The 56,953-nt window shown below is 56.8% G+C and carries 55 protein-coding genes and 5 tRNA genes (2 of these 60 only partly in view); 20 read left to right on the top strand and 40 right to left on the bottom strand.

What is annotated here, in order from left to right; genetic code table 11:
• The 5 genes from BQ4436_RS08900 to uvrA form a co-directional block, all read right to left on the bottom strand.
• Positions 1-590, bottom strand: partial view of a TrmH family RNA methyltransferase gene (locus BQ4436_RS08900; RefSeq protein WP_070362523.1) — the 5' portion only. It extends 232 nt beyond the left edge of the window; only the first 590 of its 822 coding nucleotides appear in the window; the start codon lies at positions 588-590; its stop codon lies off the left edge, out of view.
• Positions 591-678: 88 nt separating this feature from the next.
• Entirely contained in the window at positions 679-1,065 is a 387-nt protein-coding gene (gene rplT / locus BQ4436_RS08895) for a 50S ribosomal protein L20 (RefSeq protein ID WP_070362524.1), read from the bottom strand.
• Positions 1,066-1,118: 53 nt separating this feature from the next.
• The gene (rpmI, locus tag BQ4436_RS08890; RefSeq protein WP_070362525.1) at positions 1,119-1,313 is read right to left on the bottom strand and encodes a 50S ribosomal protein L35; all 195 of its coding nucleotides are present in this window, start codon (positions 1,311-1,313) and stop codon (positions 1,119-1,121) included.
• A 31-nt stretch (positions 1,314-1,344) separates the two neighbouring features.
• Entirely contained in the window at positions 1,345-1,893 is a 549-nt protein-coding gene (gene infC, locus BQ4436_RS08885) for a translation initiation factor IF-3 (protein WP_083290943.1), read from the bottom strand.
• A gap of 260 nt (positions 1,894-2,153) precedes the next feature.
• A complete protein-coding gene (gene uvrA, locus BQ4436_RS08880) occupies positions 2,154-5,006 on the bottom strand; it encodes an excinuclease ABC subunit UvrA (protein WP_070479112.1) in 2,853 nt (950 codons plus the stop codon).
• 108 nt (positions 5,007-5,114) lie between these two features.
• Between uvrA and BQ4436_RS08875 the strand changes: the two genes are divergently transcribed.
• The 3 genes from BQ4436_RS08875 to BQ4436_RS08865 all read left to right on the top strand — a co-directional run bounded on the left by BQ4436_RS08875 (position 5,115) and on the right by BQ4436_RS08865 (position 9,126).
• Positions 5,115-5,735, top strand: coding sequence for an MBL fold metallo-hydrolase (locus BQ4436_RS08875; protein ID WP_070976431.1), 621 nt, complete (start codon positions 5,115-5,117; stop codon positions 5,733-5,735).
• A gap of 82 nt (positions 5,736-5,817) precedes the next feature.
• Positions 5,818-6,858 carry a DoxX family membrane protein gene (locus BQ4436_RS08870; protein ID WP_070976430.1) on the top strand — a complete coding sequence of 347 codons (1,041 nt, stop codon included), beginning with the start codon at positions 5,818-5,820 and terminating at the stop codon, positions 6,856-6,858.
• 72 nt (positions 6,859-6,930) lie between these two features.
• A complete protein-coding gene (locus tag BQ4436_RS08865; RefSeq protein ID WP_070976429.1) occupies positions 6,931-9,126 on the top strand; it encodes a HelD family protein in 2,196 nt (731 codons plus the stop codon).
• Between the two features lie 47 nt (positions 9,127-9,173).
• Here BQ4436_RS08865 and BQ4436_RS08860 read toward each other — a convergent pair whose 3' ends face one another.
• From BQ4436_RS08860 to BQ4436_RS08830, 7 genes are all read right to left on the bottom strand, one after another.
• Positions 9,174-9,617 (bottom strand): universal stress protein, encoded by a 444-nt coding sequence (locus BQ4436_RS08860; RefSeq protein WP_070362531.1) that lies wholly within the window; start codon positions 9,615-9,617, stop codon positions 9,174-9,176.
• Between the two features lie 107 nt (positions 9,618-9,724).
• A complete protein-coding gene (locus BQ4436_RS08855; RefSeq protein WP_070362532.1) occupies positions 9,725-10,183 on the bottom strand; it encodes a universal stress protein in 459 nt (152 codons plus the stop codon).
• A gap of 18 nt (positions 10,184-10,201) precedes the next feature.
• On the bottom strand, positions 10,202-12,301 hold the full coding sequence (uvrB, locus tag BQ4436_RS08850; protein ID WP_070976428.1) for an excinuclease ABC subunit UvrB: 2,100 nt from the start codon (positions 12,299-12,301) through the stop codon (positions 10,202-10,204).
• A 31-nt stretch (positions 12,302-12,332) separates the two neighbouring features.
• Positions 12,333-12,947, bottom strand: coding sequence for a dephospho-CoA kinase (gene coaE / locus BQ4436_RS08845; RefSeq protein ID WP_070976427.1), 615 nt, complete (start codon positions 12,945-12,947; stop codon positions 12,333-12,335).
• 67 nt (positions 12,948-13,014) lie between these two features.
• The gene (gene rpsA, locus BQ4436_RS08840; RefSeq protein WP_070362535.1) at positions 13,015-14,478 is read right to left on the bottom strand and encodes a 30S ribosomal protein S1; all 1,464 of its coding nucleotides are present in this window, start codon (positions 14,476-14,478) and stop codon (positions 13,015-13,017) included.
• A gap of 636 nt (positions 14,479-15,114) precedes the next feature.
• Positions 15,115-17,784, bottom strand: coding sequence for a DNA polymerase I (polA, locus tag BQ4436_RS08835; protein WP_070976426.1), 2,670 nt, complete (start codon positions 17,782-17,784; stop codon positions 15,115-15,117).
• Between the two features lie 41 nt (positions 17,785-17,825).
• Positions 17,826-17,899, bottom strand: a tRNA-Leu gene (locus BQ4436_RS08830).
• A 144-nt stretch (positions 17,900-18,043) separates the two neighbouring features.
• Here BQ4436_RS08830 and BQ4436_RS08825 point away from each other — a divergent pair.
• The 3 genes from BQ4436_RS08825 to BQ4436_RS08820 all read left to right on the top strand — a co-directional run bounded on the left by BQ4436_RS08825 (position 18,044) and on the right by BQ4436_RS08820 (position 19,701).
• On the top strand, positions 18,044-18,793 hold the full coding sequence (locus BQ4436_RS08825; protein WP_070976424.1) for a sulfite exporter TauE/SafE family protein: 750 nt from the start codon (positions 18,044-18,046) through the stop codon (positions 18,791-18,793).
• Between the two features lie 165 nt (positions 18,794-18,958).
• On the top strand, positions 18,959-19,348 hold the full coding sequence (locus BQ4436_RS11740) for a TetR/AcrR family transcriptional regulator (protein WP_083329512.1): 390 nt from the start codon (positions 18,959-18,961) through the stop codon (positions 19,346-19,348).
• Complete coding sequence (locus BQ4436_RS08820; protein ID WP_070976422.1) at positions 19,345-19,701, top strand: hypothetical protein; 357 nt, start codon at positions 19,345-19,347, stop codon at positions 19,699-19,701. Before BQ4436_RS11740 ends, BQ4436_RS08820 begins: the two co-directional genes overlap by 4 nt.
• A gap of 57 nt (positions 19,702-19,758) precedes the next feature.
• On the opposite strand, the gene BQ4436_RS08815 is transcribed toward BQ4436_RS08820, so the two are convergent.
• The 3 genes from BQ4436_RS08815 to BQ4436_RS08805 all read right to left on the bottom strand — a co-directional run bounded on the left by BQ4436_RS08815 (position 19,759) and on the right by BQ4436_RS08805 (position 21,279).
• Positions 19,759-19,832: transfer RNA gene (locus BQ4436_RS08815), tRNA-Leu, on the bottom strand.
• A gap of 57 nt (positions 19,833-19,889) precedes the next feature.
• Positions 19,890-20,147 (bottom strand): HypC/HybG/HupF family hydrogenase formation chaperone, encoded by a 258-nt coding sequence (locus tag BQ4436_RS08810; protein ID WP_070976420.1) that lies wholly within the window; start codon positions 20,145-20,147, stop codon positions 19,890-19,892.
• A gap of 7 nt (positions 20,148-20,154) precedes the next feature.
• A complete protein-coding gene (locus BQ4436_RS08805; RefSeq protein ID WP_070976418.1) occupies positions 20,155-21,279 on the bottom strand; it encodes a hypothetical protein in 1,125 nt (374 codons plus the stop codon).
• A gap of 51 nt (positions 21,280-21,330) precedes the next feature.
• On the opposite strand from BQ4436_RS08805, the gene BQ4436_RS11735 reads away from it, so the two are divergent.
• Positions 21,331-21,666 carry a hydrogenase maturation nickel metallochaperone HypA/HybF gene (locus BQ4436_RS11735; RefSeq protein ID WP_071573925.1) on the top strand — a complete coding sequence of 112 codons (336 nt, stop codon included), beginning with the start codon at positions 21,331-21,333 and terminating at the stop codon, positions 21,664-21,666.
• Here BQ4436_RS11735 and BQ4436_RS08795 read toward each other — a convergent pair.
• The 6 genes from BQ4436_RS08795 to BQ4436_RS11730 form a co-directional block, all read right to left on the bottom strand.
• Positions 21,644-22,195 (bottom strand): hydrogenase maturation protease, encoded by a 552-nt coding sequence (locus BQ4436_RS08795; RefSeq protein WP_083329511.1) that lies wholly within the window; start codon positions 22,193-22,195, stop codon positions 21,644-21,646. The two genes, BQ4436_RS11735 and BQ4436_RS08795, sit on opposite strands and share 23 nt — an antisense overlap.
• Before the next feature lie 3 nt (positions 22,196-22,198).
• Positions 22,199-23,431 carry a Ni/Fe-hydrogenase, b-type cytochrome subunit gene (cybH, locus tag BQ4436_RS08790; protein WP_083329510.1) on the bottom strand — a complete coding sequence of 411 codons (1,233 nt, stop codon included), beginning with the start codon at positions 23,429-23,431 and terminating at the stop codon, positions 22,199-22,201.
• A complete protein-coding gene (locus BQ4436_RS08785; protein ID WP_070976417.1) occupies positions 23,428-25,167 on the bottom strand; it encodes a nickel-dependent hydrogenase large subunit in 1,740 nt (579 codons plus the stop codon). Before BQ4436_RS08785 ends, cybH begins: the two co-directional genes overlap by 4 nt.
• 38 nt (positions 25,168-25,205) lie before the next feature.
• Positions 25,206-26,447, bottom strand: a complete 1,242-nt coding sequence (locus tag BQ4436_RS08780) for a hydrogenase small subunit (protein WP_083329509.1) — start codon at positions 26,445-26,447, stop codon at positions 25,206-25,208.
• Positions 26,448-26,614: 167 nt separating this feature from the next.
• Entirely contained in the window at positions 26,615-27,433 is an 819-nt protein-coding gene (gene hypB / locus BQ4436_RS08775; protein WP_070976415.1) for a hydrogenase nickel incorporation protein HypB, read from the bottom strand.
• Between the two features lie 16 nt (positions 27,434-27,449).
• On the bottom strand, positions 27,450-27,794 hold the full coding sequence (locus tag BQ4436_RS11730; RefSeq protein WP_070362543.1) for a hydrogenase maturation nickel metallochaperone HypA: 345 nt from the start codon (positions 27,792-27,794) through the stop codon (positions 27,450-27,452).
• A gap of 47 nt (positions 27,795-27,841) precedes the next feature.
• Between BQ4436_RS11730 and hypF the strand changes: the two genes are divergently transcribed.
• Positions 27,842-30,139, top strand: coding sequence for a carbamoyltransferase HypF (hypF, locus tag BQ4436_RS08765; RefSeq protein WP_070976411.1), 2,298 nt, complete (start codon positions 27,842-27,844; stop codon positions 30,137-30,139).
• Positions 30,140-30,162: 23 nt separating this feature from the next.
• Here hypF and hypE read toward each other — a convergent pair whose 3' ends face one another.
• On the bottom strand, positions 30,163-31,257 hold the full coding sequence (gene hypE / locus BQ4436_RS08760; protein WP_070362545.1) for a hydrogenase expression/formation protein HypE: 1,095 nt from the start codon (positions 31,255-31,257) through the stop codon (positions 30,163-30,165).
• Positions 31,258-31,497: 240 nt separating this feature from the next.
• Between hypE and BQ4436_RS08755 the strand changes: the two genes are divergently transcribed.
• From BQ4436_RS08755 to BQ4436_RS08730, 6 genes are all read left to right on the top strand, one after another.
• A complete protein-coding gene (locus BQ4436_RS08755) occupies positions 31,498-31,767 on the top strand; it encodes a HypC/HybG/HupF family hydrogenase formation chaperone (RefSeq protein WP_070362546.1) in 270 nt (89 codons plus the stop codon).
• A 36-nt stretch (positions 31,768-31,803) separates the two neighbouring features.
• Complete coding sequence (gene hypD, locus BQ4436_RS08750) at positions 31,804-32,943, top strand: hydrogenase formation protein HypD (RefSeq protein ID WP_070976409.1); 1,140 nt, start codon at positions 31,804-31,806, stop codon at positions 32,941-32,943.
• Between the two features lie 87 nt (positions 32,944-33,030).
• Positions 33,031-33,585 (top strand): hypothetical protein, encoded by a 555-nt coding sequence (locus BQ4436_RS08745; protein ID WP_070976407.1) that lies wholly within the window; start codon positions 33,031-33,033, stop codon positions 33,583-33,585.
• An 84-nt stretch (positions 33,586-33,669) separates the two neighbouring features.
• The gene (locus tag BQ4436_RS08740; protein WP_070479199.1) at positions 33,670-34,536 is read left to right on the top strand and encodes an ABC transporter substrate-binding protein; all 867 of its coding nucleotides are present in this window, start codon (positions 33,670-33,672) and stop codon (positions 34,534-34,536) included.
• A gap of 6 nt (positions 34,537-34,542) precedes the next feature.
• Complete coding sequence (locus BQ4436_RS08735; RefSeq protein ID WP_070362549.1) at positions 34,543-35,484, top strand: amino acid ABC transporter permease; 942 nt, start codon at positions 34,543-34,545, stop codon at positions 35,482-35,484.
• A 2-nt stretch (positions 35,485-35,486) separates the two neighbouring features.
• Entirely contained in the window at positions 35,487-36,278 is a 792-nt protein-coding gene (locus BQ4436_RS08730) for an amino acid ABC transporter ATP-binding protein (RefSeq protein WP_070362550.1), read from the top strand.
• 53 nt (positions 36,279-36,331) lie between these two features.
• On the opposite strand, the gene coaD is transcribed toward BQ4436_RS08730, so the two are convergent.
• The 6 genes from coaD to BQ4436_RS08700 are packed head-to-tail and all read right to left on the bottom strand — an operon-like array spanning position 36,332 to position 42,732.
• On the bottom strand, positions 36,332-36,841 hold the full coding sequence (gene coaD / locus BQ4436_RS08725) for a pantetheine-phosphate adenylyltransferase (RefSeq protein ID WP_070362551.1): 510 nt from the start codon (positions 36,839-36,841) through the stop codon (positions 36,332-36,334).
• Between the two features lie 3 nt (positions 36,842-36,844).
• Positions 36,845-37,429, bottom strand: a complete 585-nt coding sequence (locus BQ4436_RS08720) for an RsmD family RNA methyltransferase (protein WP_070362552.1) — start codon at positions 37,427-37,429, stop codon at positions 36,845-36,847.
• 16 nt (positions 37,430-37,445) lie between these two features.
• Positions 37,446-39,548, bottom strand: a complete 2,103-nt coding sequence (locus BQ4436_RS08715; protein ID WP_070976406.1) for an ATP-dependent DNA helicase RecG — start codon at positions 39,546-39,548, stop codon at positions 37,446-37,448.
• 3 nt (positions 39,549-39,551) lie between these two features.
• A complete protein-coding gene (locus BQ4436_RS08710; RefSeq protein WP_070362554.1) occupies positions 39,552-41,114 on the bottom strand; it encodes a DAK2 domain-containing protein in 1,563 nt (520 codons plus the stop codon).
• Between the two features lie 11 nt (positions 41,115-41,125).
• The gene (locus BQ4436_RS08705; protein WP_070976404.1) at positions 41,126-41,770 is read right to left on the bottom strand and encodes a uracil-DNA glycosylase; all 645 of its coding nucleotides are present in this window, start codon (positions 41,768-41,770) and stop codon (positions 41,126-41,128) included.
• The gene (locus BQ4436_RS08700) at positions 41,767-42,732 is read right to left on the bottom strand and encodes a thiamine-phosphate kinase (RefSeq protein WP_083329525.1); all 966 of its coding nucleotides are present in this window, start codon (positions 42,730-42,732) and stop codon (positions 41,767-41,769) included. Before BQ4436_RS08700 ends, BQ4436_RS08705 begins: the two co-directional genes overlap by 4 nt.
• Positions 42,733-42,763: 31 nt before the next feature.
• Between BQ4436_RS08700 and BQ4436_RS08695 the strand changes: the two genes are divergently transcribed.
• Complete coding sequence (locus BQ4436_RS08695) at positions 42,764-43,735, top strand: DUF3515 domain-containing protein (RefSeq protein WP_070976401.1); 972 nt, start codon at positions 42,764-42,766, stop codon at positions 43,733-43,735.
• On the opposite strand, the gene BQ4436_RS08690 is transcribed toward BQ4436_RS08695, so the two are convergent.
• Both BQ4436_RS08690 and BQ4436_RS08685 read right to left on the bottom strand, forming a co-directional pair.
• Complete coding sequence (locus BQ4436_RS08690; RefSeq protein WP_070976399.1) at positions 43,732-44,805, bottom strand: D-alanine--D-alanine ligase family protein; 1,074 nt, start codon at positions 44,803-44,805, stop codon at positions 43,732-43,734. The two genes, BQ4436_RS08695 and BQ4436_RS08690, sit on opposite strands and share 4 nt — an antisense overlap.
• 12 nt (positions 44,806-44,817) lie before the next feature.
• Entirely contained in the window at positions 44,818-45,831 is a 1,014-nt protein-coding gene (locus BQ4436_RS08685; RefSeq protein WP_176754843.1) for an NAD(P)H-dependent glycerol-3-phosphate dehydrogenase, read from the bottom strand.
• Positions 45,832-45,944: 113 nt separating this feature from the next.
• Here BQ4436_RS08685 and BQ4436_RS08680 point away from each other — a divergent pair, with 113 nt between their 5' ends.
• The 3 genes from BQ4436_RS08680 to BQ4436_RS08670 are packed head-to-tail and all read left to right on the top strand — an operon-like array spanning position 45,945 to position 47,897.
• The gene (locus BQ4436_RS08680) at positions 45,945-46,952 is read left to right on the top strand and encodes an NUDIX hydrolase (RefSeq protein ID WP_070976397.1); all 1,008 of its coding nucleotides are present in this window, start codon (positions 45,945-45,947) and stop codon (positions 46,950-46,952) included.
• A 35-nt stretch (positions 46,953-46,987) separates the two neighbouring features.
• A complete protein-coding gene (locus BQ4436_RS08675) occupies positions 46,988-47,434 on the top strand; it encodes a YbjN domain-containing protein (protein ID WP_070976395.1) in 447 nt (148 codons plus the stop codon).
• A gap of 1 nt (position 47,435) precedes the next feature.
• Positions 47,436-47,897: a hypothetical protein gene (locus BQ4436_RS08670; protein ID WP_070362560.1), complete on the top strand. Its 462-nt coding sequence runs from the start codon at positions 47,436-47,438 to the stop codon at positions 47,895-47,897.
• Here the strand turns inward: BQ4436_RS08670 and leuD are convergent.
• Both leuD and leuC read right to left on the bottom strand, forming a co-directional pair.
• A complete protein-coding gene (gene leuD / locus BQ4436_RS08665) occupies positions 47,881-48,477 on the bottom strand; it encodes a 3-isopropylmalate dehydratase small subunit (protein ID WP_070976394.1) in 597 nt (198 codons plus the stop codon). The two genes, BQ4436_RS08670 and leuD, sit on opposite strands and share 17 nt — an antisense overlap.
• A gap of 19 nt (positions 48,478-48,496) precedes the next feature.
• The gene (leuC, locus tag BQ4436_RS08660) at positions 48,497-49,939 is read right to left on the bottom strand and encodes a 3-isopropylmalate dehydratase large subunit (protein ID WP_070976392.1); all 1,443 of its coding nucleotides are present in this window, start codon (positions 49,937-49,939) and stop codon (positions 48,497-48,499) included.
• A 60-nt stretch (positions 49,940-49,999) separates the two neighbouring features.
• Here leuC and BQ4436_RS08655 point away from each other — a divergent pair, with 60 nt between their 5' ends.
• On the top strand, positions 50,000-50,692 hold the full coding sequence (locus tag BQ4436_RS08655) for an IclR family transcriptional regulator (RefSeq protein ID WP_176754842.1): 693 nt from the start codon (positions 50,000-50,002) through the stop codon (positions 50,690-50,692).
• Here BQ4436_RS08655 and BQ4436_RS08650 read toward each other — a convergent pair.
• The 7 genes from BQ4436_RS08650 to gltX all read right to left on the bottom strand — a co-directional run bounded on the left by BQ4436_RS08650 (position 50,673) and on the right by gltX (position 55,241).
• Complete coding sequence (locus tag BQ4436_RS08650) at positions 50,673-50,972, bottom strand: hypothetical protein (RefSeq protein ID WP_070362564.1); 300 nt, start codon at positions 50,970-50,972, stop codon at positions 50,673-50,675. The two genes, BQ4436_RS08655 and BQ4436_RS08650, sit on opposite strands and share 20 nt — an antisense overlap.
• A 30-nt stretch (positions 50,973-51,002) precedes the next feature.
• Entirely contained in the window at positions 51,003-51,803 is an 801-nt protein-coding gene (locus BQ4436_RS08645) for a carbonic anhydrase (protein ID WP_070976389.1), read from the bottom strand.
• A gap of 130 nt (positions 51,804-51,933) precedes the next feature.
• Positions 51,934-52,006, bottom strand: a tRNA-Glu gene (locus tag BQ4436_RS08640).
• 39 nt (positions 52,007-52,045) lie between these two features.
• Positions 52,046-53,305 (bottom strand): alpha/beta hydrolase, encoded by a 1,260-nt coding sequence (locus BQ4436_RS08635; RefSeq protein ID WP_168156183.1) that lies wholly within the window; start codon positions 53,303-53,305, stop codon positions 52,046-52,048.
• 83 nt (positions 53,306-53,388) lie between these two features.
• A tRNA-Glu gene (locus BQ4436_RS08625) sits at positions 53,389-53,461 on the bottom strand.
• A 28-nt stretch (positions 53,462-53,489) separates the two neighbouring features.
• A tRNA-Gln gene (locus BQ4436_RS08620) sits at positions 53,490-53,561 on the bottom strand.
• A 180-nt stretch (positions 53,562-53,741) separates the two neighbouring features.
• A complete protein-coding gene (gene gltX, locus BQ4436_RS08615; protein WP_070976385.1) occupies positions 53,742-55,241 on the bottom strand; it encodes a glutamate--tRNA ligase in 1,500 nt (499 codons plus the stop codon).
• Positions 55,242-55,332: 91 nt separating this feature from the next.
• On the opposite strand from gltX, the gene BQ4436_RS08610 reads away from it, so the two are divergent.
• Entirely contained in the window at positions 55,333-56,448 is a 1,116-nt protein-coding gene (locus tag BQ4436_RS08610) for an isochorismate synthase (protein WP_070976383.1), read from the top strand.
• Positions 56,449-56,454: 6 nt separating this feature from the next.
• Here BQ4436_RS08610 and BQ4436_RS08605 read toward each other — a convergent pair whose 3' ends face one another.
• Positions 56,455-56,953, bottom strand: partial view of a fumarylacetoacetate hydrolase family protein gene (locus BQ4436_RS08605; protein WP_083329507.1) — the 3' portion only. 293 nt of this gene lie beyond the right edge of the window; only the last 499 of its 792 coding nucleotides appear in the window; its start codon lies off the right edge, out of view; its stop codon occupies positions 56,455-56,457.

The raw sequence follows: 56,953 nt of genomic DNA, 5'->3' as shown, positions 1-56,953 counted from the left end.
GTCGCCACTGTCTGAAGCCCTGCTGCTTTTAGCTGGCCAAGGACGTCCTGGGTATTGCGCTCGCGTGCCACAGGTAAGTGAAACAACGAACCTGCTGAGGCCCGCACAGCCTTGCCCGACTCAGGATCGACACAGTCGCCGGCAAATATGACAGCATCCGCCCCGCACACGTCAGCAATGCGAATCATCGTGCCTGCGTTACCCGGATCGTTAGTATCAATCCCGACCACAACAAAAGAAGGCTTACCTCGAAGAGCTGCCCCGACTGACCACAACACTGGCTTGCAAACAGCAAAAATACCAGTGGTGTTTACAGTGTCGCTCAAGTGCTTCGCTGCGATATCTGTAATGGCATGAACATATACATCCATATATTCTGCGGTAGTCACAACGTCAGCAAAGGCTTGTGACGCATGTTCTGTCACGAAGAGGTCAGTAGCCGCGCCCGTAGCTACGGCAGCCTCGACACTGTTCACCCCTTCCACCAGAAAGCGGTTTGCTTTCTTGCGTCCTTTTGCGCGGAGCAGCTTCGCTGCATTCACGACTCGCGGGGTTCGTTCGGTGAAGGGCTGTGAAAAGTCAAGGGCCACGAAATTTCCTACTCCTGAATGTAAAAACCCGCCGCCAAGCGTTCACGCTTGCCGACGGGCTCCGTCCTAGTTCAACGTTCTAGGCAACTTATGCTGCATCAACTGGCGCATTTACGTCAGCTGGCAAGGCCTTCTTAGCGATCTCGCAGATAGCGGAGAAGGCTGCAAAGTCGTTCACTGCGAGCTCCGCGAGGATCTTGCGGTCAACCTCGACCTCTGCGAGCTTCAAGCCGTGAATGAGACGGTTGTAAGTGATGTCGTTCATACGGGCCGCGGCGTTGATACGCTGGATCCACAGCTTACGGAACTCACCCTTGCGCTTACGACGATCGCGGTAGGCGTAGGTCTGGGAGTGCAGCCACTGTTCTTTTGCCTTACGGTACAGGCGGGAGCGCTGGCCACGGTAGCCCTTTGCGGACTTCAGAATCGCGCGACGCTTCTTCTTGGCATTAACTGAACGCTTGACACGTGCCATGAGTCAATACTTCCTTTTCTTTCGTTCACCGGTTGTTTTAACTTGGGCAGTGCTTAGGACATGCCGAGGAGGCGCTTCATGCGCTTCACGTCGTTCTTAGCTACGTCGGTGGTACCCGAGAGCTTGCGACGACGCTTCGAAGACAGCTTCTCGTTCAGGTGGCGCTTACCAGCCTGCTCACGACGCAGCTTGCCCTTGCCGTTAACCTTGATGCGCTTTGCGGTGCCCTTGTGGGTCTTCTGCTTCATGTTGAAAGCCCTTCAGAGTTGAAAACTTGATCTACTTTTTGCCCTTGCGAGCAGGTCCGAATACCATCGTCATGTTTCGCCCGTCCTGCTTCGGACGGGACTCCACGACACCAACCTCTTGAATGTCGTCTGCAAGACGCTCGAGGAGGCGGTAGCCGAGTTCTGGGCGCGATTGCTCGCGGCCACGGAACATGATGGTGACTTTGACCTTGTTGCCCTTCTCTAGGAAGCGCTCCACATTGTTTTTCTTCGTCTGGTAGTCGTGCTCATCGATCTTAGGACGGAACTTCTGTTCCTTCACTACGGTCTGCTGCTGGTTCTTGCGGGCCTCGCGAGCCTTCTGATCCTGCTCATACTTGTATTTGCCGTAGTCCATGATCTTCGCCACGGGCGGCTTCGCCTTTGGCGCAACTTCGACGAGGTCAAGATCGGCCTCGTAAGCCAGTTTCCGAGCATCGTCGGTACGGACGATCCCTACCTGCTCGCCGGACGGGCCGACCAAGCGGACTTCCGGGACGCGGATACGATCGTTAATCCGAGCTTCAGCGCTGATGAGAACTCCTAAAACATAGAAACCAATGTGTGATCGCTACCAGACCACCAGTGATTCTGCGCAAAAGCACAAAACCCGCGCTATTACTAATAACGCGGGAGCTTTCCGTAGGCAACCAAAAAATGCTTTGGCTACCTTGACCCGTATCCTGATCACTATCGACCGGCATGGGGTGGGATTCACTCCACTTGTGGCCCAGGCACCTTTGTAAAGAATGCTCTGGGCGGTAGTGGTGAGAACTTTAATACATGAAGTTTATTCAAGCAAATCATGCATTCAAGCTGGATCTATTGCAATATCTCCTTCAAGAAAGCACCTGTATGAGACTTGCCATTACGTGCTACGTCTTCTGGCGTTCCCTGCGCGACCACCGTTCCACCGCCTGATCCCCCCTCAGGCCCCATGTCAATCACCCAGTCCGCCGACTTGATAACGTCCAGGTTGTGTTCGATCACCAACACAGTGTTGCCCTTTTCCACCAGGCCATTCAGCACAAGCATGAGCTTACGAATGTCTTCGAAGTGCAGCCCCGTAGTGGGCTCGTCGAGGATGTAAATTGTTCGGCCGTTAGTTCGCTTCTGCAATTCTGCCGCCAGCTTCACCCGCTGTGCCTCACCACCGGATAGCGTTGTCGCAGCCTGCCCAAGACGTACATAGCCCAGGCCGACCTCTACAAGCGTGTTGAGGTATCGATGGATTGACTGAATTGGCTCGAAGAACTCAGCTGCTTCAGAAATCGGCATATCGAGAACTTCGGCAATGTTCTTACCCTTATAGCGCACTTCGAGGGTTTCACGGTTGTATCGTGCTCCCTGGCACACCTCACACGGGACGTATACATCCGGTAGGAAGTTCATCTCAATCTTGATAGTGCCATCACCACGGCACGCTTCACAGCGCCCGCCTTTGACATTGAACGAGAATCGGCCAGCCTTGTAGCCACGAACCTTTGACTCTTGTGTTTCCGCGAATAGGTTGCGGATCTTGTCAAACACCCCTGTATATGTCGCAGGGTTTGATCGTGGTGTACGTCCGATGGGACTCTGGTCGACTTGGACAAGTTTATCTAGATGGTCAAGGCCACTGACTTTCTTTACCCGTCCCGGGACTTGTCGAGCTCCATTGAGCTCATTCTGGAGAGTCTTAGCCAGAATCTGGTTTACCAGCGTAGACTTGCCAGACCCAGATACCCCAGTAACAGCTACCAACACTCCCAGTGGAATATCCACTGATACGTTCTTGAGGTTGTTCTCTCGCGCGCCCTCAACTCTCAGCTTGCGGTCTGCGTCTACCGGTCGACGCTGATCCGGGACCTCAATCTTTTTCCTGCCCGCAAGGTAGTCTCCGGTAATGGAGTTCTCTACTTCACGGATACCGTCGGGTTCTCCCTGGTAGACCACTTCCCCGCCGTATTCTCCGGCGAGCGGCCCGATGTCTACCAACCAATCAGCCTCACGGATCGTTTCCTCATCGTGTTCAACCACAACCAGCGTGTTCCCAAGGTCGCGAAGTTTCTTCAGAGTCTTAATCAGCCTCTGGTTATCCCGTTGATGCAAACCGATTGACGGCTCATCAAGCACGTACAGTACACCGGCAAGGCCAGACCCAATTTGCGTGGCCAGACGGATGCGCTGCGCTTCACCGCCCGACAGGGTGCCGGCTGACCGAGCGAGCGAGAGGTAACTCAGTCCTACGTCCAAGAGAAAGTGCAGCCGAGCTTGGATCTCTCGAAGTACCGCACCCGCGATCATTTCCTCACGGTAACCAAGTACCAAATTATCAAGGTATTCGGACGCATCCTCAATGCTCAGTTCCGTAAGCCCGGCGATGGAGCGTTCACCATGCGTTGTTGAGTCGAGGCGAACGGCGAGAATCTCGGGCTTCAACCTAGCGCCCTTGCACGAAGGACACGGTACCTCTCGCGTATAAGCAAGCAGTCGGTCTTTCTGGGTATCGCTTTCGGCCTGCTCGAGCTTACGCTCCAGGTACCCAATGACGCCTTCATAAGCTGCGCTGAATGACCGCTGCCTGCCGTAGCGGTTCTTGTACCGCACGCTGATCTTGGTTTTGGAACCATTTACCAAATGCTTCTGCTGCGTTTTCGTCAGCGAGCTGAACGGAGCGTGAGCATCAAAGCCCTCCTCTTTTGCTAACGCTTCAATCAACTTGACGAAGTATCGCTTGTTCGGGCTGGAGTTCCATGGCTGGAAAGCATCAATTGCTGGTGCGTCTGGATCTGGAATAACGAGTTCTTCGTCAATCTTCTTCTGCGTCCCGAGACCATCACACGTTGGACAGGCACCAAACGGTGAGTTAAACGAGAACGCGCGCGGCTCGTACTCCTCAACGTTAAGTTTGTGCCCGTTCGGGCACGCCATCTTTTCAGAGAAGATCTGGATCCGATCAGGGTTGCCCTCATCGAAGTCAACGAATTCGAAGCCAACGAGGCCGTCGGCAAGTTTGAGTGCTGTCTCCACTGAGTCGGTGAGACGCTGCTTTTGGCTTTGCTTCACTTGAAGGCGGTCCACTACCACCGAAATCGTGTGTTTGACCTGCTTCTCAAGCTTCGGTGGATCGCTGAGCTGGTACAACTCGCCGTCCACGCTCACTCGAGAGTAACCCTGAGCGGCGAGATCCTTAAACAAGTCAACGAACTCGCCTTTACGCTTTCGTACTACCGGGGCAAGGACTTGGAACTTGAGGCGCTCCTCCATCCCCAGCACGCGGTCCACAATTTGTTGCGGCGTCTGCCGTTCAATCACAGCGTCGCACTCTGGACAATGAGGAGTGCCAGCCCGCGAATAGAGCAGGCGAAGGTAATCGTAGATTTCGGTGATGGTACCTACAGTCGAACGGGGGTTACGGTTCGTCGATTTTTGGTCGATTGATACCGCGGGCGATAGTCCGTCAATGTAATCGACATCGGGCTTATCCATCTGTCCTAAGAACATCCGAGCATACGACGAAAGGGACTCAACGTATCGACGCTGTCCCTCCGCAAAGATCGTATCGAATGCCAGCGAGGACTTACCCGATCCAGACAGGCCTGTAAATACGGCCATCTTGTCCCTCGGCAGAGACACATCGACGCCCTTCAGGTTGTGTTCTCTTGCTCCACGTACAACAAGACGGTCAGCCACCTAGATACCTCTTCCAGAAGATCGGTTCATTTTGTTCCGAACATACCAGCGTATACCACTTCGGTAATCACTGTTCTGGCGAAGAAAGAATTGACTAGGGTAGGCACCATGAATTCAGGATCAACTCCACTGCCCCAAATAACACTGCACCAAGTTTCCGTCGGCTCGATGGACAACAACTGCTATCTCCTCTGCGCAGATGACCAGGGCCTGCTAATCGACGCCGCTGACGACGCGCCGGCTATCCTCGCCATGGCCGAACTGGCCGGAGTCAAGATCACGGATGTATTAACGACGCATCGCCACCACGATCACGTGCGTGCATTGGCTGCAGTCCTGGAAGCAACGGGCGCTACACACTGGGCACCGTTCCTCGAGGTACCTGCCCTGCCTGCTCCTGTCGACCGCGAACTCCACGACGGCGACTCGATTTCGTTCGCAGGCCACGAGCTCCCAGTGGTAATTCTGCGTGGACATACCCCAGGTGGCGCAGCCGTGCACGCCGACCTCAAGGGGGTGCCTAACCTCTTTGTCGGTGATTCCCTTTTCCCTGGTGGGCTTGGGAAAACAAATTCCGAAGGCGACTTCGTGCGACTCTTCCGCGATGTCAAAGAAAAACTCTTCGACGCATATCCGGATGAGACAATTGTGTGGCCGGGCCATGGTAAATCCACTACGCTTGGTACAGAGCGTCCAGATTTAGATGTTTGGTGGAACCGTCGCTGGTAAAAGCGTAATCCGAATGTCGGACGTCACATAGAACGTATATACAGCGACCGGTACGTTGCGAAAAGAAAAGAGGAATGCATTTATGATTCGAAAACTCGCAAGGCCAATGCTCGCGTCCGTCTACATCGTTGACGGTGTTCAGACGCTGCGTGACCCAAATGCCAATAAAGAAAGCACGAAGGCGCTTTTAGATAAGGTCCGCGGTGCCGTTCCGAGCGAGTACCGTGGTCTGATCCCGAGCAACCCGAAGACGGCCGCTCAGGTCGTTGGTGGCATTAAAGCAGGTGCAGGCAGCCTCTTCGCCATTGGCAAGCTGCCACGCACTTCCGCTGCACTGCTCGCTGCGACTGCAATCCCGTCGATTATCGGCCGTAATGCCTTCTGGGAGGCTGACGAGGCGAATGAGAAGCAGCGTCGTCAGACTGGCGCGCTGACCGATGTCGCTCTCGCCGGTGGTGTGCTCCTCGCGACTGTGGACATTGCTGGCAAGCCAGGGCTGCAGTGGCGCGCCCAGCAGGCTGCCCGCACCGCGAAGAAGAACGTACAGCAGGCACTGCCTACCCAGTCTGAGACCGAAAAGGCTCTGGGTAAAGCAAGTAACTGGCTGTCCGATACTGCAGATCAAGTGGTCGACTACGTCGATAACAACAAGGATGACTGGAAGAAGCAGGCCTCTAAGTTTGCGGACCAGGCATCTGACGCAGCTGAGGGCTTCTGGCAGGATGCGCGCAAGCAAACCTCCTCGTTCCTCTCTGATGCGGGTGACTGGATGGAGGATGTTTCCGATAGCGCTCAAGACACCTACAAGGACTTGAAGCCAAGCAAACTCCAGCAGTTCAAGGCAAAGCGCAAGGTCAACAGCGTTGTTGGGGATCTCCAGGACAAGCTGGAGAGCCTCGAGCCAAGCAAGTTGGACCAGTTCAAGGCAAAGCGCAAGGTAAAGAAGAGCACCGCGAAGCTGCAGGACCGTGCCCAGGACGCGGTTGACTCCCTGCAGGATGCCTTCGACAACTTGGATGTTGCGCCGTCAAAGTGCAAGCAGTGGAAGTGGAAGCGTAAGGCTAAGAAGGCCGAAAAGCGCGCGAACAAGCTGGTAAAGAAGGTTCAGAAGAAGCTCAGCTAATCTGACTTTCTGTAGTACACCCCGTGGCCGCATAGTTGTGGTTACGGGGTGGCTTTTACTTTGAAGGAGATTATGTTCACCGTGTCAGAGCAAGAGGTTGCTCGCGAACAGCACTACGTCGACGGTCTATTTTCTCGTCTTGACGATGAAGTATCGAAAGCCCAAGCCAAACTGGAAGCGGTGCAACGAGATGTCGACCCTGACAACCCAGATTCTGATGCGCTCGTCCGGCGCGAAACCGAATATCATGGGCTGAATGCAAAACTCGATGCACTCAACCTGGCAGAAGTTGGCTTAGTTTTTGGCCGAATTGATGTGGAGGACGAGTCTCCGGAGAATCTAGTCCCTAACAGCGACAATCTTGACCGACGCTATATAGGCCGGATGGGCATCGACGCCCCCGAAGACAAGTACCGGACGCTCCTCATCGATTGGCGGGCGCCCATGGCACGGCCGTTTTACCTCGCGACGACGGCGCACCCTTCAGGCGTGCAAACCCGGCGAAACATCCGTATGAGGGGTCGCACGGTGGAAACCATTGACGACGAGGTCCTCTCCGGCACAGGTACGGGTGTTGAAGCCTCGGGTGTCGGATCCGAGGCTGCGCTGCGGCGCGCCATGAATCGGCCACGCACTGCGCACATGCAATCCATCGTTGAGACAATCCAGCGTGAACAGGATGCCGTCATTCGTGACGCTACGCGTGGAGTGATGGTTGTCGAAGGTGGTCCAGGTACTGGCAAGACTGCAGTCGCTCTCCATCGTGTTGCGTATCTGCTCTATACTTGGCGAGCGCAGCTGGCGAAGACCGGCGTCTTGGTTCTTGGCCCCAATACCGTCTTTTTGGACTACATCTCGCGAGTTCTTCCGGAGCTCGGCGAGACCGGCGTAGTGCTTTCCACAATCTCAGACTTAATCCCCGGTTTTACCCCGGAAGGTAGCGAGTCGCTTGCTGCACGGGAAGTCAAAGGCTCGATTGAGATGGTCACGATTCTCAAGCGGGCTGTGCAGTCATATGAGACGGTTCCGGAGCGCGCGGTAACCCTTTCAATTGAGAACGTTCCTGTCGCTGCGACGCCAGCCATGGTGAAGGCAGCCAGAACCAAAGCACGACGGTCACGTCGTCCTCATAATGAAGCACGAGCCGTGTTTGCGGAACATCTTTGCGAACTTCTTGCGCAAGCACTTGCCAACACCATTGGTGCGGACCCTCTAGGCGGTGAGAATCTGTTGTCTGCTGCAGACGTCGATCAGCTCCACGATGACCTGGCTGAAGAATCCCAGGTCCGAGACTTTATTGACGCCCACTTCCCCACTCTGTCGCCTACAGAGGTACTACGTAATTTGCTTGAAGACCGCGACGCAATCGCAGCTGTCGCGTATGACTACGACGACTACACACAAGATGCCCTCTTTCGGGAGCCTGGTGCGGCAACGGCCCCGTCGGATGCAGCATTACTCGACGAACTGTCGATTCTTATTGGTAGTAGCCCAGCGGAGGGTATTCGTGACTCCGTTGACGATGCGTGGCAACAGCAGGTGGCCGAGGCAGAGGACGCGTTGGACGTCTTGGCTTCATCCGAGTCCACTGACAACGATGACGACCAGTTCGAGGCTGAGATCCTCTCTGCATCAGACGTCATTGATGCGGAAACGCTCGCGCAGCGCCAGGCGAGCACCGATATCCGTTCGACCGCAGAGCGCGCACGCGCAGATCGCACATGGGCCTATGGGCATGTGATCGTGGATGAGGCACAAGAGCTCTCACCGATGGAATGGCGGATGGTGTTTCGGCGCTGCCCATCAAAGTGGATGACATTAGTTGGAGACACCGCGCAGACTTCTTCGCCTGCGGGTTCAGACGACTGGTCAGCAACGCTGGAACCGTTTGTTGGCTCGCGTTTCCGCACGCATACCTTGAGTGTGAACTACCGGACTCCGTCGGAGATTATGGAGTACGCCGCGAAAGTTCTTCACGCGATCGACTCAGAGGCAGCGGTCCCTGAGAGTATTCGAAGCACTGGGCAACCCGTCGAGTTTTGGCCTTCCGGCACCACCCCAGAAACTGTCGCAACATACGAGGATGGGCGCACGACAGCGATCATCGACAAGTCAAATGTCGATGCGATGAAGGGACTCGAATTTGACCATGTAGTACTAATAGAACCCCAAGAAATTATCGACGCCTCTCCGCAAGGTTGGCAAGACCTCTACGTGGCGATGACCCGAGCAACTCAAAGCCTCGCCGTCATCGGTGAGATGTCATAGAACAACCTCCGGCCATGCAGTTGGCCGGAGGTTGTTACATGAAGACGTTAGCTGACGGTATGTACGATCATGACGTCGCAGTCCGATTGGCGAGCAACGTCTGCTGGGACAGACCCCAGCAGGCGACCGGTCAGAGAGTTGATACCGCGGTTACCGACCACCAGCAGTTCCGCATTGTTGTCACGAACAATCGCCATCAGAGCCTCTACTGGAGTACCCGGACGGGTCGCAGTCTGCACGTCTTTTGCTCCGTGCTGTCGCGCATGTTCTGCTGCCGCTTCAAGATTTGCCAACGCGTCCTTGTCACCGAGGATGGTGACCGAATCTTGTCGCAGGCTCTTCGTCGCGTCCGCTTCCGTTTCGTAATACGCGGTACCGATCACTAGCGTGGCACCAAATGCACTCGCCATTTTTGCAGCACGCTCAACGGCGAGCAGTGAAGACTTGGACCCGTCGGACCCTACGACGATGGTCTTGTAGTAATTGGCCATAGCTGTATTCTTGAGACCTTTCCTGATTCAGCTGTCGCTCGCTGGATAACGGTGGCGCCAACAAGCACGGTCAAATTTATAGTACCTGGTTCTAGCGCGGATGAAGGCTAGTCGTGGCCTTCAGCTCGGGTGTCAACGAGCATGACATCAACCGGCGCCTTCTTTGCCACGCTACCTGGGATGTTGCCGAAGACTCGACCGGCGAGGGACCGCATTCCTTTGTTTCCAACCACGAGGAGATCTACGCTGTATTCCTTTACTGATTCCAGCAGTACATTCGCAGGCTGGCCGCCACTGGAGACCAAGTTAATCTCTGGTGCCTGTTCTTCGACTGCGATCGCCTTCGCACGCCTCAAGATATCCTCGGCGCCCGATTCCGTCACGATATCGATCTTGCTCAGCTCCGCGTTGGTTGCGTTCAACATCGAGCCCGACGCTGTGTAGTGAGCACAGATGACTGTGAGCTTCGCGTCATACACGCGGGCCAGGCTCGCAGCAGCACGAACCGCAACAAGCGAAGTTGGTGAACCGTCAGTACCGACAGCAATCGACTTATAGGTATGCATAGATTCCTCGAACCTTTCTTAGTTTCCTGTATCTTTCATACCACGAAGTTCCTTTCGGAGATCAGCAATTTCATCACGCAGTCTGCCGGCGAGCTCAAACTTCAACTCGCGAGCTGCTGCACCCATTTGCTTCGTAAGGTCGTCGATCAACGCTTGTACCTGATCAGAGGCCATCTCGGACACGTCTGGCTTCGATACAACTGCGGTATCCGAGGCAACGCCATTTTCAGCTTCACCGTCAGTGTTCTCATATACCTGATCCAAAATGTCGGCAATCTTCTTGCGCAGCGGCTGCGGATCGATCCCATGTTCTTTGTTGTACGCCAACTGAATTTCACGACGCCGCTCTGTCTCACTGATTGCTTCCTCCATCGACTCAGTGACCTGGTCGGCGTACATGATGACCTCTCCAGATACGTTACGAGCTGCGCGCCCGATAGTCTGAATCAGCGACTTGGTCGAACGCAGGAACCCTTCCTTGTCGGCGTCGAGAATTGCAACAAGTGAAACTTCCGGCAAGTCGAGACCCTCTCGCAGCAGGTTGATGCCAACGAGGACGTCAAACTCTCCAAGCCTCAGCTGGCGGAGCAGCTCAACGCGCTGCAACGTATCAACGTCAGAGTGCAGGTAGCGCACCTTTACCCCGTTATCCAGGAGATAATCAGTCAAGTCCTCAGCCATGCGCTTCGTCAAGGTAGTGACCAGCACGCGCTCGTTCTTCTCCACCCGGACGCGAATCTCGTCAATCAGGTCGTCGATTTGTCCCTTCGTCGGTTTCACCGTAACCTTTGGATCGACGAGGCCTGTTGGGCGAATAACCTGCTCAACAAACTCGCCGTGTGCTGCTTCGAGCTCGTAATCGCCCGGTGTCGCGGACATGTACACCGTCTGCCCCACGCGCGATTCAAACTCATCGAAGGTCAACGGACGGTTGTCGACGGCACTCGGCAGCCGGAATCCGAATTCCACGAGGTTGCGCTTCCTCGACATATCGCCTTCAAACATTCCTCCAATTTGCGGGACGGTCACGTGGGACTCGTCGATAATTGTGAGGAAGTCTTCCGGGAAGTAGTCGATGAGCGTCGCCGGCGCCGATCCTGCCTCGCGCCCGTCCATGTGACGAGAATAGTTCTCAATGCCTGAGCAGAAGCCAACCTGCTGAATCATCTCGAGGTCATACTCGGTGCGCATCCGAAGTCGCTGAGCCTCAAGTAGTTTTCCGCGGTTCTCAAGGTCCTCTAAACGGTCTGCAAGCTCTTCTTTGATGGATTCGATCGCCTTTTCCATTCGCTCTTCAGTGGCCACGTAGTGGGTAGCAGGAAAGATCCGAAGCTCATCTTCTTGGCTCAGCACGTCTCCCGTGAGCGGATGAATGTAATACAAGCTGTCAATCTCGTCTCCGAAGAACTCAACCCGAACCGCGACTTCCTCATACGCAGGAATGATATCGACGACGTCGCCCTTTACTCGGAACGTACCGCGTTTGAAGTCAATATCGTTGCGCTCGTACTGGATATCAACGAGTAATCGAAGGAAGCGGTCACGCTCAACCTCTTCCCCCACGCGCAGCACCACAGAGCGATCAAGGTAGGACTGCGGCGTACCAAGGCCGTAGATACAAGAGACTGACGACACCACCACTACGTCACGACGCGACAGCAATGCGGAGGTAGCTGAGTGACGCAGGCGTTCTACATCATCATTAATGGAGGAATCTTTTTCGATGTATGTATCCGTCTGAGCGATATATGCCTCTGGTTGGTAATAGTCGTAGTACGAGACGAAGTACTCAACCGCGTTATTTGGGAGGAGCTGCCGAAGCTCATTTGCTAGCTGCGCGGCGAGCGTCTTGTTCGGAGCCATCACGAGCGTTGGGCGCTGCTGCTTTTCAATCAGCCACGCTGCCGTCGCCGACTTGCCGGTGCCGGTGGCACCCATGAGGACGACGTCTTCTTCTCCCCGGTTGAGACGTTCATCTAGCTCTGCGATCGCTTTAGGCTGATCACCCGATGGCTCAAACTCCGAGACGACTTCAAAGGGCTTTTCTCGACGCTCGATCTCGCCTACTGGTCGAAACTCCGAATGTGCCAGGACCGGATGCTCTGCTGCAAATGCCATGCAGCTCAGTCTAATGACTCAACCAGATTCCTCAACGTTGATGCTGCAACAATTCTCGCTCGACATAGTCGACCAAAGCATCCACCTGCGGAGCGAGCTCAGACAACGGACCGTTATTGTCAATCACGTAGTCAGCGGCCGCGAGTCGATCGTCGTCATCAATCTGCCGTGCTATACGGGAACGGGCGTCTGCCTCCGATAGACCGCGCAATTGAACCAGCCGCCTCACTCGCTCTTCTTCACTCACGTCGACTACAACGGTGAAGTCCATCTGACGGTGCAGCCCAAGCTCTACAAGCAGTGGCATATCGTACGCAGCAACCCGGGCTCCTTCAGCTTCAGCGGCGTCGAACTGCCGTGATGACTCCTTGCGAATCGCAGGATGCGTAATCGAATTCAGCTTCTGCGTCTGTTCCTCCGAGACAAACGCCCGCTGCGCCAGCAACTTGCGGTTCAAAGCGCCGGAAGCGTCCACCAGGTCATCGCCGAATGCAGCAGCCACCTCTTTTAGCACATCGCTTCCTGGTTGCAGAACATCGCGCGCGATACGGTCAGCATCGACTACGACGAAGCCACGCTCACGTAACAACGCGGCAACGGACGACTTTCCGCTTCCGATTCCTCCGGTAAGCCCAATTCTCAACATGCGTCACATAATAGGCGAAAACCCCTTCCTGGATTCCAGGAAGGGGTCGTCGATTAGCTAGTAAAGACTAGTTGCCAGCGAGCTTGTCGCGAAGTGCTGCGAGCTGCTCGTCAGATGCGAGCGACCCACCTGCGCTAGCGGTCTCATCCGCTGCCGGAGCTGCAGCGTTGGACTGCGAGGAGTAGTTCGCCTGGTCACCCGCCTGCTCTGCCGCCTCGGCAGCAGCAGCGCGATGACGCTCGATCTGTGCAGTGTGCGCCTGGAAGCGGCGCTCAGCCTCTGCGTAGCGAGCCTCCCACTGCTGACGAGCTTCGTCGAAGCCCTCCATCCACTCGTTGGTCTCCGGATCGAAGCCCTCTGGGAAGATGTAGTTGCCCTGCTCATCGTAGGAATCAGCCATGCCGTAGCGGGACGGATCGAACTCTTCGTTGTAGTCCTCGTCCGCCTGCTTCAGCGACAGCGAGATACGACGACGGTCGAGATCGATGTCGATGACCTTGACCATGACCTCTTCGCCAACGTTGACAACCTGGTCCGGTACCTCGACGTGGCGCTGTGCCAGCTCGGAGATGTGAACCAGACCCTCGATGCCCTCTTCGACGCGAACGAACGCACCGAATGGAACAAGCTTGGTGACCTTGCCCGGCACGATCTGGCCGACAGCGTGGGTGCGTGCGAACACGCGCCATGGGTCCTCCTGGGTCGCCTTCAGCGACAGGGAAACACGCTCACGGTCGAGATCGACGTCGAGAACCTCAACGGTAACCTCATCGCCGACGGTGACAACCTCAGATGGGTGGTCGATGTGCTTCCAGGACAGCTCGGAAACGTGAACCAGGCCGTCTACGCCGCCAAGGTCCACGAAAGCACCGAAGTTGACGATGGAAGAAACAACGCCCTTGCGTACCTGACCCTTCTGCAGCTGGTGCAGGAAGTCGGAACGAACAGCGGACTGCGTCTCTTCGAGGTATGCACGGCGGGACAGGACCACGTTGTTGCGGTGCTTGTCCAGCTCGATGATCTTTGCCTCGAGCTCCTGGCCAATGTATGGATCCAGGTCACGGACGCGACGCATCTCAACGAGCGACGCAGGCAAGAAGCCACGAAGACCGATGTCGAGGATGAGGCCACCCTTGACAACCTCGATGACCGTACCAGTAACTGGCTGGTCGTTCTTCTGCAGCTCTTCGATGGTGCCCCAAGCACGCTCGTACTGAGCACGCTTCTTGGAGAGCAGGAGGCGACCTTCCTTGTCCTCCTTGGTCAGGACCAGTGCGTCGATCTCGTCGCCGACCTGGACAACTTCGTCCGGGTCAACGTCATGCTTGATCGACAGCTCACGGGTAGGGATAACACCCTCAGTCTTGTAGCCGATGTCAAGGAGAACCTCATCGTGGTCAACCTTAACTACGGTGCCGGAGACGATGTCACCATCATTGAAGTACTTGATGGTTGCGTCTACAGCGGCGAGAAATTCCTCAGGTCCGCCGATATCGTTGATTGCGACCTGTGGTGCGTTGGAAGTGCGCATAAGTTAAATGTGCTCCGAAATTGAAATAGGAGATCGTATTTGGACAGGGGCATATCATCTCTTACCAGCGCGGAAAGATCCCGCAATATGAGCCGGTGATGCCCTCCTATTACGACACCACGAGACCTATTGCCCAGATATGCTCGTGCAAGAATATCGCCTTTGCCCAGCTCGCGCAAATATCAACACTCGGATAAACCCCCATCCGGTCGACCGTCAAGGCAAACAACACGCCCTTCACCGAACTCACCAACTGAGAACGCCGTAAGTCTGCCACACCGCCAATAAGTTACAAACTCGCAGGTCAACGCAATACTCTCGCCATCCCACACCCCCATAATTAGTCAATATTTTGTTTAATGTAGTCCATTTTTGGCCAATTCTCTTACGTTCCCCACAGACGTCTGTTAGTGTTTTCATTGCCACGATCAAGGCGCAGCAGCGATAGATAAGGCCAATCTAGAGCTGTGAAACCTCGCGAGGTGAACCGTGGCACCGCTTCTCGGGGGAACTCGGGGGAAGAAGCGGTTGATGGGGGAAGGCAGTCCCAGACGGATTGAGAAGGAGGCTCTGGGACCGTCTCGGGGCTATAGAGCGGAATAATGGGGGCCGCTCTATAGCCCCACACTTCCCGCCCTAATGGCCAGCATCTTGCCAGTTCTCTCCGTATCCGGTAGAAACCTCGAGCGGCACGTTGAGCTCAATAGCGCGATCCATCTCCCGCTCAACAATCTCACGCACTTCATCGAGCTCACCAGGAGCGACTTCAACAACCAACTCGTCATGCACTTGCAACAGCACACGGGACTCGTAGTCAGCCAACGCTCGGTCAACGTGAATCATCGCTACTTTAATGATGTCTGCGGCAGTACCTTGAATAGGAGCATTCAGGGCCGCCCGCTCAGCATTTTCTCGGGCGACTCGGTTGTCACTGTTGAGCTCAGGCAGGTAGCGTCGGCGCCCAAACACAGTTGCAGTGTATCCATCCTTTCTGGCTTTCTCGACGACCGAGTCCAGATAGTGCTTCACCCCACCGAAACGGTGGAAGTAACTCTCCATGATTTCCTTGGCTTCACCTGGCGAGATCGAGAGCTGCGCGGCGAGACCATACGCAGAGAGCCCATAAACCAAACCATATGACATTGCCTTGACCCGACGGCGTAGCTCGGGCGTCACGGCGTCGATAGCAACATCAAATACCTGAGAACCGACGTAGTTGTGCAGGTCTTCGCCATCCTTGTACGCGGAGATGAGCCCCTTGTCCCCGGACAGGTGCGCCATCACTCGCATCTCAATCTGTGAGTAATCAGCGGTCAGAAGATACTCATACCCCTTACCAACGGTGAATGCTGCTCGAATCTTTTGACCTGTCTCTGTACGGACGGGAATATTCTGCAGGTTTGGATCAGTCGAACTCAGTCGGCCCGTTGAAGTCACGGTTTGGTTGAAGGTTGTGTGAATTCGGCCATCACTGTGTACCGCCTTGATAAGCCCCTCGATTGTGGACTTCATCTTCTGATATTCACGATGTGCCAACAGATGATCAAGGAACGGATGCGGATTCTTTTCTGCAAGCGCCTCGATCTCCTTGGCTGCCGTCGAATACCCAGTCTTTGTTTTCTTGGTTTTAGGCAAGTCAAGTTTGTCGAAAAGAACGACAGAAAGCTGCTTCGGACTCGAAAGGTTGAGAGCTGGCTCGTCGACAAGCGTGCGGGCCTCTCCTTCTACCTGGGCAACCTTGTCAGTAAACTCCTTGCGAAGATTTTCAAGAGCTTCGACGTCAACAGCCACACCGACGTCCTCCATCCTGGCAAGAATGGGTACAAGCGGCAGCTCAAGGTCGGCATACAGCGCGTAAGAGTCGATTTCACGAAGTTCTTGAGCAAGATGTTGCGCCAGTTCCAGCACAGCAACGGCGGCATCAACCTGTGAAGTTTGATCCAACAGACTGAGTTGCTCTTGCCCTACGTCCAACTGTCGCTGCAAGTGACGCTGGTATACATCAGCCAGCGCATAGGTACGCTGCCCCGGGCGAAGCAGGTAGGCAGCAATCGCTGTGTCATGCGCAATCCCGCTGAGTGTGATGCCTCTGCCCCGCAGCATGTGATACATAGCTTTACCGTTGTGGAGGTACTTGGGGTCATCTGACTCCAACCAGTCCTTCAGCGCAACATCCTCTTCAGGGGTTAGCTCCGCTGTTTCGCGTTGGATGCCGTGCCGCTCCTTATCGACGATCCCAATCGCAGTAGCATCGCCGTTTGCCGGCAGCGGACTACCGTCCACATACAGCGCTAATCCTTGACCCCTATGGGAAGCGATCCATGCGTCCAACGGCCCTTCGTCGATCACAACTTCTGGAAGCTCCACAGGCAAATGCTCTTCGGCGTCCCCTTCCGTAGGAAGCGCGGATAGCACACGTTCGCGAAGATTCGTGCCGAACTCCAAAGAATCAAATCGCTTCGCAATAGCACCGATGTCTACGGTCTTTAGCTCCAAGTCATTTGGCGTAACAGGGAGCTCTACGTCGGTGACCATCTGCGTGAGTTCACGATTGAGCTGCACTTGCTCGATACGGTCTCGGAAGTTTTGACCTGCGACTCCCTTGATTTCATCCGCGTGGTCAACGAGTTCTGCAAGCGAACCGTATTGCGTGATCCACTTTGTCGCCGTCTTCTCCCCGACCTTCGGAACCGAGGGGAGGTTATCAGACGGGTCTCCCCGAAGCGCCGCAAAATCCGGATACTGTGCCGGAGTCAGCCCGTACTTCTCCTCGACCTTGTCCGGAGTGAAACGTGTCATCGTCGAAACCCCGCGCATCGGGTACAACAGCGTCGTTGAATCGTCTACCAGTTGTAGGTAGTCGCGGTCCCCTGAAACCAAGACAGTTTCGAAATCCTGATCAGCGCGAGCCTGGTGCACCAGCGTCGCCACGATATCGTCAGCTTCAAAATTCTCCTTCGACAAGCTGATGATTCCGAGGTCCTCAAGGCACTCCTGAATCAGCGGAACCTGCCCCTTAAACTCAGGCGGAGTGGATTCGCGCTGGGCTTTGTACTCCGGAAAACGCTCCGTCCGAAACGTCTTGCGCCCCACATCAAACGCCACACCAATATGCGTTGGTGCTTCTTGCGCCACAACGTTGGCGAACATCGACAAGAAGCCATACACCGCATTCGTTGTTTGGCCACCGGTCGTCGAAAAATTTTCAGCAGGCAGAGCGTAGAACGCTCGAAATGCCATGGAGTGTCCGTCAATGAGCAATAACCGTTTCTTCACGGCCCCTAGTGTAGACGTACGTCCCGACATGACGACTCAAACAAGAAAACCCGGCTCGTGGCCGGGTGTTGTGCCCCAGGTGAGACTCGAACTCACACTGGACGGGTTTTGAATCCGTTGCCTCTGCCAATTGGGCTACTGGGGCGACGTCGCAAAGTATATAGCAGGCAGGCGCTCCGGCGTGAATCGCAGCGCGAAGTCACCCAAATCGCCAGTTCACTGCGGGTATCTAGAATCTGTCAGGTAGGGTGATGAGCGCCGTATAAGGAGAAGAGCGCAGGAGGGCACAGTGACACCAGTTCTGATCGGGATTTTCCTGGCCATATTCGCCGGTGCAGCACTCCAACGAATTTCAGGAATGGGGCTCGGACTAATTGCGGCCCCCGCACTATCTGTCCTACTCGGCCCGGTCTCCGGCGTGCTCATGGTCAACGTATTAGCCACCGCCAACGCGATTGCCAACACCTATTCCATGCGCGAGCGCGTTGATTGGAAACGCTTCGCCCCTATCGCAGGAGCCCTTGTTTTGGGTGCGGTACCCGGCGCATTCCTCATACGGGCAGTTTCAACTAGCTTGCTTCTGATCATCGTTGGCGTTTTGTTGTTGATCGCGCTCGGCACAGTGACGTTGGGGAAACGCTACATACCGAATATTGAAGGCACCGTACCTTCTGTTATCGCAGGTTCACTTGGTGGTTTCATGAACACGTTGGCAGGCGTAGCTGGCCCATCAATCACCGTGTACGCACACGCGGCCCGCTGGCCCAAGGAGATCTACGCGGCAACACTCCAGCCAATCTTCCTGGTCAGCGGCGCACTCTCTTTCGCTATTAAGGAAATCACTGGTGCAGCAAACCTTTCAGCGGTAACGCCCGAAACGTGGGTGGTTGGCATTTTTGCGATGGTGCTGGGCATCGTCGTTGGCACCCGCATGGCACCACGGGTACCAGTGCAACTGGGATATCGAATAGCACTCGCCCTGGCGATCTTCGGCGGGTTCACCGCACTTGTGCGCGGTCTACTTGGTACCGGAGCATAATCCACTGACCAAGACTACTTTTAAACTGAGCCCCAAACCACAACAGCACCGGTTCCTTTCCAGTATCCGGTTGTAGAGCCATAAACACGCGCTTGGCGCGCGACACGGTATCTAATTAGCCTCAGATAATGGACACTTCATTCCAGAACGAATAGTATGTAAGCCATGGGTAGACCACGAGAGTTCGATGAAGACGAAGTCATCCGCAGGGCCATAAAGCTTTTCGGTGAACGCGGGTATACAGCACAGTCCGTTGACGCAACTCTTACCTACCTTGAGATAAATCGTTCGAGCTTCTATAAAATCTTCGGTTCCAAACATGGCCTGCTGAGAACGGCGCTGGAAGCAGTATGCCGAAACGCTAAGACAGGTGAAGTGACACTAGAAGCCAAGAGTCTTGTTGCCGTCACTCTCGTGGAAGTCGCGCCCGTAAGCCAAGAGCTACGCCCCTTGATTCTCGAAGCAAATTCCCTTTGCTTTACTGGAGGCCCAGCAGCACTAGGCAAGCACTTACTCGACCGCGCAAGCGGCACTTCCAAAGGAGAAGCACAATGAGCAACAACAATCTCAAATTCACCGACGCTACTCTGGTTGTTGAGCCACTCGGCTTAGATAAGATTTGGTCGTTCAAAGGATCCATCGAGGTTCCCTGGGAACATGTACGCGGAGCTACACATGACCCGGGTATGAAGAACGAGCCGAAGGGTTTTCGCTGGCCAGGACTAAGGATGGGAGAAAAGCTTGCGGGAACGTTCCACTCAGATGGTGAAAAGCTGTTTTGGAACGTCAGCGGATTCGAGAATACGGTCGTAATCGAGTTAGCTGATGAGAACTTCGCCCGCCTCGTCCTCACAGTTGATGACCCAGTCACAACTGTTGAACGCATCAACGAGTTGGCATCAGCCTGATAGCTAAGTTTCGTACAAAAGGAGCCTGGTCGAGGGAAGCCTCGACCAGGCTCCTTGTGCCCCAGGTGAGACTCGAACTCACACTGGACGGGTTTTGAATCCGTTGCCTCTGCCAATTGGGCTACTGGGGCGTGCCTGCTCAATATAGCGCACGGCGCGAGCAGAACAACAATCGGACGCCGTTAAGGTCAGCGCACAGTAGAGCCGGATTGGTTTGGTAGCAGATCAAACTCATCGATTGCCTCGAACGAGGCCTGCGCGTCATCTTCCGAAATGACGTCCATTGCGAATCCATTCTGGATGAGCACCCACTGCCCCACCTCAACTTCTGGAAGATATGCGAAGCAGCATGGCCGCTCCTCACCCTTCATATCGATGGCCCCCATCGGCATGGGGCTGGACAGGTCGCCAGTGCTGAGCACTTTCGCTGGAACTCCAAGACACATCGCTACATCATTTCCTTTCAATGTTGATGTTCATGGCGCCTTCCGGTGCCGAGGTGCACGGCAGGCAAGGATCCGCGCTACGGATCGCATACTCCATCTCTGCAGGAGTCGATGCCTCTGTGAGCATCCGAGCAAGCCATCCCTCATTTTGCGCGGTAGGGCTCAAAATCTGGCAATCGATCAGATTGCCGTCTTCCACAGTGTAGCGGTGCACCAACAAGCCTCGAGGACCGTCAACGATTCCCGTTACGGTGCCATCGCACAGTGAATTATCGACGACGACCGGCTCAGCCAACAGCTCAGGAACCTGCAAAAGCTTTTCGATATCGTCGAGTACCGAGCGCACAAGCGCAAACTGGGCGTCGCGCGCGCTCAGATGGGGGAATCGCGCAACTGGGCCTACCCGGTAGTCGCGCCAGTGGCCGTCGATAAGTACCTGGGGCCGCGGGGTGATAGCACCGGGGTGCTGCTCTCGAACGTGCTCATAGAAATCATGCGCTGGGAACACATGCAGCTCACCCTCGAAACGCGCGGCAATGCACTCTCCTAGTGGATCTGCTGCGCCGTCGGCATCACACGCGAAAAGGTCGGCAAGCTTTGGAGGATGCTGTTCCACAGACTCAACCGGTTGGGAAGGCAAGAGACTACGGATCGTCGAGACGCCTTCAGCTGCGCGCTTGACCTCATCGGCATCGGCGTGTGCGTGCACTCCCCCAGGAATCGCAACATCGGGAAAGTGACCCGGACAACCGGCGGCACGCAGCACCAGCTTCGCAAACTTGCGGATCTCTAATCCGTGGTCAGGCAGCAGGCGCGGTGCGAGCGTGTCAAGGACCGAACCCGCATGAAGAAGGCGCCGGAGCTGCACGGCCTGCTCGCTCATCGAATCGCTCGACCCAACAAGTTGGTCAAGTGCTCGCATCCCCGCCAAGTGGTGCGTTACCGGGCACAGCCCACAGAGTCGCGTCACGATAGTCGGAACTTCGCTCGCGCGCTTGCCCACTAACAGCTTGTCTACGCGCGGCACGCCGGCGATGTCGAAGCGTGCCGTGCGTTCACTTCCCTCGCCTTCGACAATAACTGTCGCTGCAAGCGGATCGATGACGGCGTCAAGAAACAACTTCTCTGACAAATTCCATGCTCCTTACTCGCGTTGCCTACCCCAATTGAACATAATGGGGGTATGCATGAATTGAGTCTACTTCGCGGGGTAATCGATGCAGTGAACGAGTCGGTGCCCGGCCGAAACGTCCTGGCGGTCGGTATGAAAGTAGGCACGCGCTCCGGGGTTGATGTGTATGCGCTTCGCCAAGCATGGGATCTTGCACGCGTCGATACAACGTGTGCTCAAGCCCGGCTCGACTTGGACATTATCCCCGCGGCAGTCTGGTGCCCTCAATGTGAAGATACCGTCGAGATTGACGAATACTTCGCGCTGCGATGCCCTAAATGTGACACCCCCACTGCAGATCTGCGTGGGGGTGACGAGTTCCAAGTTACTTGGGTTGATGTTGAGTAGCTTCTGCTGTCCACTCCTTTAGCAGCTGCCGGGCCCGCTGCACTGCTTCTGGAATTGCAGCACTGGTCTCCTCACTCAGCGATGTACGGAATTCGACGTCGCGCGCCGTGATACCCACAACCGCCACGTTGTCGGGTTCTTGACCTGTGAGGCGCGCGGCGCTCAACAGGTCCAGCAGTCCCACCTGGTGAGGCGATAGCTGCTGTTGCAATAGGCGCGGAATTTGATCACCGACGAGCACAGCCACATCACCTGGCTGGCCCTGTTTGAGCCCATCGAGCACCAGCAGGTAGTCGGCGTCCTGCACCATGGGTAGGATCTCCATGCCAGACGTTCCTCCATAGATGAAGTTCACACCCTGGATCGGGTCCGCCTCAAGCTCGCGGAGGATGGCCAGCCCAACTGCGTCATCCGCCATGATCTCGTTTCCAATGCCAATGACGTTGATAGTGACGCCATCAAGCGTCACCAGCTCAGGCGATGGCACCGGGACATCTGGCGCAGGACGAAGCTTCCTCGTGACCGTCATACTCTACTCAACCTCAGGACCGTCAACCGGCTTCGTGCCCTTCGGCAACCAAACACCGCCGTTGATCATTGCAGACAGGCCACCGTGGCGCTCCGTCGCATCGGCACGGAACACAAGGTAGACGTGCAGAATGACGAAAGCCCAAATAATGAACATGATCAATGCATGCACCAAACGGAAGTATGGGATGCCGATCCATTCCACGGGTGCAGCCATGAGCCGCCAGAACCAGCTATCCTGCTTGGGCAAACCGAAAAGCGCAAGACCAGAGTAAATCTGCACCATACACATAGCGTAAATGCCCGTGTACGCCGTCTGCTGGAGACCATTGTGGCCAACACGTGGTGGCGGTTCGTTCGTAAGGAGCAAGTAGTACTTCGTCTGCTCCCACATCAACTTCAGATCATCTTGGCTTCGCACTGGCCACAGTGCCCGCCACTTCATCTGTCGTGTTTGAGCGAACACCATAATGGCAAGGCGCCAGATAGACAGTGCGATCCACGCGAAGGCCGCAATGAAGTGAATGAGACGGTTCCAGCCCATGAGCATTCCGGCATCGTGAGCATTCGAAGGACCGAAGAATGGATCCATGATGTAGTAACCAGTGATCGTCATCATGATGATCAAAATCATGTTGATCCAGTGCTGCCAACGCAGTGCAACCGGCCACATCTCGATGCGGGTGTAGCCGCCCTTGGATACAGGACGCGGACGGACATGGTCGCCGATGCCGAATGCAATATAGCCTTTGAGTACAAATTCACCGGTCTTGTCGCCATCTACAGGTGCAACGGCGACGCCCATGCATCGATTGCCGAACTTCGAAACTGTGTCGACGTTCTGCATCATCGTCTTCATCTCATGCTTATCCCATGCAGATGCTTGAACTACCGATGCAAGGTCTCCACGCATGACCGCTACGTCCTGGCGCTCGCCGAGCAACTTTGCGTTACGCACGATCGAAAGCGAGTACTTTCGGCTTGGCGTCGCGGGGCTGAAGCTCTCCACGGTGCCGTAGACGTAGTCGGGGTCAACAGCACGCAGCAGCGCCTGATCAACAGGATCTGGCGAGTTTGCCGGCTGCGACGATGCCAGGCGCAACAGTGTTTCCGCACCGATATCGTCTATCGGCCGTGATTCTGTGACGCTCAACACCAGATTTTTATCTGGAGCGATCTTGCGAGTCTCAGGCACGCCACCCGAGCTCGAAGAAGCACGGTTTAGCTGGGTGCTCATTGCGTGATCACCTTCACAAGTTCATTGCCTTCCGTGTCCAGCAGGTGCACAGCACAGGACATGCATGGATCAAACGAGTGGATGGTGCGAAGTACCTCTAGCGGTTCCTCTGGGTTGGCCAGCGGGTGCTTGCCATTCGCCAGAGATTCCTCGTATGGGCCCATCTTGCCCTCAGGATCACGACCACCGGCCAGCCAGGTGGTCGGCACGACGGCCTGGTAGCGCTCCGTCTTACCATCCTTGATCCTAGTCCAGTGGCTGAGAGAGCCACGGGCGACTTCCATCATGCAGAAGCCTTCTGATTCCTTCGGCCAGGAAGAAGGTTCCCACTTGCTGGAGTCGAAGACGTCGTAGTCACGCTTGCGCAATCCTTCGATGAACTCGGGCAGCAACACATTGGTCATGGCCTCAGAAGTCGTTACAGCTTCCAGAGCACGAGCCAGCGTACGGCCACCGGTCGAATTCAGCTGTTCGAGCTTAATGCCGAGCTTCTTCAGCGCATCATCAACGAGGCGCTTCGTGCTTGGCTCGTTCTGAGCATATGCGAGCAGGATACGGGCAACTGGGCCAACCTGAACAACGTGGCCGTCGTAACGCGGCGCCTTAGACCAGGTGTACTCCTCGTTATCGCCGAGCCATTTATACGGCAATTTAGGACCGGTGTAATCGGCGATAGTGTCGCCCTCAAATGGGTGTTTGCCTTCGTTCTTGTCATCCTGTGCGAACCATGCCGAGGAAACGTATTCCTTGAACAGGTCCGGATTGAGCTCATGGACCTTGGAGTAGTCACCGTTGAGCAGTACACCCGGAGTGATGTCCGTGTGCGTGTACCCCATGGTTCGCTCCATGTGATCACCACGAACTGTTGCGCCAGCCATACCAACCGCGAGGAAGTTCGGGGCAGCCGCACCAATATCAAAGTAGTCCTTGTACACGCCCATGATCGCCATTGCGTCAGGCAGGTACACACCGTTGATGAACTCATGGATCTCCGCGACCCAGTTCTTGATTTGGTCAATCGAAACCTGGTTGACCGTCTCTGACTTATCCTGATCGATCGTGCAGGCCATACCCCCGACGAGGAAGTTCGGGTGCGGATTCTTACCGCCAAACACCGTGTTGATGCGGATAATCGAGCGCTGGAACTGCAACGCATCGAGGTAGTGCGAAACCGCCATCAAGTTTGCTTCTGGTGGCAGACGGTAGTCCTCGTGGTCCCAGTAACCACCGGTAAAGATAGAAAGCTGACCGGAATCAAGAACCGAGTTCAAGGTGTCTTTCACCTGCTGGAACTTGTCGACGGAGTTGAGCTTCCAGTTTGAACCAATCGATTTCGCAAACTCGACTGCCTTCTCTGGGTCAGCCTTTGCTGCGGAGACAACATTCACCCAGTCAAGGGCGTGCAGGTGGTAGAAGTGCACAACATGGTCGTGGATTTCCTGGCTTGTCAGGACGAGGTCACGAATAAGCTGCGCTTGCTTTGGGATGTGGCTTCCAATTGCGTCTTCGACGGCAACAACACTTGCCAGGGAGTGGACACCAGTGCAAACGCCACAGATACGGCCGACAAACGCCCAGACGTCGCGTGGATCTCGACCTTCTACAATCTTCTCAATGCCGCGGAACATCGTGGTCTCGCTCCAAGCGTTGGTGATGGTGCCGTCTTCGACTTCCATCTCCATGCGGAGGTGACCCTCGATACGCGTCAACGGGTCTACAACAACTCTTTCAGCCATTTTTAGTTGCTTTTCCTTTCAATCGTCGTGAACGCCGCTTACGCGGATGGGTTGGGTCGGTGGTGTCCATCAGTATCGGTGGTGGTCGCGAACGCCTGATCACCCTCTGCCATAAGTGCCGAGATATCCTCGGGACCGTCTTCTTCGCCAAAGGCCGCAAGAGGCTGAACTTCGCCACTCTTGCGACGGATGCCAACCTCCTTGACTACGCTGAGTGCGCCATGGACTGCGGTACCAGCGGCGGCGACACCAATGAGGCCGAGGCCAATCTTGCCAGCGGAAGCTTCTTGACCGAATGCACGAACATTCGGCAGTTCCTCGTAGAACGGAGTAAACCGGTCAAAGAAGTCCTTTTCCGTACAACCGATGCACGGGTGACCAGCGCCGATCGGCCAGCCGGACTTGAGGTTCCATTGGATGATCGGGCATGGCGAGAAGGTCGATGGGCCCTTGCAACCAACTTCATAGAGGCACCAGCCATTACGAGCGCCTTCGTCATCAAACGTGCGCACGAACTGGCCCGCATCGAAGTGTGGACGCTTCGGACAGGAATCGTGAATGCGCTGATCGTACGCAAAGAGTGGACGACCCTCTGCATCCACCTTTGGTGGCTCACCGTGGGTCAGCAGGTAGGTGATTGTTGCGGTGATAACTTCACCGATAGGCGGGCAACCAGCCACGTTGATGACTGGCTTATCCTTGATAATTTCGTCAACACCCACTGCCCCGGTCGGGTTTGGACGAGCAGCCTGTACTGAGCCATACACTGCACATGCACCTACGGAAAGGATTACGGTTGCGTTCTCTGCGGCTTCGCGGAGAACTTGCTCGGCGCTCTTGCCGCCGATCTGGCAGTATGCGCCACCTGCACCAGTTGGAACAGAGCCGTTGACCACCAGAATGTGCGGTTCCTTGTTCATCTCTTCCAGTGCCTGCTCGGCTGCGTGCCCTGATGCAGCCATCACGAGCTCGTTGTAGTTCATCGACAGCTGGTTCAAGACGAGGTCCTCAACTGTGGAGGAACCGGAACGAAGCACCGACTCCATACAGCCGGTGCACTCCTGTAGCTGAAGCCAAGCAACCATTGGCTTCTTTACATCACCGAGCGCCTCGGCAATTACCTCAGTCTCTTCAGCGTTGGCGCGTGAGGCAAGCGGCGCCCCCACTGCAAACACTGCAGCCATAGAGCTGCACATTTTAAGGAAGTCTCGACGCTTCACCCCCTTCTTCGACAGGTTTTCCCAAAGCGTTCCACTCTGCCAAGTGTCTTGTAGAAGCATCGATTTTCCCTCTCATGCGAGAGCCATGTGCCGGCACATACTCCGGCCCATACCCCTCAAATGAACGTGTACAGATTCCATCAGCGGTCAAGCTGCATGCTTAACGCATCTATAGGGCCAGGGTATCAAGACATGAAAGTAATTCCGGTGTCGTGAAGTCGGCAGGGCTAGAAATCTACCCCCGATTGGGACATAAGCCACTCATTCCACTCGTCTAATCCTTCCCCCGTTGTAGCTGAGGTAAGGATTACCTTCACTCCAGGATTCACCTTCTCAAGATTTTCCTTGAACAAATCGAGATCGAAATTCAGGTAAGGCAGCAGGTCAACCTTGTTTACAACGACCACTTCGACACTCCGGAACATGACCGGGTACTTCAGCGGCTTATCCTCCCCCTCGGTAACTGAGGCAACCATTACCTTATGATGCTCTCCAACTTCAAATTCAGCCGGGCACACTAGGTTGCCAACATTTTCAATCAGCACCATATCGACATCATCGAGGTTGAGCCCATTTAAAGCATGCGCAACCATCGGAGCATCGAGGTGGCACTCGCCCCCAAACCCGTTCCCGGTATTAAGCAGACTTACCTGTGCACCGAGGTTTTCCAAGCGCTCTGCGTCTAACGCAGTTTCGATGTCACCTTCTACAATCCCGAAACGGATTTTGTCCGCGAGCGCTTCCAAGGTTTTACGCAGCAGCGTCGTCTTTCCTGCTCCCGGGGAGCTCATCACGTTGATGCAAACCACGCCGTGCTCTTCAAACGCGGAACGGTTTGCGGCCGCTTTTACATCGTTTTCCGTGAAAATATCCTCAAGCACCGCGATGCGTTCACGTCCAGTGTCATACCCAGTGTGGTCTCCGTGCTCAGAGTGCTCCGCATCTACTCCCACGTGAAGGTGATCGTGTTCGTGGTGGTGCGTGTGATCATGCGAATGATCATGGCTGTGAACAGTCCCGTCGTCGTGGCGGTGGAAACGTCCCATGCTTCTTTTCTCCTTCTTAACGGTCAGATGTCACATCAATGTCAACGACAGCGAATTCCTCGCCCGTAATCACACTCGTGGGAGCGTTGCATTCTTGGCATCGGACGTCGAGATACTCATTGGGGTCGAGTATTCTTCGATGCCCGTTGCTGCACTCGATCTCGGCTGGAACCCAGTCGATCCGCAGCTCCGACTTTTCCATGGGGCTCCCCTTTGTGACGAACCCCCAGGCATACTCGAGTGATTCCGGCACGACTTGTCGCAGCGCACCGATTCGGAGGTGCACCGACAGCACCGTTCGTCCGCGCGCTGCGCGCTGAACTGCTGACGCTAACTGATGACTTAATGCAACTTCATGCACAGCACCTAGCCTAGGCGATTATTCAAGAAGTTTGTAGAGTATGCAGCATGGGAGCACAGAGCAGAGTCCGCGTCTTTCTCGAAGGCATTGTCCAGGGGGTGGGAATGCGTCCGCACGTCGCGCGAATCGCACAACGCTTCGGCCTTACTGGACTTGTCGGCAACAACGAGCGCGGAGTCTTTATCGAGTTTCAGGGCGACGCAACAGCACTCCACAATGCGCAGAAGACGCTTATCGACGAGCTCCCGCCTCTCGCTCACATTTTGGATAGCCAAACGTCTCCACTCCCACTCGTATACGGCGAAACGGGGTTTCGGATTGTCGAGTCAGAACATGTCGAGGGAGAAAAGACACTCATCTCCCCTGACATGACAACCTGTGAAGCCTGCCTAGCCGATATTGATGACCAAGACAATCGGCGCTACCACTACCCATTCACCACTTGCACGCACTGCGGACCACGTCTCTCCATCATTACTTCGCTCCCCTACGACCGCGCGACTACCACCATGCGCGAATTCCCTATGTGTACACAATGCGAGGAAGAATACACGAACCCAGACGACCGGCGGTTTCACGCGCAACCAATAAGCTGCCCACATTGCGGCCCTACTTTGTGGTGTACGGATGCCAACGGTGCCGTCCTCGCCGAAACGCGAACGGATGCGCTTGCATTGGACCCCGGCAAATTCGACGAGCTCGTGCTTAAGGTTCAAAACGCCTGGGAATCTGGTGCGGTCGTCGCGGTCAAAGGGATTGGTGGCTTTCACCTGATGTGCGCGGCGAAAAACGAAGAGGCCGTCGAAAAGCTGAGGGAGCGCAAGCGCCGACCCGACAAGCCTCTCGCGGTGATGGTGCCAAATCTCGACGCCGCGAAATCCATTGCAACACTCAGTAAAGAAGCGGAGGATCTTTTGGCATCGCCGTCACATCCGATCGTGTCTGTTCCGCTTCACGAAGGAGCACTCTGCGAAGGTATTGCGCCTGGTTTGAGGGAAGTAGGCCTCATGCTTCCATATTCGCCACTGCACCATCTGTTGGTTGACCGACCTGTGGTAGCTACCTCGGGCAATCTCAGCGGCGAGCCTTTATGCGTCACTAATGAAGAGGCACTTCGGAAACTTACGCACCTCGCGGACATGTTTGTGCTCCACGATCGTGAGATTTATGTGCCCGTGGAAGACTCGGTCTACGTCGATACGACGCTTGTTCGGAGGTCTCGCGGACTGGCGCCGATTCCAATGCTGCTCGACACTGAGCGAAAGCCCACTGTCCTAGCGGTAGGGGGCGAACTCAAGAACACGGCGACTCTAGCCGTTGGGCGGTACGCACACGTCTCCTCGCATGTAGGCGATATGGGGTCATGGGATGCTCAGCGGCACTTCGAAAAAATGGTAAAACAGCTCTGCTCAATACAAGGCGCACAACCCGACGTTGTTGTGTGCGACATGCACCCTGGTTACCAAACTTCGATGTGGGCGCAGCGTTACGCTGACCAGCGTGACGTCGAGCTCATTGAGGTCCAGCATCACCACGCACATGCACTGTCACTGTTGGCTGAGCATCAGCGACTATCGACGCCCGCCGTCGTCGCAGCTCTCGACGGCACCGGCTACGGAACGGACGGCACCATTTGGGGTGGCGAAATACTTCATGTAACCGACGATGGCAACGCCGAGCGGCTCTGGCACCTACCACCATTTTCCCTCGTCGGTGGCGACAAAGCGGTGCGAAATCCGTGGCGGATTGCGCGCGGTCTCGCGCATAGCTGGCAGCTCGAAGACCTCAGCGTGCCTCCTGAGGTCGATCTAGACGAGCTGCGATTAGTAGACTCTCAGCTCAGCAGCGGGTTCGGCACCACTGCAACAACTTCGATGGGACGGCTCTTCGACGCGTTCGCATCAATACTCCAGGTTCAGCAATCGGTGAGCTACGAAGCGCAAGCAGCGATGGAGCTTGAGGCCCTCGCAGGCAAGTCCCGCCTTTCACCGGCAGAAGCGCTTGACGCAATCGAAGACATTCGATCGTTCCCGCATCTTGCACAATGGGTGATCAACGCAACCCTAGATGGAACACGCCTCTTCGAAGACATTGCCCGGATTGCACACGCAGGCATAGCGACACTCGTTGCTCGCTCGCTTATTGACGCCGCCCAAGAAGAAGCTACCGAGGTCATTGGCATCACGGGGGGCTGCGCCGTCAACCGCATTTTGATGACCGACATCTTGCAAGTATTCCGGCACCAACGCCCATCATTGACGGTGTTAACGCATAAAAAAGTGCCCGCCACTGATGGCGGGCTCAGCCTCGGCCAGGCGGCCGCAGGAAGGCTCTGGTCGCGGTAGCGAACCCATGCAGCCTCAGGAACTTAACAGATTCGTGGCAACGGATCGCCAACCAGTTTGTCGACCATACGGGTACCACCAAAGCCGGTGACCAACACTACCGCTGCAGCTGGTTCCTCGACGATCTTTCCAACCACCGCCGCCCCTTCAGCGCCTGCTGCATGCAGCGCCGCGAGTGCTTGGTCGGTCTGGTCTTCCGGCACCACCGCCGTAAACGTTCCTTCGTTCGCGACGTAGAGCGGATCAATGCCCAGCATGTCGCAAGCTGCGCGCGTCATCGGCTGCACAGGGATCTTCTCGTCGTGCAGTGCAACGCCGTAGCCAGTTGATTCTGCAAGTTCGTTCATGACTGTCGCTAGACCACCACGTGTGGCGTCACGCATCCAACGAGTCTCGGGGGCATCGGCGAGCATCGCCCGCACCAAACTTGCGACCTCGCGCGAGTCGGACTCGATCGGTGCTTCGATTGCGAGGTCTCCGCGGGCCATCATGACCGCCATACCGTGGTCTGCGATCGGGCCAGAAACGATAATCCGGTCACCAGGCTTGACCTTTGCAAAACCGAGTACCCGTCCAGCAGGTACTACGCCGATGCCTGCTGTATTGATATAAATCTTGTCCCCAGCACCCTTCGGAACTACTTTTGTGTCGCCAGTCGCAATCTGTACTCCGGCGCGTTCTGCTGCGGTGCGGAGATTCTGCGCGATCCGGCGAAGCGTCTCTACTTCAAGCCCTTCTTCCAGAATGAAACCCACTGAAATATACTTCGGCTCCGCACCACCCACGGCAAGATCGTTGACGGTACCGTTTACCGCGAGATCCGCGATGGATCCACCCGGGAACTCTATCGGGTTCACCACATAGCTGTCGGTTGTAAACGCCAGCGTCCCGCCGTTCAAATCGAGGTCCAACAGCGTCGAGTCTTCCCCCTGTGAGAGCAGATCGTTGCCGTACTCGTCGAAAAATACCTGCTCTAGCAGTGTCGCGCTCGCCTTTCCGCCCGCCCCGTGTGCGAGCGTGACATATTCATCCTTCAAGCGTCCACCACGACGACGCACTCGAGCAATGTTGTCATTGACCTTGGACTCATCTACATTGAGGCGGTTTTTAGGCTGCACAGCACTTTCCTTTTCTTATTTTCGCAACTAGCCACCGTGTGGAATTGCTACGAATAGTTCCGTGTGTGAATTCTACCGCCGGTACCGTGTTTTGGGTTTTCGGGGCTTGAAGGTTGTGGGTGACGCGCATAGTTAGCTTGCTGGGTACTTTTAGAAATGCACAAATCATGGGCAATAATGTAAAACGGAATAAGCACGAAAAAGTGTGAAAATAATGCAATCGATGGAAGGCTCTGCTTTATGTGTCTGGGAGTACCAGCGCAGGTTGTCGAAATTAAGGATCCCACCCGCGCAACAGTCAGCATCTCGGGAGTAACCCGTGCAATCTCCACTGATCTTCTTGTTGAAGAAGGACTCGAGGTCGGCGAATGGGTGCTGGTACACGTAGGATTTGCGCTGTCAAAAATTGACGAGGATGAAGCCGCGACAACCCTGCAACAGATTCAACAACTCGGCGCAAATACGTTTGAGGACGAGCTCGATTCGTTTACAACCTCAAGAATCGACTAAGCCACCGTCCCCTACGTTCCTAAGAAAGGACCCCACATGAAATTCGTCGATGAGTTTCGTGACCCAGCCGCAGCTCGCCAACTGATTGCAACCATTGAGGAACAGGCGAAGCAACTCGACCGCCCGATTAAGCTCATGGAAATCTGCGGTGGGCATACCCATACGATCTACCGCTACGGCCTGGAAAATCTTCTCCCCGACTCCATCGACCTCGTTCACGGACCTGGTTGCCCAGTCTGCGTCATTCCAATGGGCAGGGTCGATGACGCACTCTGGCTTGCAAACCAGCCTGACGTTATCTTGACCACGTTCGGCGACATGATGCGTGTTCCAGGCTCCGAGGAGTCACTGTTGCAGGCTCGTGCACGTGGTTGCGACGTTCGCTTTGTCTACTCTCCACTGGACTCTCTCAAGATCGCGGAGGAGAACCCGGATAAGCACGTTATCTTCTTCGCAATTGGCTTTGAGACGACGACGCCATCCACCGCTGTGACGCTAACCGCCGCCAAGCAACGCGATATCCCAAACTTCTCAGTCTTTTCTAACCATGTGACCATCGAGCCACCACTGCGTGCAATCGCCAACGGGGGTGTCACGGAGGTTGACGGCTTTATCGGGCCCGGCCACGTAGCAACTGTGGTCGGCACAAAGGCTTTCGATTTCCTGGCTGAAGAATTTAACCGGCCAGTCTCCGTTTGCGGCTTCGAACCTTTGGATATTCTTCAGGGCGTTGCCCAGTTGCTGGAGCAGTTTACGTCGGGCGACATTGCCGCGGGCAAGGCACGCGTCCAAAACCAGTACGCCCGCGTCGTGCGCCCAGAGGGCAACCCTTCAGCGCAAGCACTCTTGGAGAGGGTCTTCGATATACGGGACGAGTTCGAGTGGCGTGGCCTTGGAACCCTTCCCCACTCCGGAATGGCCATCTCTGAAGAGTTCGCCAAGTGGGATGCGGAGCGCATTTTCGATGTGCCCGGCAACCGAGTTGAAGACCCCGCAGCGTGTGAGTGCGGGTCTGTCCTGACCGGCCACATCAAGCCGTGGCAGTGCAAAGTCTTCGGTACTGCTTGTACGCCGGACACCCCAATTGGTACCTGCATGGTTTCCCCAGAAGGAGCCTGTGCCGCATATTACAACTTCGGAAGAATAGATAGAATCACCACTTCTTCCCTCTCTTAGATTAGTAAACCCCCAGGTCAGAACTGCCTGGGGGTAAAATCTTTCGATTTGTTAGCGCAAAACTGTCCGAGTGGGTATTATTCACTCATGCGCAAACGTATCACGGCCGCGGTCACCGCGGCTTCTCTCATTGCAACGGCTTCGGTGGTCAGCCCTTCCGCACTTGCGGAAATCCCAGCCCCCGAAGCACCTGCTACAAGTTCGATAGACTCTGATAAAGACGCCGGTGAAGCTTCTAGCGCGTCGGAGGGCGAAAAGAAGAGCTCCCTGGATCAAGACCCAGAGAACGACCCTCTCTACATTCCGCCCGAGAAGAACCCAGTGCAGAAAATCTCCAGCTCTGATCTATTCCTCAAGTGGACTGATGACATGCCAGAAGGCGAGGGCAAGGACTTTGTTCAGGGATGGGCGAAGGGGTCGTCGATACCAAGCACCGCAAACCCGCTCGAATGGACTAAAGCTGAGGTACAGGGATCTTCGAATATGGTCCGTGGATTGTTCACTGGTAATTTTGCTCAAAGTTCTCAGGGCTCAAGCCAAGCGACAGCACCAGTGCTTCTCGCAATGTTGAGTGTGTTTCTGGTTGGACAAACGGTAGAGCTCATCATGCGTGGGCTGCGATCGCTTCCAACCCCACGCTAGAAACAATCCCAAACAAGGTCGAAAACAATGAACCAAAACAAACGCTTTGGCAAGGCGACGAGGGTCCTCAGCGCGTTCACGTTGATGATGGGCGTTGGTCTTCTCAGTGGCTGCGTAACCAACGTGGAAGGTGGCAACCCAGATGGCTGGGAGCCTATTGAGCCTGCTACCGTTCCTGAGATTGCGGCGATGGTCCCCGAGAATGTCTCGAAAGACGGCAAATTCTCAATTGGCGCCAACCCACCATTCGCCCCCTTCGAGTTCAAAGACTCACAAGGTAATTTGATCGGGCTGGAGCTTGACCTCGGGCGCGCGCTTGCCTCAATCATGGGTCTCGAATTCGATCCACAGGAGATGGATTTTTCTATGATCCTACCTGCGGTTCAGGCAGGCAGCCTTGACGCTGGCATGTCTGGATTTACTGATAACGAAGAGCGCCGCAAAAGCTTTGAGTTCGTTAATTTCCTCTTCGCAGGAATCCAGTGGGCTCAACTCACCGGTACGCACGTGAACCCAGAGGATGCTTGTGGTCTCACAGTTGCGGTTCAGCGCACAACCGTTTCCGAGACCGATGACGTGCGTCCGAAGAATGATGCTTGTATTGAAGCAGGAAAACCACCCATCACCATCCTGTCGTTCGACACCTCTGACAACGCGGCGCTCGCGGCACTGGTTGGCCGTGCAGATGCCTTTAGTGCTGACTCCCCTGTCACGTCTTGGGCGGTCGAACGCTCCGACGGGAAGCTCGAGCTCGTGGGTGACATGTTCGACGCAGCACCATACGGAATCGCGGTGCCAAAAGACTCAGGTCTGAGCATTGCGCTTGCCCACGCAATGCAGCATCTCATCGACACTGGCGATTACGAGCGCATTTTGGCGCAGTGGAACGTACGAACTGGCCTGCTCGATACCGCGCTTATTAACGAACAGCCCCTTACAGAATGGAAGTAACAGACCATGACCACACCATCTACTAGCCAAAGTCGGCCTGCCAGAATTGAAGCGAAACCGTTACGGCACCCAGGACGGTGGGCGCTCGCGGTCCTGCTCGGCGTCCTCGTTGTCTGGTTTATTATTGGCGCAGCCAAGAATGAAGCGTATGGGTGGGACACATACGCGCAGTACCTCTTCGATACTCGAATCGCGGTAGCTGCTCTACACACCATTGCGATTACGGTCCTCGCGATGCTTATTGGCGTGGTCGGCGGTGTGCTCCTTGCCGTGATGCGTATGAGTCCCAACCCGGTGTTTCGCACCGTAAGCTGGGTTTTCCTCTGGATTTTCCGCGGTACCCCCGTGTACGTTCAGTTGATGTTCTGGGGCCTGATCGGAGCAATCTACGACTCCATCAATCTCGGGTTTACGCAAATCTCCCTCGATCCGTTCACCTCTTCCGCATTTGCTCTCGCCGTCGTTGGTCTGGGCCTCAATGAGGCCGCCTACATGGCGGAAATTGTCCGCTCGGGTGTCTCCGCTGTTCCAGAAGGACAGATTGAAGCGTCGAAGTCGCTGGGCATGAGCTGGTCCCAGACCATGACTAGGACAGTTCTTCCCCAAGCGATGCGCATTATCATTCCGCCGACAGGAAATGAATTTATCTCCTTGCTGAAGACGTCTTCGTTGGTTGTTGCGGTTCCTTACTCCCTGGAGCTGTACGGCCGCTCGATGGATATCGCTGCAGCGCTGTTCCAGCCGGTTCCGTTGCTGCTTGTGGCAGCAACGTGGTACTTGGTAATCACCTCCTTGCTGATGGTCGCGCAGCACTACCTGGAGCGCTACTTCGACCGGGGCGCAACCCGCCAGCTCACTGCCCGGCAGCTCGCTAGCTTGGCCGACGCCGAAGGCACAATTCCAAACAACGTCGAGATCATTGAAGCTCCAGAAAGGAACCAACGGTAACCATGGCTTCTCCTACATCTTCTTCCCCCGCCCAAACGCCAATGATCCAAGCGGTTGACGTATGGAAGTCCTTCGGCAGCTTGGAAGTACTCAAGGGCATCAACCTCGAAGTAGCTCCGGGTTCTGTTACCTGTTTGATCGGTCCTTCCGGCTCCGGCAAGTCCACATTCCTTCGCTGCGTTAACCATCTTGAGAAGGTCACTGCTGGTCGCCTGTACGTTGATGGTGATCTGATCGGGTACCGCGAAAAGAACGGCACGCTCTATGAGATGAGCGAGAAGGATGCCGCAGTCCAGCGCCGGGACATCGGGATGGTCTTTCAGAGCTTTAACTTGTTCGGGCACCGCACCGTGCTCGACAACATCATTGAAGCTCCGGTCCATGTCAAGGGCGAGTCGCCGGAGAAGGCAAAGGTCCGTGCGATGGAGCTTCTGCGCATGGTCGGTCTCGAATCGAAGGCGGACGCCTACCCGATCCAGCTTTCAGGTGGTCAGCAGCAGCGAGTCGCTATCGCTCGTTCGGTCGCGATGGATCCAAAGCTCATGCTTTTCGACGAGCCCACGTCCGCACTTGACCCGGAGCTTGTTGGTGAAGTGTTGCGGGTGATGAAGCAACTTGCGCAAGACGGTATGACGATGTTGGTGGTCACGCACGAGATGGCATTCGCGCGCGAGGTCGCAGATCACGTTGCATTCATGTCCGACGGTCAGATCGTCGAGTACGGCACCCCTGAACAGGTGCTCGACAACCCTCAAAAGGAACGCACGAAAGCCTTCCTTTCGACGATATTCTAGCTTGAGCGCCCAATCGGAGCCCGGTAGATCTTCTTGGCTGATCTTCCGGGCTTTTACTTTACTTCGCGCAGGCGTTCGTTCATCGCCTGCATAACCGCCGGAGGTACCAGTCCCCCGATATCGCCTCCGAAGCGGGCGACTTCCTTGCATAGCGAGGACGAAATGTAGCCGTACTTCTCGTCAGTGAGCAAGAAGAACGTCTCAACACCGGTGAGGCGGCGGTTCATCTGCGCCATTGGCAGCTCATACTCATAGTCAAGTGAAGATCGCAAGCCTTTCACCAGGGCAGTAATGCCGTGTGCGCTGGTGTAGTCGACCAACAACCCACCCCAGCTGTCTACTTTCACGTCCGGCATGTCGGCGACGGCGGACTGGATCAAGGCGACTCGTTCCGCCACTGTAAACATTCCAGTTTTCTTGGTTGGGTTCCCAGTTACCAGAACGACTACTTCGTCGAAGTGGCGTCGAGCACGGTCTACGATATCCAGGTGCCCGTTCGTGAAGGGGTCGAACGACCCGGGGCACACCGCAACGTTACGGGCCGAAGCTAACGATTGGGCCATAACTCACTCCTCCTGAGCGTCTGAGGGGGCTGTATACACTGCCATATCGAACCGTGCGATCCCGTACAAGCGCTTCTTGAGTTTCTGTCCCGTAGGGGTAAACGCGGGCGGCCATGCGGTCTCGGGGCTTTCGCGGTGACGTTCGATGACGACCACGGCGCCGTCGACGAGTAGCTCCTGCAACGCAGTGACCATTTCGGCCACGGCTTCATCGGCAAGGTCATAGGGTGGATCGGCGAGCACCATTGAAAAGTGCTGCTTGGGAGCACGCGCCACATACGTGGAGACTTTCACGGGCTCGACACAGGTGTTCGGGTGCCCGACAACGCCCGCATTGTGCTCAATCACCGCGACCGCTTTCGGGTCGTCTTCCACAAGCACCACTTCCTCAGCGCCACGCGAGGCTGCCTCCAGCCCTAGTGCGCCGGATCCCGCAAAGAGGTCAAGGACGTGCTGCCCAGGGAACCCAAAGCGGACCTGCAGAGAGGAAAAGAGGCCCTCTCGCGCGCGGTCCGACGTTGGCCGTGTCCCCTCCGGTGGAACTTTAATCTTGCGCCCACGGGCTTCACCAGAAATGATGCGATTCATGGTACTCACTCTAGCTTTAGCTCTTTTCTAGGTACACAAAGTCCTCATCTTGGAGGTGTGCACTGAGCGCCCGTGCCTTCTCAAGGTCTTCTTCGACAAAGCGGGCCGCATCGCGGTACGCACTGGTAACGATCTCGTAGTCCTCAATCAAGTCGATCAATTTAAACGTGCGACGGATACCTGACTGCTCTGTTCCGAGCACGTCACCCTCACGGCGGTGGCGCAAGTCTAGATCGGCAAGAGCAAAGCCATCGCTCGTCTGAGCAACCTCCCAGACCCGCTGAAAGGCATCACTGCCTTCTTCTGCCTGTGTATGGAAAAGACACAGAGATTGATTGCCGCCTCGCCCGACTCGGCCTCGCAGCTGGTGCAGCTGTGAAACGCCAAAGCTTTCTGATTCCCGTACCATCATGACAGTCGCGTTCGGCACGTCTACGCCAACTTCGATGACGGTCGTAGCTACCAAGATGTCAATGCCACCCGCTGCAAAATCGGACATCACAGCGTCTTTTTCCTCAGCACGCATCTTGCCGTGCAGTACGGCTACTTGCAGGCTTGGGAACTCGGTAGCGCGCAACCACTCGGCAGTCTCAAGGACACCACCCTCGCCGTCAATACGCGGGCACACAATGTAGACCTGGTGGCCAGCCGCGACATCTTCTCGCATCTTCTCCCACGCACGTGCAATCCACGTCGGCTTGAACTCCGGAACAACTGAGGACTGAATAGGCTTCCTTCCGCCTGGCAGCTCGTTGAGCACCGAGACCTCGAGATCACCAAAGACGGTCATTGCGATTGTGCGCGGGATCGGCGTCGCTGTCATGACAAGTAAGTGCGGAGTCTGCGCCCCCGACTTAGCGCGAAGTCGGTCGCGCTGCTCCACGCCAAAACGATGCTGCTCGTCGACAATGACGAAGCCAAGGTTAAAGAACTCCACGCTGTCTTGAATCAGCGCGTGGGTGCCCACGACTATGTCCGCCTCACCCGAGACAATCTTGAGGAGGGCATCTTGCTTCAGTGCCGTCGGCATGGAGCCTGTGAGTGGCACCACAGTCGTGTGCAGCCCGGCGCGCATGAGTGTCTCTGTAAGCGATCGTGCGTGTTGCTGCGCGAGCACCTCGGTAGGTGCGAGCAGGGCTGCTTGAGCACCGTTATCAACCGCTTGGAGCATGCTGATCAGTGCGACGATAGTTTTGCCGGAGCCGACCTCTCCTTGGAGGAGGCGGCTCATTGGGTGGGCGTGAGTCAGGTCGGTGGAGATTTCCTGGATGACGCGTTGTTGCCCGCCAGTGAGTGGGAATAGGAGTTGTGTAATGAGTCGGGATTGTTCGCCGTTTGGTTGTTTGGGAAGGGCTGGAGCGTTGTGGTTGTTTGCGTCGGCGCGTCGCACGCTCATGGCGAGTGCGACGGTCATGGCTTCGTCGTATTTGAGGCGTCGGCGGGCGGGTTCGGGTCCTTCGGTGTCAGGTTGGTGAATGGTGCGGATGGCGCTGTCGCGGGCGATGTATCCGTCAGGGCTTGCGCCGAGTGGTTCGGGGACTGTGGGGAGGCTTTGCAGGATGGTGTGGACGGCTCCCATGATGGTCCAGGTGCTGACCTGTTTTGTTGCCGGGTAGATTGGGAGCCATTCGCGTCCGGAGAGGATTGCTTCGAGGTCGCCGAAGTGTTGGAGTTGTCGTAGTGCTCCGGTGGCTTGGGTGGGGCCGTCGAGTAGTACGAAGTCTGGGTGTTGGAACTGGATTTCGTTGCGGTACGTGCTGATTTTGCCGGTCATCATGACGCGGGTGTGTTCTTTGAGCACTCGCATGGCGTAGTTGGAGCCGAAGAATGTTGCGGTGAAGGTGTTGGTGCCGTCGTAGACGTGGGTTCGGTAGATGGGTCGGTTGGGGTGTTTTCTGTTGGGGATGCGTTGGGTAGCGGTGATTTCGCCGACGATGCTGAGTGTATCGCCTTCATTGATGGTGGCAAGGTCGGTCGCGGTGCCGTAGTGGAGGTATCGGCGTGGGTAGTGCTCGAGGAGCTCGCCGCAGGTGCTGTATCCAAGGTGTTTGGTGATTGCCTTGGCTTGTTTCAAGGGGATGACGAGGTTGAGCGGCCTGGGGTCGATGTTTCCTAGCACTTCCTATTCGACTCCGATCTCGGCGACGGCACCGAGCCCGTCTGCGGGGAAAACGATGACGTCGACGTCGAGTTTGTCGTCGAGTGCCGCGAGGTCTTCGGCGCGCAGTGATGCGGTATCGAAGAGTACGGTGACTTGTTCCCCACCGGGCTCGAGGAGGCGCTTGCAGGTCTTTTCGACGGCGGCTATCGCGTCGTCAGCGATCAGGAGTGTTTCGCCGTGTGCCATGGCGATGATGTCGCCCTTCGAGACTGCCCCTCCTTGCACGAGCCCGGCTTTAGGGGCGCGCTGGAGGACAGCGGTTCGCATTTCTCCGGCGGCCTCCGACATGGTGAAAGCTGCCGTCGCGAGTGGTTGGGCTGGGTCATGAACGGCGAGCGCCGCGATACCGGAAACAAGCCGCACGGTAGGAAGCAGGGTGATGCTTTGTTCGAAGGCGTGGGTTGCTTTCTCCACTGCGGCGAGGCTTCGCTGATCAAGCAGTCCGTTCGGCAGCAAAATAACTTCGCGAGCTTCGGTTTTGTGGACGGCGGCGAGGATGTCCGCGACAATATTCTCGCCCGGCGCGACTGTTACCGCACCTGCCTGCGCGTAGAGATCAGTAAGTGATCCGGGAGGCGTCACTGCGACAACCAGTCTTGTGGGAGTTTGCGTGACAGGTTCGTCCGGGAGCACTTCGAGATGCAGTTGTGTCACGGTACCGCGGGCGAACGCGCGCTCAATCACTGCGCCGGCCTCGGTGGAGTGAATGTGGACTTTGCCGCTGTGCTCGTTATTGCGAGCGATCACAAGACAGTCGCCCATGGTGCTCAGTTCGCCCTCAAGGACATCCATGTCGCCTTCGAAGAAGAACATGACTTCCAGGTTTGCCTTGCCACTTGCGTGTGAGATCACGTGAGAGGTTCCGTGTGTGGCAGGCTGCGCTACCTCGTAGGGTTGGCCGTCGAGTTCGTATACAAGTGATTCCAGGAGGATAACGAGGCCGGTGCCTCCTGCGTCGACGACGCCCGCTTCCCGTAACGCTTCCAGCTGTGACGGGGTACGTGCAAGTGCAGTTTCCGCAGCGTCGGCGGCAGCCTGTGCGATGCTCAACGCGGGTGCTTCTCCCCCTGAATCCTGCAGCGCTTGCGATGCCGCAGTCGACGCCGCCCGCAGCACCGTGATCACGGTGCCCTCTACCGGCTCGGCAATTGCGCGGTCAACAAACTGCACTGCTTGGGCAAGCGCGTTCGCGATGAACTGTCCGCTTCGAGTATCTTCATCGGCGGTTTGCGCGACGCCTCGGATGACCTGGGACAGCACAACACCCGAGTTGCCACGCGCGCCGCGAATGGCGCCAACGGCAAGCGCTTCGGCTACTTCCTGCATCGACTGAGCATCAGATCTTTTCGACGCCTCTTCGACAGCCGCCGCCATCGTCTGCGCCATGTTGGAACCAGTGTCCGCGTCCGGGACGGGGAACACATTGAGCTGGTTGATCTCGTGTCGGCGACGTTCGAGTTCTGCCGCTGCCCGACGAGCCCAGGACAGGAGCCGTGGTCCATCGAGTGCAGTTGCTGTTTCCATGGTCAGACAGTCTACAGTGCCCAGTCGACAGGTGAGGCACCCTGTGCAATGAGCGCCTGATTTGCCCGACTGAATGGCCGCGACCCGAAAAATCCCCGGCGCGCCGACAGCGGCGACGGATGTGGGGACTCAATCGTTGGCGTACTCCCGAGGAACTGTTTCGCAGTTTGTGCGTCTCTGCCCCACAGGATCGCAACCAACGGCGTATTACGCTGAGCGAGCTTTGCGATTGCGTGTGCGGTCACCGCTTCCCAGCCCTTCCCGCGGTGTGACGCCGGCGCGCCGGGCCGGACTGTGAGTACTCTGTTGAGCAGCATGACTCCGTTTCGCTGCCAGGAGGTCAAGTCCCCGTCGGCTCGTGGGGGGATACCGAGGTCATCGTTGAGCTCCTGGTAGATGTTTACCAACGATCGGGGCGGTTTCACGCCTGGCTGCGTCGAGAATGAGAGACCCATGGGGTGGCCGGGCGTCGGGTACGGATCTTGGCCCAAGATGAGCACACGGACATCTTCAAATGGGGTCGAAAACGCACGGAGAATGTCTTTTCCGGCAGGCAGGTACGCGGGTTCACCGCGGATAAAGTCTCCCATCGCGTGGATGGCAGGTTCTACTTCCGCCAGCGGTTCCTGCCAGGAAGGGTGGACGGGTAAGTTCATGAAAATGGCTCCCATTCATGGCGCGCGGTGTGTGCAACGCCGTCGATTTCCACGCCGACTTTGCGTGTGACCGTACCGATCGAACGATACCCCACGGGTGCGTCCCCATCGATCGTGCCCAGCAATGTGTGGTCTTCTCCCCCGTTGAGTACCCAGTCCCATGGGTCGACGCCTAGGAACTCACCGGCTTCTCGCAGCTGATCACTTGGGGCTACAGCGGCGCGCGAGATGTTAATCCCCACGTTCGAGGCCCGGGTTATCACGCCCAGATCGTGCAGTAGCCCGTCGGAGTTGTCTGTCATGGCTGTAGCCCCTGCTGCTCGTGCAACAACCCCGCGCCCAGGAGTCAGTTGCGGGCAGCGGTGCGCATGTACGATATCTGCAAGCCGTTCCGGGATTTCCCGTCCGGACTCCAGTAGTGCAAAGCCTGCAGCAGAATAGCCGATATTCCCGTGCGCTATCACTCGCTGCCCCGGACGCGCTTGGCTCAAGCGCAGTGGCGGCAAACTACCTCCTAACGAACCAATCGCGGTGATCGCGATCGTCAGTTGGTTCCCACTCGTGATGTCCCCGCCGACGAGCTCGCTCGAGTATCGCTCCAATTCGAGATGGATCCCTCGTGCAAGTTCACTCACGACGGCAAGCGGGGTGTCCGGAGGCGCCGAGAGCGCGAGTAGCGCGGCAACGGGGCGAGCACCCATCGCCTCGATGTCGGCGAAGTTTTGCACGATGGCTTTGCGTCCCAGCAGCGCGGGGGTGGTCGTCGAAAAGCGAAAGTGCTGTCCCTCGACGAGCATGTCCGTTGCCACGACCGCACGGCTATTCGGTGTGTGTGACTCGAGGACGGCTGCGTCATCACCATTGAGCGGTGACGGCGAGACTCCAACGATGGCGTCAATCGTTGCTTGCTCGCCTACCTCCCGCAGCGTCGGGCCGTGCGTGGGAAAGCCGACGTTACTCACCAAAGTGCGCCTTTCAGTAGACTTGTACGCCATGAATGATTCCACTGGCGCGTTGCATGATTCACAGATTAACCGTACAGCGGTCTACATCAGTTTGGGCCTCGCAGTGGCGCTTGTTCTGGGCGTCCTTGTGGGTGCTCGGTATTTTTTCCAGCAGGTGGCACTGCAGCCTGTGGCGATGACTGAGCTGCCTTCCCCCGAGGCTGATTCACCCGAGTGCGCTGCGCTCGTGGACAGCCTTCCTGAAAAGGTGCTTGGGCACAAGCGTGCGGAGCTCGCCGCCCCGGCTCCGGAAGGTGCTGCCGCGTGGCAGTCCTCTTCAACTCGACGCATCACGCTGCGCTGCGGCGTGGAAATGCCCCTGCAGTACACCGAGTACACCCCGGTGTCCTCCCACAATGGTGCAGAGTGGATCAGAATTGACGACGCCACCCCAGGATCAAGCATGGCCACGTGGTTTAGCGCGGACCGTTGGCCGGTAGTCGCCGTGACTACCGACGAGGAAGGACTCGGCAGGGCAGATACGCCAGTGGACGAGATTAACGTGAGCGCGCTGCCGCAGCGCGATCTCCCTCGCAACCCGGCGCCGCTCTCTGAGCTGCAGCCAGCGATGCATTCAACGGACGGGAGTGGAGCAAACGCATGCGGCGGCTTGCTTGCTGCACTTCCTGAATCGCTCGCCGAAGGCTATAAACGGCTTCCTGAGAACAAAGTCGCTTCGCCGCAAACTGCAGTCTGGACGCAGCTCGGCCACGAACCGATTGTGCTGCGTTGTGGTGTGAACGACCCGGAGCACTACGAGTCCGGAGTGACCTTGCAACAGATTAACGGGATCCCTTGGTTTGAGGACACCATCACTGCAACTGGTACCACCTCGTCGACGTGGTACGCGCTCGGGCGAGAGGTCAACGTTGCGGCCTTTGTGCCCTCGGGTGAGGGCAATGAGGTCATCACCACGCTGACCGAGCTCATCGAGAAGCACGTCCCCGAACGCAAGTCTTAGTCCGTTGCGCCGTCGGCTACCTGCAGCGCAGTGCGGACCAGAGTGTCGAGCAGTTTCGGATAGTCGATGCCGCTTGCGTTCCACACCTGTGGGTACATCGAAATTGCGGTGAACCCCGGCATGGTGTTGATCTCGTTGAGCACAGGACCCTTGTCGGTGACGAAGAAGTCCACGCGTGCCAATCCCTTACAGTTCAGTGCATTGAATGCACGGACTGCTTGGTCCTGCAAGGTAGCTATCAAAGAGGCGTCGTAAGGCGCGGGGATTGTTGCTGTAACTCCCTCTTCCATGTACTTCGTTTCGAAGCCGTAGAAGCCTTCTGCGGAGGCATCAGTTCCGTTGAGTTTGGCCGGCACGGAAGCTTCGATGCGGCCATCGGGAAACTCCAGAACTCCAACCTCGACTTCGTCGCCGACCTGCTCCGACTCGACGATCACTTTCGAGTCGCACTCGTACGCTTGATGCAGTGCGGCATCGAAGTCTTCCCACGTGGTCACCTTGGACACACCAATCGACGATCCACCGTTGGCGGGCTTGACGAACACCGGAAGGCCTAGGCGCTGCTTATCCTCATCGAGCAGCAGTTCACCTCCGCGGAGAATCACTTCCGGAGTCACTGTGATTCCGGCAAGTGCCACGAGCTTCTTCGTGTACTCCTTGTCCATGCCACTCGCGGACGCCAAGACGCCTGGCCCCACGTACGGGATGCCCGAAAGTTCGAACATACCTTGGATAGTGCCGTCTTCACCAAACTGCCCGTGCAGGACCGGGAAAACAACGTCGACCTGTGCGACGGTCTCGCCGGTGGCGACATCAGTAAACTCACCGCGGCGCGAAGGGTTGATGCTCAACGCGATCTCTGCCCCACCACGAACTTCGGGAAGCGCCTCTCCGCCAACGGGGTCGATTTCCCCGCGCACCCAAGTACCATCCCGGCGAATACCTACCGGAAACACCTCGTACACCTCGGGGTCCAGGTGGGCCATGATGGAGCCGGCAGAAATACAAGAAATTGAATGCTCGGTGGAACGACCACCGTAGACTACTGCAATACGAATCACAGCTGACACATTACCTGGTGTCTACTCCGATTTTTTCGACCGACCCATCAACGCAGCAATCGTCTCTTCCACCGTCACACCCTGGTGACACACCGCGAAAACGGCTTGTGTCAGCGGCATGTCCACGCCGTGGCGCTCGGCGAGCTGATAAATGCTGCGTGAGGAAATAACTCCCTCGGCAACCTGGCCCTTCGTTGCAGCCTTCGCTTCTTCAATCGTGGCCCCCTTCCCCAGCGCGGAACCGAAAGTTCGGTTGCGAGACAGCGGCGAGGAGCACGTGGCAACCAAGTCCCCCATGCCCGCCAGGCCTGCGAACGTCCGGGCGTCGGCACCCAACTCCTGGCCTAGACGCGTACTTTCAGCCAAACCACGGGTAATGAGCGTTGCCAGCGTGTTCTCCCCTAGCCCCTGGCCAGAAGCCATGCCGCAGGCGAGCGCGATGACGTTCTTCGTCGCACCTCCGATCTCACAGCCGACAACATCAGTGTTCGTGTACGGGCGCAGGTACGACGTCGCACACGCCGCCTGCACGAGCTTCGCACGGTTAATGTCACTGCAGGCGATGACGGTGGCCGCCGGCTGCTCCTCAGCAATCTCGCGGGAAAGGTTTGGCCCACTGAGCACCGCGATTCGGTTCTCCTCTGCACCGGTAACCTCAGCGATGATCTCCGACATTCGCATGTATGTGCCGGTCTCAATACCTTTCGAAATGGACAACAGCGTAGTGTCAGTACGCAGCAGCGGGGCCCACACTTCCAGGTTCTGGCGCATGGTTTGGCTCGGCACAGCAAAAATAGCGATATCGGCAGCCTGCAGTGCCGCTTCCGCGTCAGACGTTGCGAAGACCCCGTCCGGCAGCGCAATCCCCGGCAGGTAATCGGGATTCTCCCGAGTCTCCTGCATGGTCTTCGCCAGCTCGTCCCGGCGTGCCCACAACTGCACCATGTTGCCGGCATCGGCAAACACTTTGGCCAAGGTTGTCCCCCAGGAACCTGCACCCATTACCGCTACGTTTACCACTTGTGCCACCGCCATTCCTGTCTGCATGAACCGTTTCACGCTAGCACTTTTCTACCGCCAATATCCACAATCAGCCCGCTGACCTGTCGCTGCAGCGAAAACCTGCAAAGTGCGTAAAGATAGAAAGTATGTCACGTTCAACGAAGCTCCACGAACAACACAAAGACCAATTCGGAGAAATGTTCATTACCGGACGCCACCAAGAAGTCCCCCGCCATCCGCATCGGGAGTTCAAGAAGACAACGCTCGCTGCGGGTGCCGTGCTGTGGCGTGGCGATCTGGAGCATCCGGATTCTATAGAAGTCGCTTGTATCCACCGCCCACACTACGACGACTGGTCGCTCGCCAAAGGCAAGGTGGATCCGGGCGAGTTCCTCGTTACCACCGCCGTTCGCGAAATTCAGGAGGAAACTGGCTACGAAGTCCGGCTGGGAAAGTTGATTGGCAAAACCGTGTATCCAGTTAAGAACACGACGAAGGTTGTGTACTACTGGACCGGCAAGGTAGTCGGCGGCGAGTTCACTCCTAACAATGAGGTCGACGAGATCCGCTGGCTCAACATCGACCATGCGACGCAGCTGATGAGCTACGAGCTCGACAGGCAAGTATTGCTGAAAGCTGCGAAGCGCTTCGCCACCCCTGCTGACACCAGGATTCTGTACGTGCGCCACGCTCGTGCGAACTACAAGGAGGCCTGGAAGCACGACGATAGTCGTCGGCCGCTCGATAAGAAGGGCAAGCGCCAGGCGAAGGCGCTTGTGCCGCTGCTGCAGGCGTTCGCTCCTGAGTCTCTCTATTCTGCCGAGCCGTTGCGTTGCGAGCAGACACTGATCCCACTTGCGAAGGCACTCGGTAAAGACATCACGATCGACGCCACCTTCGGTGAAATCGCGTGGCAGGAGAACCAGGTAGCTGCCCGCGCAGATTTTGATACGCTCATCAAACGCGGTGGCACACACGTTGTGTGCTCGCAGGGTGGGGTCATCCCTGAGATGATTGCTGCGCTTTCGGCCGACGGTCGTCTGCCGATCGATTCGCCGATCCTGGCGAAGAAGGCGTCGGTATGGGTACTGTCCTTTAACGATGGGCAACTCATCGGCGCCGACTACATGCCATCTCCACTACCGGTGCTCTAAGGACACTTCGCCTAGAAAAAGAAAGGACTGCCCAGTTGCAGCCAGTTACCCAAGAACGAATCGAAGCGGCACTCGATGCGCTTGAATTGCAGTATTTCCGCAGTTCCGAGGACGGCCTCACCCGCACCGCGTTTCCGTCGATCATGTGCTTCTTTGAAGTCAAGGACATCGGATTCAAGATCACCAGCCAGTGGCTTGGAACCGCGAAGATGAATGCAGATAAGAGCAATCTTCGTCTCAGCATCAATGAGTTGAACCGCTCACTGCCCCTCGTTCGTGCACATCCGATTCAGCGCGAGGACGGTGCTCTGGTTGCGCTATTTGAGGCACCGTTTTTCTCCTCCGACGGTTTCAGCGACGAGCAGCTGCAGTCAATGCTGCAGTTTTACTTCTCCATCATGCACTACGCGGTGGAAGCGCTCGACGAAAACTTCGCGCATCTCAAAGACAAGCACCCGTACAAGCAGGAGAAGGAACAGTAAAATGCAACAGCTACAGCCGTTAAGTCTTGATCGTCTTCGCAAGCTGTTTGACCAACGCGGTTGGGAGTACCGGGAGCCTACGCAGTACAACTCTCTCATTACAGCATTTTCCGGTATCGGCTTTGAGATGAAGCTGGTCGATACAAGTCTGCATTTCGTCTCTACTGTCTCAATCGATGCTGTCGACGCAAGTCGTTTCGACGAAGTGCTCACGTGGTGCGAGGACTACAACAACGCCCACGCATTCCCATCGCTCGTCGTAATGAAAGACGAGAAGCGCGATGTCTCCGCTCTGGGCGTTGCGTATGTCATGCCGGGCTATTGGGAGTACAGCGACCAGCAGTTCGCGGACCACGTTTCGTCTGCTATTCACGGCATCACAACGTCGGTCCGCGACTTCTTATCGACGTTCGCGCCTTCGGCTCTCGAACGTCTCGGCACCCCTGCTACCGAGGAGAAGTAGCGGGGTAAAACGGGCGACGCTGCTGTTCGTACTCCTCGATGGCTTGCTCGTTTCGCAGCGTCAGCCCGATATCGTCGAGGCCTTCGCTCAGGCGCCAGCGGGTGTAGTCGTCGACGTCGAACGAGTAGGTACTCTCCCCGACTGTGACGGTGCGGTCCGGCAATGAAACAGTAGCGACAGTGCCTGGTGCCTGCTCGAGCTGCTTCCAGATCAGTTCGATGTCAGACTCCGACATGATGCCAGCTAGAAGGCCCGCCTTGCCCGCGTTGCCTCGGAAGATATCAGCAAACCGTGGGCTAAATACCGCCCGGAACCCGTAGTCCTGCAGAGCCCACACCGCGTGTTCGCGGGAGGAGCCAGTGCCGAAGTCGGGGCCGGCGAACAGCACCGACCCTTCCTTGTATGCCTCGTTGTTCAGCACAAAGTCAGGTTCATTGTTGCGCCAGTTTGAAAACAGGCCATCTTCGAATCCGGTACGGGTCACCCGCTTGAGGTAGCGGGCGGGAATAATCTGGTCGGTGTCCACATTTGACCGCGTCAACGGAACTGCGACGCCACTGTGGGTTGTGAATTTTTCCATGATCGTGTTCAGCTCCTGACTACTGTGCGTTGGCGGTGGAAGGAATGTCTGCGGGTGCGGCGAGGTGGCCGAGTACTGCTGTAGCAGCCGCTACTTCGGGCGAAACTAGGTGTGTGCGACCACCAGGTCCTTGGCGGCCTTCGAAGTTTCGGTTGGACGTCGAAGCGCTGCGCTCTCCAGGGGCAAGCTGGTCGGGGTTCATACCCAGACACATAGAGCAGCCCGCGGTGCGCCACTCAGCGCCGAACTCTTCAAAGATTGTGTGCAGGCCTTCTTCTTCCGCCTGCTGCTTGACCTTGGCAGAGGACGGCACGACCAGCATGCGGGTCCCCTTCGCAATTTTTTGGCCGCGCACAACCTCTGCAGCGGCGCGCAAGTCTTCGATGCGCGCGTTCGTGCACGATCCCAGAAAGACTGTATCAATCTTGATGTCACGCAACGGCGTGCCAGGGGTCAACCCCATGTACTGCAATGCTTTTTCCGCGGCCTGCTTCACGCTGTCGTCTCCGAAGTCCTCAGGGGCAGGAACAGAGGCGCTCAGCGGCAAGCCCTGGCCGGGATTGGTACCCCAGGTGACGAACGGGGTGAGCGTCGAGGCGTCGATCTCTACGACGGTGTCGAACTTCGCGCCGGGGTCAGTTGGCAGCGTCTTCCAGTACGCCACTGCGTCGTCCCAGTCCTTCCCCTTCGGCGCGTAGGGACGTCCCTTAACGTACTCAAATGTCGTCTCATCGGGTGCCACCATGCCGGCACGGGCGCCTGCCTCGATGGACATGTTGCAGATGGTCATGCGCGCTTCCATTGAAAGTTTCCGAATGGCTTCGCCGCGGTATTCGATGATGTGCCCTTGGCCACCGCCAGTACCAATCTTGGCGATGATTGCCAGGATCAAATCTTTCGCACTCACACCAGGTTGCAGCGTTCCACTGACCTCAATCGCCATCGTCTTGAACGGTGCCAGCGGCAGCGTCTGGGTCGCCATGACGTGCTCTACCTCAGAGGTGCCGATACCCATGGCGATCGAACCGAACGCACCGTGCGTCGACGTATGCGAGTCGCCGCACACAATCGTCATGCCGGGCTGGCTAATGCCCAGCTGTGGGCCAACGGTGTGGACGATGCCCTGTTCCTCATCGCCCATTTCGTGCAGCACAACGCCGAACTCTTCACAGTTCTTTCGCAGCGTCGAGACCTGGGTGCGCGAGGTCGGGTCGCTAATTTCTGTCAGCTCGCCAGAAACGATGCCCGTGGTTGGCACGTTGTGGTCTTCGGTGGCAAGGTGCAGCTCTGGGTGGCGCATGCGGCGCCCGTTGAGGCGCAAACCATCAAATGCCTGCGGTGACGTCACCTCGTGCAGGAGTTGAAAATCGATGTAGAGAAGATCAGGCTGACCGTTCTCTCCACGGGTGACCACGTGATCACGCCACACTTTTTCCGCCAGCGTTAATGGCTTTTGGCCCATCTTGCTCCTCCTCAACAGTCGCAACCACCTCCCACCGAGTGAGATGGTAGAATCCATGACGTGAGACAGTATAGCGAAGACTCTGGAATTAAAGTGCTCGATCGCTCGATTTCCATCGTACGAGCGGTCGCAGGCGGCGACAAAACCCTCGCTGAGCTCAGCGAAGCAACCGGACTGCCCCGAGCGACGACTCACCGAATAGCCACTGCACTGGAAGTGCATAACGTCCTAGCAAGGACAGAGGACGGACAATGGACGATCGGCCGCGCACTCTCCCACTTTTCAGGGCACTCCTCCCCCCGTTTGCTCTCTGCCGCCGCACCAATCATGCGCAACCTCGTTGAAGTCACTGGCGAGTCCGTGCAGCTCTACAAGCTCAGCGGAGACACTCGCACCTGCATCGCGGCAGAAAAGCCCGAGAGCGGCCTCACCTACACAGTTCCCGTGGGCTCGCAGCTCTCACTCACCGCAGGCTCAGCTGCCCGTGTGTTCGCCGCCCACTCACTTATCGACGCCTCTCCGTTTCCCTCGCAAGACCTCGAGGCGATCCGTGAAACCGGCCTCGCTGAGTCAATCGCAGAGCGTGAAGTTGGGCTGGCGAGCCTGTCTGCGCCCATCACCAACCCAGACGGATCAGTCATCGCTGTCCTTTCCGTTTCCGGGCCGGCCGAGCGGCTCACCCCCACCCCAATCGAAAAGTGGGGCCCCGAGCTGCATGAGGCGGCTCAGGAGCTCACCGAGGCCCTGCGGTAACCCTTGATTGCTGGCGGCGCTGCCCGCCAGCAACAAGTCCAGCACGCTTCGCTCTCACCGTTCTCATTCCGAGATACACCCAGGCGGCCACAGCACACCCCGACAGAACCGCCGGCAACGGTTGGTGCAGCAACGTATTCGACGTCGTGGCCGCTGCAAACGCTGCGAGGTTTAGCCACACGTCATACACAGGGGCGATGAACTGGTGGTTCAACACATGCAGGGCTGCGATGATCAGCCCGCACGCGAACGTGATGGAGAGCAACACTGTAATCAGCACGTGACCAGCGTACTCCCTATCACTACTTTGTTAGCTCGTGGCGTCCAACGTGAGCTCACGGCCATTTTGGTCCTGAACAGGACGAGCATTCTGGCCGATCAGCGATTCGAATGCTTGCAGTTGCTCAGCTGAGGCAGTTACCGGCTGCGTCATTACGATCCAGCGAACGTTTTCAGAGCAAGGTGGCGTCGTCAAAGAGCCTCCATACGTGATGTACTCATGTGATGCTGGAAGAGCATCCGCGATGTTGATCTCCTCCTGAGAGATATGTGAGGTATCCACGTTCTCTGGCGCATTATCAAGCAGATACTGCACTAGCTCGTTCGGTGCACCTTCCTCAAGCAGAATTCCGAGGACTGTAATGTCACCTGCCGCATTCTTGTGTACAAAGTGGATCTCGCCAGGAAGCTGCTTACCGTCGAACTCGTGCTCTGCAGGAGTGTGCATGTGCAGCTGCGCGAGCTCCAGATCTTCACCGTCGAGAGTTACCTTCTGCGTTGTCGACGGCGTGTACTGCAACGTGTGTCCGTTATTCAGAACTTCACCCGTGCTGGCAGCATATGCAAACTCTATGTCTGCCAAGTCTTCAGGGGTAGCGTCACTCAAGTTGATTGGGCTTTGCTCCTTGCCATTTCCACAGACCTCGAATTCGGTCGAAAGGTCGCCCCAGTGCTCTGGAGCACCGTCTCCTTCGTACCCCCAATGGACCTCACTCGTGGCAGCCGCCTCAGTTGAAGTCGACGGCGCATCCGTCCCGGCTTCAGAGCAGCCTGTCAGCGCTAAAACGCTGGCGCTCATAGCGGCGAGCACAGCATACTGTGTTTTTCTCATTCTATGTTCACGTTCCTTTCATCTTTGAGTTTGGCCTCCGATGATACGTGAATCCCATAGCGTGTAAACTGCATGCCTTTGAGGTACCGAAAAAGAAAAAGCAGCCAGTGCTTGCACTGACTGCCATTTGTACCCCGTACGGGATTTGAACCCGTGTTACCGCCGTGAGAGGGCGACGTCCTAGGCCGCTAGACGAACGGGGCGCGCTCGCTTTTTGCGACTCGTTAACAATAAACGTCGCCCTATGAACTCTCCAAATCTGCAGGCCACGCGCCGCTTTCCCGCAACGCGCCCTCGATGGTTGGCCATGACGCTCGCAGCATATGCTCAAACACTCCCCACGTATGGGTTCCCTCAACGATTTCATGCCACGTCACGTTGAGCCCTTGCTGCTGTGCTGTCTCAGCGAAGTACTTCGAGCATGCATACGAAGTTGCTTCGATTACCATGGGCGCTCCGAGCCTCTTTGACGATGCCTCCTCGTCAATCGCGCCGGGCACGCCCTGTGCAGCCCCCAGCCATAGCGTGGTCCCGCGTAGTCGCTCCAGGTTAAGAATTGGCGAGTGCCGCCACCACGCCCTGTTCGACGACGTCCCCCACATGTTGACCGGGTTCCCCTTGTTCATTGTCACTCCTGACGATGTGTAGATACCGCCGAGCACGCCGGTGGTCGCCGGGCAGCCCGAGTAGGATGCGGCCGCCACGAACCGATCCGGAGCATTCGCGGCGATGTCCAGCGCAGGGCCACCAGACATCGAGATGCCGGCGATGGCGTCGTGCCCGTTGCCGTGGAACTGGGCGTCGATAAGTGGCGGTAACTCACGAGTCATGTAGGTGAGCCACTTGTTCGTACCTGTAGCCGGGTCCTCTCGATACCAGTCGGCCTGCATTGAAGACACTGACCCCTTCGGTGTCACCACATTGACGAGCTTGCCAGCGAAGAACGCTTGATAGTCCGAGGAATTCGCCCAGCTGTAGCCGCCCGCAGCGCCGTCTGCCCCCATCATGAGGTAAAACGTTGGTCGAGGCGCGGTGCCACGCGGCAGCAGCACATCATTCGTCACCTCTCGCTGCATCGACGGCGACCACACCGTGAGTTCCCACAAGTCCCCTTCAACTTGGCGCATAGACCGCAGCTCAGCGGGCGGCGCTTCATGCGCTGGAAACGTTGCTGATGCATCTCCTCTCGACGAACCAGTGGAGCTTCCCGGATACAGCTGGTACATCGATGACCCCAGCTCTCCCCTGCCTAACGCAACCAACACCGCTGCGGGGATGGCGAGCAATGGCACTGCGGAACTCAGGCTGAGAACCGCCAACACCACGCTTGCGGCATCAAGCACGCTCGACCCTGACCGCGAAGGCTCGCCTGTGAAGATCGACGACAGCGGATTGTTCTGGGCTGAACTGGCCTCCGCTTCAGCTGGCGGTACCTGAGCTTGGGCAAGCAGTACTACCACCGAGACTGCTAGGACACAGCGTTTTCGTACAGGGATCGGCATAGGGAAACTGTACCAACCATACTGACGGACCGACCAAGGTAAACAAAGCAAAACAGCCAGTGCAACGCACTGGCTGTTACTTGTACCCCGTACGGGATTTGAACCCGTGTTACCGCCGTGAGAGGGCGACGTCCTAGGCCGCTAGACGAACGGGGCATTAGGACACAGAACCAAAGTTCTGTAGCTGGCCTACCTGGACTCGAACCAAGAATGACGGTACCAGAAACCGTTGTGTTGCCAATTACACCATAGGCCATTGTTTTTCTTCACTCACAAGACTAAACTGTGTCTTTCGTTTTGCCTTGCTCGCTCTGAACAACGATGACTACTATAACCATAAAGCCCAATACGACACAAATCGCCTGGTCATAATAGAAAAAGAGGTATCGCAAACCATGCGATACCTCTTCGACTTCGCCAATGCTCGTTAGGCCCGTTAAGCCTCCGGCGCAGTGTACGGAGTAACCTCACGCGCAGCGCGCAAGCGCGCCATCGTGGACTGCTTACCCAGCAGCTCCATCGACTCGAAGAGTGGTGGAGAAACCTGCTCCCCGGAGATTCCAACACGGAGCGCACCGAACGCAACGCGTGGCTTCAACTCCAGTTCTTCGATCAGCGCGGTGTGCAGAGCCTTCTCAATGGACTCAGTAGTCCAGTCATCTTCAGCAATGGCGTCGAGTGCCGCAATGCCGGCGTCGAGAGGCTGGACAGCAGTGTCCTTGAGGTTCTTCTTCGCCGCTTTCTCGTTGAGGACAAGATCTGCATCCGGAGTAACAAGGAACTTCAGCAGTCCATACGCATCTGACAGGACCTTGATACGGGTCTGAACCAACTCGGCGGCGAGTGCGAACTTGTCAGCCGGGTAGTCGGCTGGGAAGTCGGTGAACTCGGTCAGGTAATCACGCAGGCGCTGTTCGAAGTCCTTTGGCTCAAGCAAGCGGATGTGGTCAGCGTTGATCGCTTCCAGCTTCTTCTGGTCAAAGCGTGCGGGGTTGCCAAGCACATCAGAAACGTCAAATGCCTCAACAAGCTGATCAACGCTGAAGATGTCTTCATCAGAAGACAGCGACCAGCCCAGCAGCGCGAGGTAATTGATCATGCCCTCCGGGATGATGCCGTTGTCGCGGTGATTAAACAGGTTCGATTCCGGATCGCGCTTGGAAAGCTTCTTATTGCCCTGCCCCATCACGAACGGCAGATGCGCAAACTCAGGAGTGAACTCAGCGACGCCGATACGCTGGAGCGCCTCATACAGAGCAAGCTGGCGCGGAGTCGAGGAAAGCAAGTCTTCACCACGCAAGACGTGCGTGACCTGCATCAGCGCGTCATCAACTGGGTTGACCAGCGTGTACAGCGGCGCACCGTTCGAACGTGCAACAACGTAGTCTGGCTGCGTCTGCGACTTGAACGTCACTTCGCCACGCACCAAGTCGTTCCAGGTCCAGTCCTTGTCCGGCATGCGCAGACGCCAAACTGGCTTGCGGCCTTCAGCCTCGTATGCAGCGATCTGTTCTTCAGTCAGGTCGCGGTCGAAGTTGTCGTAGCCAAGCTGGGGGTCGCGCCCTGCCGCCTTGTGCCGCGCCTGAACCTCCTCGTTCGTGGAGTAGGCCGGGTAGACCTCTCCGGCTTCGATCAGCTTGTCCAGGACTTCCTTGTAGATATCCATTCGCTGCGACTGGCGGTAAGGCTCGTGTGGGCCGCCTACCAAAACGCCTTCATCCCAATCCAGGCCCAGCCACTTCAAGGAGTCGATGATTGCCTGGTAGGACTCTTCCGAGTCACGTGCGGCGTCGGTATCTTCAATGCGGAAAATCAGCGTACCGCCACTGTGTCGTGCCTGTGCCCAGTTGAACAAGGCCGTACGCACCATACCGACATGGGGCGTACCTGTTGGAGACGGACAAAATCGGACACGCATCTTTGCTGGTTTATTCATGTGCTTTATCGTAGCGCCCCTGCCCCATCAAGGCGCATATGGCAGGCCCTTAGTACGGGCTACGGGACTGCGCCTAGTAAAATATGACCACATGTGTTCAGCCCGCCCCACCACTGCGCCCGACTTTCTGCTTTCCCGAAGCACCGGTTCAGTGCGCACGCAAGGTGCCAATCAAACGTTCTCAGACGCATGGAAAGCTATCGACGCCCTCGAGTCCGGCGACGTCGAGATGGTGGTAGGCGCCCTCCCATTCGATAAAGACACGCCCGCGGCGCTGACAGTGCCCGAATCCATAGTCCGGGAATCTGGCACGCTCGAGCCTCATCCCTACTATCGAGTCGGCCCAGGCTCAAAGCTGCACGCGTCGCTTATCGACGTCGATCCCACCCCGGAAGAACACCTGCGCCGCGTTGAAGCAGCGGTCTCCACGATCCAGGGGTCCATGTTGGACAAGGTGGTCCTTGCTCGTGCAGTGGACATCGCATTCGATCCACCCGTCGATCCTCGCCTGGTCGCCGCGCGCCTGATTGACCTTTCTTATACCCGCGACGGGTTCATTGCAGACCTCACACCGAGCGGGCGTGTCGGCCACTTCTTCGTGGGCTCATCACCTGAGGTTTTGGTGCGCCGCAAAGGCAATATCGTGAGTTCGTATCCGCTAGCAGGATCAGCTGCCCGTGTCCCACACGACCCTGCGACTGATGAGGCGAATGGTCAGGCACTCTTTGCTTCCGCCAAGGATCGCGACGAGCACGCGTACGTGGTCGAGCACATCCGCGAGATTCTGGCGCCACTGTGTTCCCAACTCGACATTCCAGACGGACCACAACTGGATAAGACTTCAGAAATGTGGCATCTTGCCACCCCAATCCGCGGCGTTCTGAAAGACCCTGCGCCAACAGCGCTCGACCTTGCGCTTCGCCTCTACCCCACCCCAGCTGTTTGCGGTACCCCGCAAACCGCGGCGGAGGCGCTCATCACCACCGCAGAGACCGACCGAGGGTTCTATGCTGGCACCGTCGGCTATACCGACAAGAACGGCGATGGCGAATACATGGTTGCGATCCGCTGCGCGGAGGTCAACGCCGCGGGCACTCAGGCTCGCGCCTGGGCTGGCGGCGGGCTCGTCGCAGATTCCGTCCCGCAAGATGAGCTCGACGAGACCACAGCCAAACTGCGCACCATCATGCGTGCGCTCGGCCTTTAGCCCCAACTAGGCGCGCGCCACCGGGTTAGTCAGCGAGCCGATACCTGGGATCTCAATCTCAATCACGTCGCCCGGGACCATTTCCGCGGTCCCCGCAGGTGAGCCAGTTGCGATGACATCGCCCGGAAGCAACGTGAATGACTCGCTGACCCACTCGACGATTTCGCCGATCGACTTAATCATCTGGTCCGAGTTGGAATCCTGCTTTGTCGCAGTCTCCCCCTCATGTGTGAGGTGCGCCTTGATCGGCAGCGAATCAAAATTGAAGCGCTCAAGATCTGTCTCAATCCATGGCCCTAGCGGAGCGAAGGTATCCATGCCCTTCGCGCGTGCCCACTGCCCATCGGAGAACTGGAGATCGCGCGAGCTGACGTCGTTAATAATGGTGACACCACGCACTACCGACTTCCACTGGTCCGCTTTCACGTTCTTACACGGCACGCCGATGACGAGTGCAAGCTCTCCCTCGAACTCAACGCGGGTAGCGAACTTGGGGATGCGAATT

Origin of the sequence: Corynebacterium sp. MC3 (assembly GCF_900099485.1) — a bacterium.
Classification (GTDB): Bacteria; Actinomycetota; Actinomycetes; order Mycobacteriales; family Mycobacteriaceae; genus Corynebacterium; species Corynebacterium pseudogenitalium.
Note: the sequence above shows the minus strand (reverse complement) of the source record. Positions and strands in the feature narration are given on the sequence as shown.

Excerpts from the sequence above, each read along its gene's own strand:
- BQ4436_RS08780 (WP_083329509.1), bottom strand. The coding sequence starts at position 26,447 with ATGCTTCTACAAGACACTTGGCAGAGTGGAACGCTTTGGGAAAACCTG.
- BQ4436_RS08670 (WP_070362560.1), top strand. The coding sequence starts at position 47,436 with ATGCAACAGCTACAGCCGTTAAGTCTTGATCGTCTTCGCAAGCTGTTT.
- BQ4436_RS08855 (WP_070362532.1), bottom strand. The coding sequence starts at position 10,183 with ATGCATACCTATAAGTCGATTGCTGTCGGTACTGACGGTTCACCAACT.
- BQ4436_RS08610 (WP_070976383.1), top strand. The coding sequence starts at position 55,333 with ATGTGTTCAGCCCGCCCCACCACTGCGCCCGACTTTCTGCTTTCCCGA.
- BQ4436_RS08745 (WP_070976407.1), top strand. The coding sequence starts at position 33,031 with ATGCGCAAACGTATCACGGCCGCGGTCACCGCGGCTTCTCTCATTGCA.
- BQ4436_RS08740 (WP_070479199.1), top strand. The coding sequence starts at position 33,670 with ATGATGGGCGTTGGTCTTCTCAGTGGCTGCGTAACCAACGTGGAAGGT.
- leuC (WP_070976392.1), bottom strand. The coding sequence starts at position 49,939 with ATGGGCCAAAAGCCATTAACGCTGGCGGAAAAAGTGTGGCGTGATCAC.
- BQ4436_RS08705 (WP_070976404.1), bottom strand. The coding sequence starts at position 41,770 with ATGAACTTACCCGTCCACCCTTCCTGGCAGGAACCGCTGGCGGAAGTA.
- coaD (WP_070362551.1), bottom strand. The coding sequence starts at position 36,841 with ATGGCCCAATCGTTAGCTTCGGCCCGTAACGTTGCGGTGTGCCCCGGG.
- hypD (WP_070976409.1), top strand. The coding sequence starts at position 31,804 with ATGAAATTCGTCGATGAGTTTCGTGACCCAGCCGCAGCTCGCCAACTG.
- BQ4436_RS11735 (WP_071573925.1), top strand. The coding sequence starts at position 21,331 with ATGCATGAATTGAGTCTACTTCGCGGGGTAATCGATGCAGTGAACGAG.
- hypB (WP_070976415.1), bottom strand. The coding sequence starts at position 27,433 with ATGGGACGTTTCCACCGCCACGACGACGGGACTGTTCACAGCCATGAT.
- BQ4436_RS08785 (WP_070976417.1), bottom strand. The coding sequence starts at position 25,167 with ATGGCTGAAAGAGTTGTTGTAGACCCGTTGACGCGTATCGAGGGTCAC.
- BQ4436_RS08755 (WP_070362546.1), top strand. The coding sequence starts at position 31,498 with ATGTGTCTGGGAGTACCAGCGCAGGTTGTCGAAATTAAGGATCCCACC.
- gltX (WP_070976385.1), bottom strand. The coding sequence starts at position 55,241 with ATGAATAAACCAGCAAAGATGCGTGTCCGATTTTGTCCGTCTCCAACA.
- polA (WP_070976426.1), bottom strand. The coding sequence starts at position 17,784 with ATGTCGGGACGTACGTCTACACTAGGGGCCGTGAAGAAACGGTTATTG.
- BQ4436_RS08710 (WP_070362554.1), bottom strand. The coding sequence starts at position 41,114 with ATGGAAACAGCAACTGCACTCGATGGACCACGGCTCCTGTCCTGGGCT.
- BQ4436_RS08810 (WP_070976420.1), bottom strand. The coding sequence starts at position 20,147 with ATGTGTCTTGGAGTTCCAGCGAAAGTGCTCAGCACTGGCGACCTGTCC.
- BQ4436_RS08860 (WP_070362531.1), bottom strand. The coding sequence starts at position 9,617 with ATGGCCAATTACTACAAGACCATCGTCGTAGGGTCCGACGGGTCCAAG.
- BQ4436_RS11740 (WP_083329512.1), top strand. The coding sequence starts at position 18,959 with ATGGGTAGACCACGAGAGTTCGATGAAGACGAAGTCATCCGCAGGGCC.
- BQ4436_RS08695 (WP_070976401.1), top strand. The coding sequence starts at position 42,764 with ATGAATGATTCCACTGGCGCGTTGCATGATTCACAGATTAACCGTACA.
- BQ4436_RS08795 (WP_083329511.1), bottom strand. The coding sequence starts at position 22,195 with ATGACGGTCACGAGGAAGCTTCGTCCTGCGCCAGATGTCCCGGTGCCA.
- BQ4436_RS08720 (WP_070362552.1), bottom strand. The coding sequence starts at position 37,429 with ATGAATCGCATCATTTCTGGTGAAGCCCGTGGGCGCAAGATTAAAGTT.
- leuD (WP_070976394.1), bottom strand. The coding sequence starts at position 48,477 with ATGGAAAAATTCACAACCCACAGTGGCGTCGCAGTTCCGTTGACGCGG.
- BQ4436_RS08645 (WP_070976389.1), bottom strand. The coding sequence starts at position 51,803 with ATGAGAAAAACACAGTATGCTGTGCTCGCCGCTATGAGCGCCAGCGTT.
- BQ4436_RS08680 (WP_070976397.1), top strand. The coding sequence starts at position 45,945 with ATGTCACGTTCAACGAAGCTCCACGAACAACACAAAGACCAATTCGGA.
- coaE (WP_070976427.1), bottom strand. The coding sequence starts at position 12,947 with ATGTTGAGAATTGGGCTTACCGGAGGAATCGGAAGCGGAAAGTCGTCC.
- hypF (WP_070976411.1), top strand. The coding sequence starts at position 27,842 with ATGGGAGCACAGAGCAGAGTCCGCGTCTTTCTCGAAGGCATTGTCCAG.
- BQ4436_RS08875 (WP_070976431.1), top strand. The coding sequence starts at position 5,115 with ATGAATTCAGGATCAACTCCACTGCCCCAAATAACACTGCACCAAGTT.
- rplT (WP_070362524.1), bottom strand. The coding sequence starts at position 1,065 with ATGGCACGTGTCAAGCGTTCAGTTAATGCCAAGAAGAAGCGTCGCGCG.
- BQ4436_RS08730 (WP_070362550.1), top strand. The coding sequence starts at position 35,487 with ATGGCTTCTCCTACATCTTCTTCCCCCGCCCAAACGCCAATGATCCAA.
- rpsA (WP_070362535.1), bottom strand. The coding sequence starts at position 14,478 with ATGCGCACTTCCAACGCACCACAGGTCGCAATCAACGATATCGGCGGA.
- BQ4436_RS08820 (WP_070976422.1), top strand. The coding sequence starts at position 19,345 with ATGAGCAACAACAATCTCAAATTCACCGACGCTACTCTGGTTGTTGAG.
- rpmI (WP_070362525.1), bottom strand. The coding sequence starts at position 1,313 with ATGAAGCAGAAGACCCACAAGGGCACCGCAAAGCGCATCAAGGTTAAC.
- BQ4436_RS08870 (WP_070976430.1), top strand. The coding sequence starts at position 5,818 with ATGATTCGAAAACTCGCAAGGCCAATGCTCGCGTCCGTCTACATCGTT.
- BQ4436_RS08685 (WP_176754843.1), bottom strand. The coding sequence starts at position 45,831 with ATGGCGGTGGCACAAGTGGTAAACGTAGCGGTAATGGGTGCAGGTTCC.
- uvrB (WP_070976428.1), bottom strand. The coding sequence starts at position 12,301 with ATGGCATTTGCAGCAGAGCATCCGGTCCTGGCACATTCGGAGTTTCGA.
- BQ4436_RS08735 (WP_070362549.1), top strand. The coding sequence starts at position 34,543 with ATGACCACACCATCTACTAGCCAAAGTCGGCCTGCCAGAATTGAAGCG.
- BQ4436_RS08865 (WP_070976429.1), top strand. The coding sequence starts at position 6,931 with ATGTTCACCGTGTCAGAGCAAGAGGTTGCTCGCGAACAGCACTACGTC.
- cybH (WP_083329510.1), bottom strand. The coding sequence starts at position 23,431 with ATGAGCACCCAGCTAAACCGTGCTTCTTCGAGCTCGGGTGGCGTGCCT.
- BQ4436_RS08635 (WP_168156183.1), bottom strand. The coding sequence starts at position 53,305 with ATGCCGATCCCTGTACGAAAACGCTGTGTCCTAGCAGTCTCGGTGGTA.